The 55,378-nt window shown below is 66.0% G+C and carries 61 protein-coding genes (2 of these 61 only partly in view); 5 read left to right on the top strand and 56 right to left on the bottom strand.

Annotation, left to right across the window (positions count from 1 at the left end):
* From ugpE to pilM, 10 genes are all read right to left on the bottom strand, one after another.
* Window positions 1–373, bottom strand: the start of a protein-coding gene (gene ugpE / locus KS03_RS18765) for a sn-glycerol-3-phosphate ABC transporter permease UgpE (protein WP_012734402.1). The gene continues 473 nt to the left of window position 1, outside the view; the window shows 373 of its 846 coding nt (coding positions 1–373); its start codon is at window positions 371–373; its stop codon lies off the left edge, out of view.
* On the bottom strand, window positions 370–1,266 hold the full coding sequence (ugpA, locus tag KS03_RS18760; protein ID WP_012734401.1) for a sn-glycerol-3-phosphate ABC transporter permease UgpA: 897 nt from the start codon (window positions 1,264–1,266) through the stop codon (window positions 370–372). Before ugpA ends, ugpE begins: the two co-directional genes overlap by 4 nt.
* Window positions 1,267–1,326: 60 nt before the next feature.
* Window positions 1,327–2,652 (bottom strand): sn-glycerol-3-phosphate ABC transporter substrate-binding protein UgpB, encoded by a 1,326-nt coding sequence (ugpB, locus tag KS03_RS18755; protein ID WP_012734400.1) that lies wholly within the window; start codon window positions 2,650–2,652, stop codon window positions 1,327–1,329.
* 95 nt (window positions 2,653–2,747) lie between these two features.
* On the bottom strand, window positions 2,748–4,058 hold the full coding sequence (locus KS03_RS18750; RefSeq protein WP_012734399.1) for a deoxyguanosinetriphosphate triphosphohydrolase: 1,311 nt from the start codon (window positions 4,056–4,058) through the stop codon (window positions 2,748–2,750).
* A 39-nt stretch (window positions 4,059–4,097) separates the two neighbouring features.
* Window positions 4,098–5,177, bottom strand: a complete 1,080-nt coding sequence (gene aroB / locus KS03_RS18745; protein WP_012734398.1) for a 3-dehydroquinate synthase — start codon at window positions 5,175–5,177, stop codon at window positions 4,098–4,100.
* Window positions 5,174–5,728, bottom strand: coding sequence for a shikimate kinase (locus KS03_RS18740; protein ID WP_035979999.1), 555 nt, complete (start codon window positions 5,726–5,728; stop codon window positions 5,174–5,176). The genes aroB and KS03_RS18740 overlap by 4 nt, the downstream gene beginning before the upstream one ends.
* 87 nt (window positions 5,729–5,815) lie before the next feature.
* Window positions 5,816–7,765, bottom strand: coding sequence for a type IV pilus secretin PilQ (locus KS03_RS18735; protein WP_045678876.1), 1,950 nt, complete (start codon window positions 7,763–7,765; stop codon window positions 5,816–5,818).
* Window positions 7,762–8,697, bottom strand: coding sequence for a hypothetical protein (locus KS03_RS18730; RefSeq protein WP_012734395.1), 936 nt, complete (start codon window positions 8,695–8,697; stop codon window positions 7,762–7,764). Before KS03_RS18730 ends, KS03_RS18735 begins: the two co-directional genes overlap by 4 nt.
* Window positions 8,698–8,729: 32 nt before the next feature.
* The gene (locus KS03_RS18725) at window positions 8,730–9,416 is read right to left on the bottom strand and encodes a hypothetical protein (RefSeq protein ID WP_012734394.1); all 687 of its coding nucleotides are present in this window, start codon (window positions 9,414–9,416) and stop codon (window positions 8,730–8,732) included.
* Window positions 9,413–10,363 carry a pilus assembly protein PilM gene (gene pilM / locus KS03_RS18720; protein WP_012734393.1) on the bottom strand — a complete coding sequence of 317 codons (951 nt, stop codon included), beginning with the start codon at window positions 10,361–10,363 and terminating at the stop codon, window positions 9,413–9,415. Before pilM ends, KS03_RS18725 begins: the two co-directional genes overlap by 4 nt.
* A 185-nt stretch (window positions 10,364–10,548) precedes the next feature.
* Here pilM and KS03_RS18715 point away from each other — a divergent pair, with 185 nt between their 5' ends.
* Window positions 10,549–12,990, top strand: coding sequence for a penicillin-binding protein 1A (locus KS03_RS18715; RefSeq protein WP_012734392.1), 2,442 nt, complete (start codon window positions 10,549–10,551; stop codon window positions 12,988–12,990).
* An 81-nt stretch (window positions 12,991–13,071) separates the two neighbouring features.
* On the opposite strand, the gene cyaY is transcribed toward KS03_RS18715, so the two are convergent.
* Window positions 13,072–13,398: an iron donor protein CyaY gene (gene cyaY, locus KS03_RS18710; protein ID WP_012734391.1), complete on the bottom strand. Its 327-nt coding sequence runs from the start codon at window positions 13,396–13,398 to the stop codon at window positions 13,072–13,074.
* 36 nt (window positions 13,399–13,434) lie between these two features.
* Between cyaY and lptM the strand changes: the two genes are divergently transcribed.
* Together lptM and lysA are read left to right on the top strand one after the other, a co-directional pair.
* Window positions 13,435–13,707 (top strand): LPS translocon maturation chaperone LptM, encoded by a 273-nt coding sequence (gene lptM / locus KS03_RS18705; RefSeq protein WP_012734390.1) that lies wholly within the window; start codon window positions 13,435–13,437, stop codon window positions 13,705–13,707.
* A gap of 6 nt (window positions 13,708–13,713) precedes the next feature.
* Window positions 13,714–14,985, top strand: coding sequence for a diaminopimelate decarboxylase (lysA, locus tag KS03_RS18700; protein ID WP_012734389.1), 1,272 nt, complete (start codon window positions 13,714–13,716; stop codon window positions 14,983–14,985).
* 85 nt (window positions 14,986–15,070) lie between these two features.
* On the opposite strand, the gene msrQ is transcribed toward lysA, so the two are convergent.
* The 5 genes from msrQ to KS03_RS18675 form a co-directional block, all read right to left on the bottom strand.
* A complete protein-coding gene (gene msrQ, locus KS03_RS18695; RefSeq protein WP_045678949.1) occupies window positions 15,071–15,742 on the bottom strand; it encodes a protein-methionine-sulfoxide reductase heme-binding subunit MsrQ in 672 nt (223 codons plus the stop codon).
* Between the two features lie 22 nt (window positions 15,743–15,764).
* Window positions 15,765–16,757, bottom strand: a complete 993-nt coding sequence (gene msrP / locus KS03_RS18690; protein WP_012734387.1) for a protein-methionine-sulfoxide reductase catalytic subunit MsrP — start codon at window positions 16,755–16,757, stop codon at window positions 15,765–15,767.
* A gap of 166 nt (window positions 16,758–16,923) precedes the next feature.
* Window positions 16,924–18,120, bottom strand: a complete 1,197-nt coding sequence (gene ccsB / locus KS03_RS18685; RefSeq protein WP_012734386.1) for a c-type cytochrome biogenesis protein CcsB — start codon at window positions 18,118–18,120, stop codon at window positions 16,924–16,926.
* Window positions 18,121–18,124: 4 nt separating this feature from the next.
* A complete protein-coding gene (locus KS03_RS18680) occupies window positions 18,125–20,305 on the bottom strand; it encodes a cytochrome c biogenesis protein ResB (protein WP_012734385.1) in 2,181 nt (726 codons plus the stop codon).
* 126 nt (window positions 20,306–20,431) lie between these two features.
* Window positions 20,432–21,085: a c-type cytochrome gene (locus KS03_RS18675; protein ID WP_035981277.1), complete on the bottom strand. Its 654-nt coding sequence runs from the start codon at window positions 21,083–21,085 to the stop codon at window positions 20,432–20,434.
* Window positions 21,086–21,337: 252 nt separating this feature from the next.
* On the opposite strand from KS03_RS18675, the gene yihA reads away from it, so the two are divergent.
* Together yihA and hemB are read left to right on the top strand one after the other, a co-directional pair.
* A complete protein-coding gene (gene yihA, locus KS03_RS18670; RefSeq protein WP_012734383.1) occupies window positions 21,338–21,997 on the top strand; it encodes a ribosome biogenesis GTP-binding protein YihA/YsxC in 660 nt (219 codons plus the stop codon).
* A 245-nt stretch (window positions 21,998–22,242) separates the two neighbouring features.
* On the top strand, window positions 22,243–23,241 hold the full coding sequence (hemB, locus tag KS03_RS18665; RefSeq protein WP_012734382.1) for a porphobilinogen synthase: 999 nt from the start codon (window positions 22,243–22,245) through the stop codon (window positions 23,239–23,241).
* 86 nt (window positions 23,242–23,327) lie between these two features.
* Here the strand turns inward: hemB and dsbD are convergent, their stop codons facing one another.
* The 40 genes from dsbD to rpoB all read right to left on the bottom strand — a co-directional run.
* Entirely contained in the window at window positions 23,328–25,256 is a 1,929-nt protein-coding gene (dsbD, locus tag KS03_RS18660) for a protein-disulfide reductase DsbD (RefSeq protein WP_012734381.1), read from the bottom strand.
* Window positions 25,249–25,575 (bottom strand): divalent-cation tolerance protein CutA, encoded by a 327-nt coding sequence (gene cutA, locus KS03_RS18655; RefSeq protein WP_012734380.1) that lies wholly within the window; start codon window positions 25,573–25,575, stop codon window positions 25,249–25,251. The genes dsbD and cutA overlap by 8 nt, the downstream gene beginning before the upstream one ends.
* A gap of 132 nt (window positions 25,576–25,707) precedes the next feature.
* Window positions 25,708–26,100 carry a 50S ribosomal protein L17 gene (rplQ, locus tag KS03_RS18650; RefSeq protein ID WP_012734379.1) on the bottom strand — a complete coding sequence of 131 codons (393 nt, stop codon included), beginning with the start codon at window positions 26,098–26,100 and terminating at the stop codon, window positions 25,708–25,710.
* A 146-nt stretch (window positions 26,101–26,246) separates the two neighbouring features.
* The gene (locus KS03_RS18645; protein WP_012734378.1) at window positions 26,247–27,224 is read right to left on the bottom strand and encodes a DNA-directed RNA polymerase subunit alpha; all 978 of its coding nucleotides are present in this window, start codon (window positions 27,222–27,224) and stop codon (window positions 26,247–26,249) included.
* Between the two features lie 122 nt (window positions 27,225–27,346).
* Window positions 27,347–27,970, bottom strand: coding sequence for a 30S ribosomal protein S4 (rpsD, locus tag KS03_RS18640; RefSeq protein ID WP_012734377.1), 624 nt, complete (start codon window positions 27,968–27,970; stop codon window positions 27,347–27,349).
* Between the two features lie 147 nt (window positions 27,971–28,117).
* Window positions 28,118–28,519: a 30S ribosomal protein S11 gene (gene rpsK / locus KS03_RS18635; protein ID WP_012734376.1), complete on the bottom strand. Its 402-nt coding sequence runs from the start codon at window positions 28,517–28,519 to the stop codon at window positions 28,118–28,120.
* 23 nt (window positions 28,520–28,542) lie between these two features.
* Complete coding sequence (gene rpsM, locus KS03_RS18630; RefSeq protein WP_012734375.1) at window positions 28,543–28,908, bottom strand: 30S ribosomal protein S13; 366 nt, start codon at window positions 28,906–28,908, stop codon at window positions 28,543–28,545.
* Between the two features lie 38 nt (window positions 28,909–28,946).
* The gene (gene rpmJ, locus KS03_RS30200; RefSeq protein WP_004199844.1) at window positions 28,947–29,063 is read right to left on the bottom strand and encodes a 50S ribosomal protein L36; all 117 of its coding nucleotides are present in this window, start codon (window positions 29,061–29,063) and stop codon (window positions 28,947–28,949) included.
* A gap of 20 nt (window positions 29,064–29,083) precedes the next feature.
* Window positions 29,084–29,302, bottom strand: coding sequence for a translation initiation factor IF-1 (gene infA / locus KS03_RS18625; RefSeq protein WP_012734373.1), 219 nt, complete (start codon window positions 29,300–29,302; stop codon window positions 29,084–29,086).
* 9 nt (window positions 29,303–29,311) lie between these two features.
* Entirely contained in the window at window positions 29,312–30,658 is a 1,347-nt protein-coding gene (gene secY / locus KS03_RS18620) for a preprotein translocase subunit SecY (RefSeq protein WP_012734372.1), read from the bottom strand.
* Window positions 30,659–30,701: 43 nt separating this feature from the next.
* Window positions 30,702–31,136 carry a 50S ribosomal protein L15 gene (gene rplO, locus KS03_RS18615; RefSeq protein ID WP_012734371.1) on the bottom strand — a complete coding sequence of 145 codons (435 nt, stop codon included), beginning with the start codon at window positions 31,134–31,136 and terminating at the stop codon, window positions 30,702–30,704.
* A 27-nt stretch (window positions 31,137–31,163) separates the two neighbouring features.
* Window positions 31,164–31,346: a 50S ribosomal protein L30 gene (gene rpmD / locus KS03_RS18610; RefSeq protein WP_010106952.1), complete on the bottom strand. Its 183-nt coding sequence runs from the start codon at window positions 31,344–31,346 to the stop codon at window positions 31,164–31,166.
* A gap of 15 nt (window positions 31,347–31,361) precedes the next feature.
* Window positions 31,362–31,880: a 30S ribosomal protein S5 gene (rpsE, locus tag KS03_RS18605; protein ID WP_012734369.1), complete on the bottom strand. Its 519-nt coding sequence runs from the start codon at window positions 31,878–31,880 to the stop codon at window positions 31,362–31,364.
* Between the two features lie 13 nt (window positions 31,881–31,893).
* Complete coding sequence (gene rplR, locus KS03_RS18600) at window positions 31,894–32,259, bottom strand: 50S ribosomal protein L18 (protein WP_012734368.1); 366 nt, start codon at window positions 32,257–32,259, stop codon at window positions 31,894–31,896.
* Between the two features lie 12 nt (window positions 32,260–32,271).
* Window positions 32,272–32,802 (bottom strand): 50S ribosomal protein L6, encoded by a 531-nt coding sequence (rplF, locus tag KS03_RS18595; protein WP_012734367.1) that lies wholly within the window; start codon window positions 32,800–32,802, stop codon window positions 32,272–32,274.
* A gap of 18 nt (window positions 32,803–32,820) precedes the next feature.
* Window positions 32,821–33,216, bottom strand: coding sequence for a 30S ribosomal protein S8 (gene rpsH / locus KS03_RS18590; protein ID WP_012734366.1), 396 nt, complete (start codon window positions 33,214–33,216; stop codon window positions 32,821–32,823).
* A 14-nt stretch (window positions 33,217–33,230) separates the two neighbouring features.
* The gene (rpsN, locus tag KS03_RS18585) at window positions 33,231–33,536 is read right to left on the bottom strand and encodes a 30S ribosomal protein S14 (RefSeq protein WP_012734365.1); all 306 of its coding nucleotides are present in this window, start codon (window positions 33,534–33,536) and stop codon (window positions 33,231–33,233) included.
* Between the two features lie 7 nt (window positions 33,537–33,543).
* Window positions 33,544–34,083 (bottom strand): 50S ribosomal protein L5, encoded by a 540-nt coding sequence (gene rplE / locus KS03_RS18580; protein WP_012734364.1) that lies wholly within the window; start codon window positions 34,081–34,083, stop codon window positions 33,544–33,546.
* A gap of 14 nt (window positions 34,084–34,097) precedes the next feature.
* On the bottom strand, window positions 34,098–34,403 hold the full coding sequence (rplX, locus tag KS03_RS18575; protein WP_012734363.1) for a 50S ribosomal protein L24: 306 nt from the start codon (window positions 34,401–34,403) through the stop codon (window positions 34,098–34,100).
* 9 nt (window positions 34,404–34,412) lie between these two features.
* Window positions 34,413–34,781, bottom strand: a complete 369-nt coding sequence (gene rplN, locus KS03_RS18570; RefSeq protein ID WP_004197951.1) for a 50S ribosomal protein L14 — start codon at window positions 34,779–34,781, stop codon at window positions 34,413–34,415.
* Window positions 34,782–35,082: 301 nt separating this feature from the next.
* Window positions 35,083–35,355 (bottom strand): 30S ribosomal protein S17, encoded by a 273-nt coding sequence (gene rpsQ / locus KS03_RS18565; RefSeq protein ID WP_012734362.1) that lies wholly within the window; start codon window positions 35,353–35,355, stop codon window positions 35,083–35,085.
* Window positions 35,352–35,546, bottom strand: a complete 195-nt coding sequence (rpmC, locus tag KS03_RS18560; RefSeq protein WP_004199856.1) for a 50S ribosomal protein L29 — start codon at window positions 35,544–35,546, stop codon at window positions 35,352–35,354. Before rpmC ends, rpsQ begins: the two co-directional genes overlap by 4 nt.
* A gap of 9 nt (window positions 35,547–35,555) precedes the next feature.
* Window positions 35,556–35,972: a 50S ribosomal protein L16 gene (gene rplP / locus KS03_RS18555; RefSeq protein ID WP_012734361.1), complete on the bottom strand. Its 417-nt coding sequence runs from the start codon at window positions 35,970–35,972 to the stop codon at window positions 35,556–35,558.
* A gap of 2 nt (window positions 35,973–35,974) precedes the next feature.
* Complete coding sequence (gene rpsC / locus KS03_RS18550) at window positions 35,975–36,775, bottom strand: 30S ribosomal protein S3 (protein ID WP_012734360.1); 801 nt, start codon at window positions 36,773–36,775, stop codon at window positions 35,975–35,977.
* Between the two features lie 11 nt (window positions 36,776–36,786).
* Window positions 36,787–37,116: a 50S ribosomal protein L22 gene (rplV, locus tag KS03_RS18545; protein WP_004199272.1), complete on the bottom strand. Its 330-nt coding sequence runs from the start codon at window positions 37,114–37,116 to the stop codon at window positions 36,787–36,789.
* Window positions 37,117–37,128: 12 nt separating this feature from the next.
* A complete protein-coding gene (gene rpsS / locus KS03_RS18540) occupies window positions 37,129–37,404 on the bottom strand; it encodes a 30S ribosomal protein S19 (protein ID WP_004199273.1) in 276 nt (91 codons plus the stop codon).
* A 10-nt stretch (window positions 37,405–37,414) separates the two neighbouring features.
* Window positions 37,415–38,242 carry a 50S ribosomal protein L2 gene (rplB, locus tag KS03_RS18535; protein ID WP_012734359.1) on the bottom strand — a complete coding sequence of 276 codons (828 nt, stop codon included), beginning with the start codon at window positions 38,240–38,242 and terminating at the stop codon, window positions 37,415–37,417.
* Window positions 38,243–38,244: 2 nt separating this feature from the next.
* Window positions 38,245–38,559: a 50S ribosomal protein L23 gene (gene rplW / locus KS03_RS18530; protein ID WP_012734358.1), complete on the bottom strand. Its 315-nt coding sequence runs from the start codon at window positions 38,557–38,559 to the stop codon at window positions 38,245–38,247.
* Window positions 38,556–39,176, bottom strand: a complete 621-nt coding sequence (rplD, locus tag KS03_RS18525; protein ID WP_012734357.1) for a 50S ribosomal protein L4 — start codon at window positions 39,174–39,176, stop codon at window positions 38,556–38,558. The genes rplW and rplD overlap by 4 nt, the downstream gene beginning before the upstream one ends.
* Window positions 39,176–39,826: a 50S ribosomal protein L3 gene (gene rplC, locus KS03_RS18520; protein WP_039200682.1), complete on the bottom strand. Its 651-nt coding sequence runs from the start codon at window positions 39,824–39,826 to the stop codon at window positions 39,176–39,178. The genes rplD and rplC overlap by 1 nt, the downstream gene beginning before the upstream one ends.
* 186 nt (window positions 39,827–40,012) lie before the next feature.
* Window positions 40,013–40,324: a 30S ribosomal protein S10 gene (rpsJ, locus tag KS03_RS18515; RefSeq protein ID WP_012734355.1), complete on the bottom strand. Its 312-nt coding sequence runs from the start codon at window positions 40,322–40,324 to the stop codon at window positions 40,013–40,015.
* Window positions 40,325–40,469: 145 nt separating this feature from the next.
* Complete coding sequence (tuf, locus tag KS03_RS18510; protein ID WP_012734343.1) at window positions 40,470–41,660, bottom strand: elongation factor Tu; 1,191 nt, start codon at window positions 41,658–41,660, stop codon at window positions 40,470–40,472.
* Between the two features lie 43 nt (window positions 41,661–41,703).
* The gene (fusA, locus tag KS03_RS18505) at window positions 41,704–43,806 is read right to left on the bottom strand and encodes an elongation factor G (RefSeq protein WP_012734354.1); all 2,103 of its coding nucleotides are present in this window, start codon (window positions 43,804–43,806) and stop codon (window positions 41,704–41,706) included.
* Window positions 43,807–43,925: 119 nt separating this feature from the next.
* A complete protein-coding gene (rpsG, locus tag KS03_RS18500; protein WP_004198359.1) occupies window positions 43,926–44,396 on the bottom strand; it encodes a 30S ribosomal protein S7 in 471 nt (156 codons plus the stop codon).
* A gap of 173 nt (window positions 44,397–44,569) precedes the next feature.
* Window positions 44,570–44,950, bottom strand: a complete 381-nt coding sequence (gene rpsL, locus KS03_RS18495) for a 30S ribosomal protein S12 (protein ID WP_012734353.1) — start codon at window positions 44,948–44,950, stop codon at window positions 44,570–44,572.
* Window positions 44,951–45,229: 279 nt separating this feature from the next.
* A complete protein-coding gene (recQ, locus tag KS03_RS18490) occupies window positions 45,230–47,077 on the bottom strand; it encodes a DNA helicase RecQ (RefSeq protein WP_012734352.1) in 1,848 nt (615 codons plus the stop codon).
* Window positions 47,078–47,101: 24 nt separating this feature from the next.
* Window positions 47,102–47,695 carry a hypothetical protein gene (locus KS03_RS18485; protein ID WP_017423779.1) on the bottom strand — a complete coding sequence of 198 codons (594 nt, stop codon included), beginning with the start codon at window positions 47,693–47,695 and terminating at the stop codon, window positions 47,102–47,104.
* Window positions 47,696–47,844: 149 nt separating this feature from the next.
* Window positions 47,845–48,027, bottom strand: coding sequence for a hypothetical protein (locus KS03_RS31540; RefSeq protein WP_127913972.1), 183 nt, complete (start codon window positions 48,025–48,027; stop codon window positions 47,845–47,847).
* Between the two features lie 31 nt (window positions 48,028–48,058).
* Window positions 48,059–52,324: a DNA-directed RNA polymerase subunit beta' gene (gene rpoC / locus KS03_RS18480; RefSeq protein ID WP_012734351.1), complete on the bottom strand. Its 4,266-nt coding sequence runs from the start codon at window positions 52,322–52,324 to the stop codon at window positions 48,059–48,061.
* 21 nt (window positions 52,325–52,345) lie between these two features.
* On the bottom strand, window positions 52,346–55,378 hold the 3' portion of the coding sequence (rpoB, locus tag KS03_RS18475; RefSeq protein WP_017423778.1) for a DNA-directed RNA polymerase subunit beta. The gene runs 1,077 nt beyond the window's last position; only the last 3,033 of its 4,110 coding nucleotides appear in the window; the start codon falls outside the window, past its right edge; its stop codon occupies window positions 52,346–52,348.

The following is a 55,378-nucleotide window of genomic DNA, read 5'->3' as shown; positions in this document are numbered from 1 at the left end:
CCGGCAGCATCAGCGTGACGAAGATCACCCAGAACGCGGCGTTGCGCAGCGGGAAGCGGAAGTAGACGATCGCGTAGGCCGACAGGATCGACACGGCGATCTTGCCGAACGCGATTGCCAGCGCCATCACCAGGCTGTTCATCAGCAGCACGCCGAACGGCGCGGTGGTGGCGCCGCTGCCGCGATGCCAGATGGTGGCGATGTTCTCGAACAGGTGCGTGCTCGGCACCAGCGACATCGGCACCGTGAACACCTCGGCCGAACTCATCGTCGCGGCGCAAAAGCCCACGTAGACGGGAAACAGCAGGAGCGCGGCGCCTGCGATCAGCACCGCGTGACAGAACCGGTCGAAGCCCTTGCGATTCTCGATCATGCGTATTGCACCCGGCGTTCGACGAAGCGGAATTGCACCACGGTCAGCGCGACCACGATCACCATCAGCACCACCGACTGCGCGCCCGAGCTGCCGATGTCGAGCCCCTGGAAGCCCTCGGTGAAGATCTTGTAGATCAGCGTCTTGGTGCTTTGGCCGGGGCCGCCCGCGGTGGCCGCGTCGATCACCGGGAAGGTGTCGAAGAACGCGTAGACGAGGTTGACGATCAGCAGGAAGAAGCTGGTGGGCGAAAGCAGCGGCAGCGCGATGTCGACGAAGCGGCGCGCGGGGCCGGCGCCGTCGAGCGCGGCCGCCTCGATCAGCGAGCGCGGAATCGCCTGCAGGCCGGCGTAGAAGAACAGGAAGTTGTAGCTGACCTGCTTCCAGACCGACGCGATCACCACCAGCGCCATCGCCTGATCGGCGTCGAGCGCGTGGTTCCAGACGATGCCGAGCCTGGCGAGCGCATAGGTGATCACGCCGATGCTCGGGTTGAACAGGAACGCCCATAGCACGGCGGCCACCGTCGGCGCCACCGCATACGGCCAGATCAGCAGCGTGCGATAGGTGCGCGAGCCGCGCACCACGCGATCCGCGCAGGCCGCCAGCAGCAGCGAGACGGCGAGCCCGATCACGGTCACCAGCCCGCTGAACACCAGCGTGGTGCGCAGCGAGTCGAGATAGAGCGGATCGCCGAACAGGTGCGCGAAGTTGGCGAAGCCGACGAACTCGCTGGTAGTGCCGAACGCGTCCTGCGACTGCGTCGATTGCCAGAGCGCGACGCCGGCCGGCCAGAGAAAGAACACCGCGGTGATCGCGAGCTGCGGCGCGACCAGCAGGTACGGCAGCAGGCCGGCACCGAAACGGGAACGGGAACGGGTACGAGATGACATCGATGGCTTTCCGTCGACGGGAAAACCGGCCTCGCGCGCCCGCGCGCGGCCGGGCGAGGCTCAGGAACCCTGCTTCTCGAAGCGGCGCAGCAGCTCGTTGCCGCGCGCGACGGCCGAATCGAGCGCGGCCTGCGGTGTTTTCTTCTGCGCCCAGACCTGTTCGAGCTCCTCGTCGACGATGGTGCGGATCTGCGGCATGTTGCCGAGGCGCAGCCCCTTCGTGAACGGCAGCGGCGGCTTGTTCAGCATCTGCTTGATCGCGGTGTCGGCCCCCGGGTTCCTGGCGTAGAAGCCCTGCTCGCGGGTGAGGTCGTAGGCGGCCGTGGTGACGGGCAGGTAGCCCGTGTCCTGATGCCACTTCGCGGCGACCGCCGGCGAGCTGAGGTAGGCGAGGAACTTCGCGACGCCCTTGTAGGTGTTCGCGTCCTTGCCGCCCAGCACCCACAGGCTCGCGCCGCCGATCAGCGCGTTCTGCGGCGCGCCCTTCACGTTGTCGTCGTACGGCATCATGCCGGTGCCGAAATCGAACTTGGCGTACTTGCGGATCGTCGCGAGCGCGCCCGACGAGGTCGTCATGATCGCGCAGTCGCCGCTGTAGAACTTGCCGGTCGCCTCGTCCTTGCGGCCGGCATAGGTATAGGTGCCGTCCCTGGCCATCTGCTGCAGGAACTGGATGTGGGCGACCTGCTGCGGCTTGTTGAATTCGAGCACCGCGTCGGTGCCGTCGAAGCCGTTGTTGCGCGTGGCGACCGGCAGGCCGTGCCAAGCGCTGTAGTTCTCGATCTGGATCCAGCCCTGCCAGCCCGTGGTGTAGCCGCAGGTCGCGCCGGCGCGGCGCAGCTTCTCGGCGTCGGTCTTCACCTCGGCCCAGGTCTTCGGCGGCTGGTTCGGATCGAGCCCGGCCTTCTTGAACCAATCCTTGTTGTAGTAGAGCAACGGCGTCGAGCTGTTGAACGGCATCGACATCAGGTGGCCCGTCTTCGCGTCGCTGTAATAGCTCGCCACGGTCGGCACGAAGGCCTTCTCGTCGAGCGGCACGCCGGCCTGCCGGAACACCTCGGAGACGGGCAGCACGGCCTTCTTGGCCTGCATCATGGTGGCGGTGCCTACCTCGTACACCTGCAGGATCGCCGGCGCGTTGCCGCTGCGGTAGGCCGCGATGCCGGCCGCGAGCGCCTGGTCGTAGGTGCCCTTGAATACCGGCACGATCCGGTAGTCGCTCTGCGAGGCGTTGAACTGCTCGGCGATCGCGTTGACCTTGTCGCCGAGCGCCGCCTCCATCGCGTGCCAGAACTGGATCTCGGTGGCCGCGAACGCGGCGCCCTGCATGCCGAACCAGATCGCGCCGCCGGCAGCCAGCGAGCGAACCACGGTGTTGACTCTCATCGACCTATCTCCGTTATATGGCGGCGCGGCTCGAACAGCCGCCCGCGTGGGTGCCAACCCAGCGTGTTTGTCCGCGCCGAGCCGGACCGGGCAGTCTAATTCTCGTCCATGACAAAAAGGCGTTGGTATTCCTTCAGCGCGAAACGGTCGGTCATGCCGGCGATGTAATGCGCGACGAGCCGCGCCTGCAGGGCCGGATCCGCGTGCTGGTAGGCGGGCGGCAGCAGGCGCGAATCGCCCGTGAAGGCGTCGAACAGGCCCTTGATGACGCGCTGCGCCTTGTTGGCCATGCGCATCACCTTGTAGTGGCGATAGAGATTCTGGAACAGGAAGCGCTTGAGCTCGGCTGCCTCGGCCGCGATCACGGCGCTGTGCGCGACGAGCGGCGGGCAGCGGCGCACGTCGTCGAGCGAGGCCGGCGCGTGCTCGGTCAGGTTGCGCGTGGTGGCGTCGATCAGATCGACGATCAGCGTGTTGATGATGCGGCGCACCGTTTCGTGAACGAGGCGGCGCCCCTCGATCGACGGAAAATCGGCGAGCGCCGCGTCGTAGTGGCGGCGCCAGAGCGCCACGCCTGCCAGTTGCTCGAAGCTGATCAGGCCCGAGCGCAGGCCGTCGTCGACGTCGTGATTGTTGTAGGCGATCTCGTCGGCGATGTTGGCGATTTGCGCCTCCAGCGACGGCTGGCGTCCTTCGAGAAAGCGCTCGCCGAGTGCGCCGAGCCGGCGTGCGTTCTCGCGCGAGCAGTGCTTGAGGATGCCCTCGCGCGTCTCGAAGCAGAGGTTGAGTCCGTCGAACGCGCCGTAGTGCTGCTCGAGCTCGTCCACCACGGCGAGGCTCTGCAGGTTGTGCTCGAAGCCGCCATGCTCACGCATGCAGGCATTGAGCGCGTCCTGGCCCGCATGGCCGAACGGCGTGTGGCCGAGGTCGTGCGCGAGCGAGATCGCCTCCACCAGATCCTCGTTCAGGCGCAGGTTGCGCGCCACCGAGCGGGCGATCTGCGCGACCTCGAGACTGTGCGTGAGCCGCGTGCGGAACAGGTCGCCCTCGTGGTTCACGAACACCTGCGTCTTGTATTCGAGCCGGCGAAACGCGGTGGAATGGACAATGCGGTCGCGATCGCGCTGGAACTCGGTGCGCGCGGCCGGCGGGCTCTCGGGATGGCGGCGCCCGCGCGTGCGCGAGGCATGGGCCGCGTAGGGCGCCAGGTGCGCCTCGAGCGCGGCGACGGTGGGCGCCGCGACGGGGCCGCTGGCCCGGCCGCCTCGCTCGGCTGGCGTAGCGGGGCAAACCGCTGGCCCGGGTGATGCGGGCGCCGCGGGCGGCGCCGGCCGCGGGCCGGATGGGGCAGCGGCGGCCCGCCTGTCGTCGATAGGGTGTGGCAATTCGCGCGGTGTTTCGCTCACTGACTCCTCCACTGGGGCGCCGGCCGATCCGGCGCCGTGTTACCGGATCGCGGCCTCGAGCGTCGCCCGCACCGCCTCGTCGGGCGCGGAGGTGATCGACGAGGCGCCGATCCGGTCTAGCAGGATGAACTTGATCGCCCCTGCTTCCGCCTTCTTGTCGACTTGCATCAGTTCGAGGTAGCGGCCGGCGCCGAGGTCCGGTGCGCGCACCGGCAGGTGCGCGGCGGCAATCACGCGGTTCAGGCGCTGGCGCGCCGCGTCGTCGAGCCGGCCGACGCGTACCGACAGGTCGGCCGCCATCACCATCCCGCAGCCCACCGCCTCGCCGTGCAGCCATTCGCCGTAGCCGAGACCGGCCTCGATCGCATGGCCGAAGGTGTGGCCGAAATTGAGGATCGCGCGCAACCCGCCCTCGCGCTCATCGGCGGCCACCACGCTGGCCTTGATCTCGCACGAGCGCCGCACCGCCTCGGCGAGTGCGGCCGGATCGCGGCGGTTCAATGCCTCGACGTTCGCCTCGATCCAGTCGAAGAACGCCGAGTCGGCGATCGCGCCGGTCTTGATCACCTCGGCGATGCCGGCCGCGAGCTCGCGCGCGGGCAGCGTGCGCAGCACGCCGATGTCGGCGATCACCGCTTGCGGCTGGTAGAACGCGCCGATCATGTTCTTGCCGAGCGGATGGTTGATGCCGGTCTTGCCGCCGACCGACGAATCGACCTGCGACAGCAGCGTGGTCGGCACCTGGATGAACGGCACGCCGCGCATGTAGCAGGCGGCCGCGAAGCCGGTCATGTCGCCCACCACGCCGCCGCCGAGCGCGACCAGGGTGGTCCTGCGATCGGCGCGCGAGCCGAGCAGCCCGTCGAAGATCAGGTTCAGCGTTTCCCACTGCTTGTAGGATTCGCCGTCGGGCAGCACCACGGTATCGACCTGCTTGCCGAGCGGTGCGAGCGCGGCGCGCAGCGCGTCGCCATAGAGCGGATCGACGGTGGTATTGGTGACGACGGTGACGGCGGCGCCCTTGATGTGCGGGGCAAACAGTTCGGTGCGGCCGATCAGGCCGTCGCCGATATGAATCGGGTAGGCGCAGTCGCCCAGGTCGACGTTGACGGTAATCATGCTTGTAGCGGCTTGGCGACGATGCCGGCCAGCTCGAGCTGCATCAGCACCATGTTGACGAGTCCGTTGACCGACGGACGGCCGGTTTCGATCACGAAGTGCGCGCATTCGCGGTAGAGCGGATCGCGCACCTCGTACAAGGCTTCGAGCCGGGCCTTCGGATCTTCCGTCTGCAGCAGCGGGCGATTTTTGTCCTTGCGGGTTCTCAGCCAGAGATCGTGCGGGTTCGCACGCAGATAGATGACGATGCCGCGCGAACGCAGCGCGTCGCGGTTTGCTGGGCGCATCACGGCGCCGCCGCCGGTCGCGAGCACGACATTGCCGCGCAGCGTGAGCTCGTGGATCATCTTTTCCTCGCGGTCGCGAAAACCGGTCTCGCCCTCGAGTTCGAAAATGACCGGGATCCGCGTACCGGTACGTGCTTCGATTTCGTGATCGGAATCGAAGAAGGGCCGGTCGAGACGGCGCGCGACGGCCCGACCCACGGTGGTCTTACCGGCCCCCATGAGTCCGACGAAAAATACGCTTGCGTATGGATCCCGCGCTTGCAACGGCTTCCTCTGTTTCAATCTGGCTGGTGGTGTGGCGCAGCTTACTGGCAAAGCGCTTGCCTTGTCGAGCGCACCCGTCGCGGGCGGTCAGCGGGCCGCCGCCGACTCGTCCCCCGAGCCGGGGCCGCCCGCCGGCGGACCGTTCTGCGCGCCGACCACGCGCGGCGTGATGTAGACGACCAGTTCCGCGGTCCGCTGGCGCCGCGCCCGATGGCGGAACAGCGCGCCCAGCATCGGTATTTTGCCCAAGACCGGCACCCGAGTCACATCGTCCCGCCGATCGCTCTCGTAGATGCCGCCGATCGAAACCGTACCCCCATTTTCAATCTCCACGCGCGTGCGCACGTGCTTGGTGTGGATCGCCGGCCCGGCGTCGGTGGACTCGCCGACGCTGTCCTTGGCCACGTCGAGATCGAGCACCACGTGGCCCTCGGGCGTGATCTGCGGCTCGACCTCGAGCTTGAGCGTGGCGCGGCGGAACTGCACGCCGGACACGCCGAGGCCGACCTTGGCCTGATACGGCAGCTCGGTGCCCTGCTCGATCAGCGCGGGCGCCCGATCGGCGGTGACGATGCGCGGACTCGACACGATCCGCCCGCGGCCTTGCGCTTCGAGCGCGCTCAGCTCCAGATCGAGCAGGCGGCTCGCGCCGGCGACAAACAGCGTGAGGCCGGCCGTGGCCGCCTCGAATCCCGCGAGCGGGCGCGCCGACAGGTCCAGCAGCCGTCCGCCGGGGCCGCCGACGATGCCGGTCGCGGCGCCCCCGGGGTTCGAGTCGGGCATGGCGGCGCCCCCCGCGCCGCCATCCGAACCGCCCGAACCGCCGGCACCGGCGCCCGCCCGGCTGCCGCCCCACGCGCTCGAGCGCAGCGCGAGGCGCGCCCCGAGCTCGCGCGAGAAGCCGCGCTCGCCCTCGACGATGCGCGCCTCGATCAGCACCTGTCGCGATGGCCGGTCGAGCTGCGCGAGCAGCGCGGCGATCTGCGCGAGCCGGCCGTCGAGGTCGGTCACGAACAGCAGATTCGTGCGCGGATCGGCCAGCACCGAGCCGCGCCGCGACAGCACACGCTGCCCCGCGGCGCCGCCCGTGAGCAGCCGCGCGACGTCCTTGGCGCGCGGGTAGCGCAGCACGAAGGCGCGGCTCGCGAGCGGCTCCAGCGCGGCCGTGCGCGCATGGGTTTCGAAGCGTGCCCGCTCGCGCGCCGCCAGCTCGGCCACCGGCGCGACCCAGATCACGCCGCCGCGCCGTGCCATCGCGAGCCCGTTCGCATCGAGCAGCGCGTCGAACGCGTCGCGCCATGGCACGTCACGCAGCCGCAGCGTGGCGGCACCTTGTACGCGACCACTCAACACGATGCTCTGCCCCGTGAAACGCGCGAACGCGTCGAACACGGCCGCAAGCGGCGCCTGCTGCAGATCGAGCGAGATCCGGCGATGCCCGTGCAGGCCATGACTGCCGTGCACGCCGGCCGGCGCGGCGGACAGCCGGACCGGGGCCGGCAGCGGGACCGGCGGCCCCTCGAGCGCGGGCGGGGCGGCGGCGGAGCCGGCCTCGGCAGCCCCGGCCGCTCGCGTGCCGGCGCCGGCCGGCGGCCGATCCCCGGCCGGATCCACGCCGTCGGGCACGGCGCCCGAGGCCGTGCCCGACGCGGGCGCGCGTGCGTCGACCGAGGCCCCGGGCAAAGCAACCGGCAAGCCGGCCGGGCTCAGTGCGTTCGCCGCGGCGGCGGAGCCCGATGCACGGCCCCGCGCCGCGCCATGTCGCGGCTCGGCCGGTGCCGCGTCATCATCGCCGCCGCCGTTGCGACCGGCAGCGCCGTCGAGCCCGCTCATGCCGCGCTCGCCGTCGTCGCCGGCGTCGAGCGGCCGTGCGTCGTCGCCGTCGGCGATCGGCGGGACGCCGGCCGCCCCGACCCCGGCGTTCGTGGACACGGCGACCGGCAGCGGCGGCAGGCTCGCCGGCGCCGCCGCTTCGGCGGCGACCACGAGTCCCGCCACGGCCATCATCCGCACCATCAGGCCGGCCAGGCGGCTCATCGGATCGTCTCCGCGCCCAGAGCCACGCGCTGCTCGCGGCCGTCGTCGGCTTCGAGCCAGACGCCGTCGGCCGCGATGCGCGTGATCCGCTCGGCGCCGATCCGCTCGCCGACCGCCGCCGACCGCGCCCGCCCGCCGGCGTCGAGCAGCGCGAGGCCGCCGCGCGCGTCGCGCAGGATGCCGGCGACACGCGGCATGGCGACCGCCTCGGCGCCGCCGAACTCGAACGCGTCGGCCGCCGGCAGCGCGGCCGGCGCCAGGCCGCTGCCCGCCGCAGGCCGCCCTCCGCCGTCATGGACCGAGAAGCGCGCCGAAAACACGGCACCACCGCCGCGCCGCGTGACTTCGAGGCTGAGCGGCGCGAACGTCGCCGGCTCGCGCGCGAGCGCACGGAGCCAGCGCGCGACCTCGCCGAAGCTGCCGGTGCCGGCGAGGTCGTAACGCCGCCCGGCGGCCGCGCCGTGCTTGCCGTGCTCGGCCGGCGCGGGACCGAGGCGACCGATCCGCAGGCCACTCTCGTGCGCGGCGATGGCAAGCAACCACACCGCGTCGCGAACGAACGGACCGTCGTGCCGCGACGGCTGGGAAGCCACGAACGGCGGCCGCGACCCGCGCGCCGCAGCGGCGATCGGTGCCGCCGATGCCGCCGCTCGCGGGGCGGGCAGCGGCGCTTCATGCGGCAGCGCCGCTGCCCGCGCACGGGCCGGCGCCGTTCGCGGGGCGGCCTGCCCGGGCCGCCCCGCGCGCAAGCGCCGCTCGGCCTGGCCGCGCGCCGAGATGGCCGCATCAAGCCGCCGCCGAGCCTGGCCGAGCCCGCTCAAGTCGCGCTCGTCGCCGGCGGCGCGCAGCACGACACCGACGGCGCCCGCCACGCAGCCGAGCACCACCAGCTTCGTGGCGCCGTGGTAGGCCGGGATGCGCAACATCGTCATGCGGCTACCGCCGCGCCGTTTGCAGTCCGCCATCAGCCTCGCTCCCCGCCGCTGGCGCCGCCACGGCTCACCACGGCCGGCGGCCGCTGGCCGCCGTGCGGCCAGCGAACCCGTACCACGAAGCGGATCGCGCGCGAACCGCCCGTGGCCGGCTCGCGCTCGCCCGCGTCGATGCCTGCCACCTCGACCCGCCAGTCGGCCCGCGTCTCGCGCAGCCGCTCGACCCAGCGCGCCGCGGCGAGCGGACCGCGCGCCTGCGCATCGAGCCGCGCGCCGCCGTCCGCCTGCCGCAGCCCGAGCAGCCTCACCGCGCGGTAGTCGAGCGCGCGCAGCGCATCGAACAGCGCCACCGCCCGCGCCAGCGGCCGCGCCTGCTCGGCCGCCACCGTCTCGTGCCGGCGTCGCGCGGCTGACTCGCGCGCCGCCGCATCGGCGGCACGCAGTTGCGGCGCCCACTGCGCCAGCTGCTGCTCGATGGCCATGCGCCGCGTGTCGAGCCGCATGCGCTCGCGTACCTGCCCGGCGCACGAGAGCGCCGCCGCCGCCAGACCGACGCAGGCCGCGCCCGCGAATTCGGCGGCGCGCCGCCGGCGCCGCAGCCGAGCCTCGCGCTGCCGGTACGGCATCAGATTGAAGCCGCCCAGCCAGGCGCGGCACCGCGCCGGGTCTCGCATCACCGCGCGCGGCGGCACCACCGCGAGCCGCCGTCGCGCGCTCATTCGCACACCCCGCGCAGGCCGAGCCCGAACGCCACCGCGAAGCGCGGCGAATGGCACGCCGCCGCATCGATCCCGGGCCGCCGGCAATACGCCGCGCATTCGAACGGCAGTGCGGCACAGCCGAGCAGGTCGCCGATTTCGGCAAGCCGCGCCGCGATCGCGCCGGGCCCACCGCGCGCGTCATCCTCGACGCCTTCGTCGAGCGCCCCGCCCACGAACGCGCAATCGATCTCGCCGCCGCGCCGCGCCAGCTCGCGCAGCGCGTCGGCAACGCTCGCGCGGGCCGGCGACGGCGCTCGCACGTGGGTCGTTGCGGTAGTCGCCTCGACGCGCCAGCCGTCCATGCCGCCGGCGCCGATCCAGATTGCCGCGTAGGGCGCATCGGCCTCGACCTCGAGCGCGGCGACCTGCCGGATCGCTCGCAACGCCGCATGCGGCTCGCCGTCGATCGCGGTCAGGCCGAAGCCGGCCGCCGCCGCCGCCTCGACGCGCACGTCGATGCGCGCGCGGTCGGTCGACGCGATCATCACGCGTCCGGGATGCAGGATGTCGTTGACGCACCAGTCGATCGCGAGCGAATCGCGCGCCATGCCGGTGGCGCGCTCGGCCTCGACCAGCACGGCCGGTTCGAGCGGGCCGTCCGCCGCGAGGCGCGCGTCGAGCATCGACATCGCGACCTCGCGGCACGACAGCGCCATCGCCGCCGGCATCCGGCCGACCGGCAGCCGCGCGCCGGCCCGCCCGGCCACGCGTGCCAGCGCGCGCGTCACCGCCGCCCAGTCACCGCCCGCCACGTCGTGCGACGCATCGAGCGGCTCGCACTCCAGCCGCTCGATGCCAATCACGCTGCCGCGCCGGCTCACGAACGCGACCCGCACCACGTCCTGTCCCACATCGATGCCGGCGGCAAGCCGCCGCCCGGCCATCCATTGTCGATACCCCGTCATGATCGGCCCTCCCGGCCGCCGTGCGGCACGGGCACGGCATGACGGGAATTGTTGCCGGCCGACCGGCGCGCGACCAGTCGGCCGAACGGCCGGCCGGCCCGAGGCAGGCCGGCGCGACGCGGAACGCGCCGATGCACCAGGAATGCCCATAGCGGACGTTTATAATCGCTGCACTGTTTTCCGGTATGCCTATGCACCCCACGACTCCCCCGCCCCCGCCGCCGGCCTCGGAACCGCCTCCGCCCCAGCCGCCGGCTGTCGAACCGCCGCCTCCCCCGCCGCCGCCGCCGCGCAAGCGGCCGCTATGGCTGAAGCTGCTGCTCGGCTTCGTCGGCCTGTGCGTGGCGCTCGCGCTGTGCGCGGGGCTGGTGCTCGGCTACGCGCTGGTGGTGGCCTGGCCGAACATGCCCTCGCTCGACGCGCTCACCGACTACCGGCCGAAGGTGCCGCTGCGCATCTACACGGCCGATCACGTGCTAATCGGCGAGTTCGGCGAGGAGCGCCGCGACGTCGTCCATATCCAGGACGTGCCGGATTCGCTGAAGAAGGCGATCCTCGCGATCGAGGACGCGCGCTTCTACGAGCACGGCGGCGTCGACCTGATGGGCATCGCGCGCGCCGGCATGGTGGCGCTGACCAACGGCCACGCCACGCAGGGCGCGAGCACGATCACGATGCAGGTCGCGCGCAACTTCTTCCTGTCGAGCGAGAAGACCTACACGCGCAAGATCTACGAGATGCTGCTGTCGTACCGGATCGAGCGCGCGCTGACGAAGGATCAGATTCTCGAGGTCTACATGAATCAGATCTATCTCGGCCAGCGTGCCTACGGCTTCGCGAGCGCGGCGCGCGTCTACTTCGGCAAGGACCTCAAGGACCTCACGCTGGCCGAGGCGGCAATGCTCGCGGGGCTGCCGAAGGCGCCGTCGGCCTACAATCCGGTGGTCAACCCGAAGCGCGCCAAGGTGCGCCAGCAGTACATCCTCGAGCGCATGCTCGAGCTGAACTTCATCACGCGCGCGCAATACGACGAGGCGGTCGCGCAGCCGCTGGTGGTCAAGAGCGCGACGCGCGAATACAGCGTCCACGCCGAGTACATCGCCGAGATGGTGCGGCAGATGATGTACGCGCAATACAAGGACGAAACCTACACGCGTGGCTTCAACGTCGTGACGACGGTCGACTCGGCGGACCAGACGCTCGCCTACCAGGCGCTGCGCCGCGGCCTGATGGACTACGAGCGCCGCCACGGCTATCGCGGCCCGGAGGCGTTCATCGAGCTGCCGGCCGAGCCCGCCCAGCGCGAGCAGGCGATCGCCGACGCGCTGCTCGACCACCCCGACAACGGCGAGCTGATCGCGGCGGTGGTCACCGACGCGAATCCGAAGCAGGTGCGCATCGCCTTCGCCGACGGCAGCGGCACGACGCTCGAAGGCCCGGGCCTGCGCTTCGCCGCGGCCTCGCTGGCCGCCAACGCGCAGCCGAACCGGCGCATCCGGCCCGGCGCGATCGTGCGCGTGATGAAGAACGACGGCGGCGACTGGGCAATCACGCAACTGCCGCAGATCGAGGGCGCGTTCGTCTCGATCGTGCCGCAGGACGGCGCGATCCGCTCGCTGGTGGGCGGCTTCGACTTCAACAAGAACAAGTTCAACCACGTCACGCAGGCGTGGCGCCAGCCCGGTTCGAGCTTCAAGCCGTTCATCTACTCGGCCTCGCTCGACAAGGGCCTGGGGCCGGCCACCATCATCAACGACGCGCCGCTGTTCTTCAGCGCGGCCGAGACGGGTGGCCAGCCGTGGGAGCCGAAGAACTACGGCGGCGGCTTCGACGGGCCTGAGCCGATGCGCACGGCGCTGATGCGCTCGCGCAACCTGGTCTCGATCCGGATCCTCAATTACATCGGCACCAAGTATGCGCAGCAGTACATCACGCGCTTCGGCTTCGACGCCGAGCGCCATCCGGCCTACCTGCCGATGGCGCTCGGCGCGGGGCTCGTCACGCCGCTGCAGATGGCGGGCGCCTACTCGGTGTTCGCCAACGGCGGCTATCGCGTGAACCCGTACCTGATCGCCGAGGTGACCGATTCGAGCGGCAACGTGGTGGCGCGCGCACAGCCGCTGGTGGCCGGGCAGAGCGCACCGCGCGCGATCGACGCGCGCAACGCCTACGTGATGAACAGCCTGCTGCAGAGCGTGGCGCAGCGCGGCACCGGCGCGAAGACCAACGTGCTCAAGCGCACCGACCTGGGCGGCAAGACCGGCACCACCAACGATTCGCGCGACGCGTGGTTCGCGGGCTTCCAGCACACGCTCGCCGCGATCGCCTGGATCGGCTACGACAACCCGCGCAGCCTCGGCGACCGCGAGACGGGCGGCGGCCTCGCGCTGCCGGTCTGGATCGACTACATGGGGCCGTCGCTGAAGAACGTGCCCGAGTACAAGATGCCGATGCCCGACGGCGTCACGACCATCGGCGACGAGCTGTTCTTCAGCGAATTCACGCCGGGCCACGGCTTCGTGTCGACCATCGGCGTGCAGGCGGCCTCACCCGACGACGCGTCGATCCCGCACGTCGACGCGCAGGAAAAGCAGGACATCATGAACCTGTTCCAGGGCGGCAACTGAGGCGCCGCACCGCCCTGCCACGAAAAAAGAGCGACCCGCGGGTCGCTCTTTTTCCATCGGCACCACGCTCGGCCGCTGCGCTCAGGCGCTGAACCTCACCGGCTCGCCGGCCTGCTCGGTCGCGTACTGCGTCAGCGCCGCGAAGAACTCGTTGCCCGAGCGCGTGTCGCGCCACGCGCCGTCGACATAGCGGAAGTGATAGCCGCCCGACTTCGCCGCGATCCACACCTCCTTCATCGGCGGCTGCAGGTTCACGATGATCTTGGTGCCGTTCTCGAAGGTCAGCGTGACGACGCTGCCGTTGCGGCCCAGATCGATGTCGAGGTCGCCCTCGTTGGCCTCGTCCACGCAGCGCTCGACGGCGGCCAGCACGGCCTCGGCGCGGGTCAGGTATTCAGTGTCGCTCATGCTAGACTCTGTCGATTCAATTGTTTAGGGACGATCATGCGAGTCGTTTTCCAGATGAGCGCGATTGTAGCGGCTTTGGCGCTTGCCGGCTGCGGTCAACGCGGTGCGCTCTATCTGCCCACCGTGCCGCCGTTGCCTCCCAAACCGATCGAAATGACGCAACCGCCAGCCGCCGACGACGCGGCGTCGGCCCCCGCTGCCGCCTCCGCCGCCGATCCGGCACCGGACGACGCGGCCGGCGCGTCACTGACGCTTTCGCCGTCGCTCGCCTCGCCGGGCGCGGCCTCCGACGCCACCCCCAATCGATGATCCCGGATGACTCACCGCGCATTTGACTACGTCGACGGCACGCTGCACGCCGAAGGCATTCCGGCCGACAAGCTCGCCGACCACTTCGACACGCCGCTCTACGTCTATTCGCGCGCCGCGCTGACGGCCGCGTACCAGGCCTATGCCAAGGCCTGCGAGGGCCGCCGCGCGTCGCTCCACGTCGCCGTGAAGGCGAACAGCAACCTCGGCGTGCTGAACGTGTTCGCGCGGCTCGGCGCCGGCTTCGACATCGTTTCGGGCGGCGAACTCGCGCGCGTGCTCGCCGCGGGCGGCAAGGCGGAGCACGTGGTGTTCTCGGGCGTGGCCAAGAGCGCCGACGAGATGCGCCTCGCGCTCGAGGCCGGCGTCAAGTGCTTCAACGTCGAATCGGTGCCGGAGCTCGACCGCCTCAACGCGGTGGCGGGCTCGCTCGGCAAGCGCGCGCCGGTCTCGCTGCGCGTGAACCCCGACGTCGATCCGAAGACGCATCCGTACATCTCCACCGGCCTGAAGGCCAACAAGTTCGGCGTGGCGTTCGCCGACGCGCGCGCGACCTACCGCGCCGCCGACGCGCTGCCGAACCTGCAGGTGGCCGGCATCGACTGCCACATCGGCTCGCAGATCACCGAGCTGAGCCCCTACCTCGACGCGCTCGACAAGGTGCTCGACCTGGTCGAGCAGATCGAGGCGGACGGCATCGCGATCCATCACGTCGACGTGGGCGGCGGGCTCGGCATCACCTATGCCGACGAGACGCCGCCCGACATCGGCGCGTTCGTGCAGGCGCTGTTCGCGAAGCTCGACGCGCGCGGCCATGGCCACCGCGAGCTGTGCTTCGAGCCGGGCCGCTCGCTGACCGGCAACGCCGGCATCCTGCTCACGCGCGTCGAATTCCTGAAGCCGGGCGAGGAGAAGAACTTCGCGATCGTCGACGCGGGCATGAACGACCTGGCACGCCCGGCGATGTACGAGGCCTATCACGCGATCGTGCCGGTCAGGCAGACCAGCGCGCATGCGAGCGCCGTCTACGACGTGGTCGGCCCGGTCTGCGAGAGCGGCGACTGGCTCGGCCGCGAGCGCACGCTCGCGATCGCCGCGGGCGACCTGCTCGCGATCCGCTCGGCCGGCGCCTACGGCTTCGCGATGAGCTCGAACTACAACACGCGCCCGCGCGCGGCCGAGGTGCTCGTCGACGGCCAGAACGCCTATCTGGTGCGCCAGCGCGAAACCATCGCGAGCCTGTACGAGAACGAGGCGATCCTGCCCGAAGAGGCGTGAGCCGGGCCGGCGCGACGGCGCCGCGTCCATCGACGGCCCCGCAAAGCGATGCGTGTGAAGACGCATCGCTTTTTTCTTGGCCGGCCTAGCCCGCGGCCCGGGCGCGCCGCCGCGCCAGCACCGCCACGAGGCGCCAGCCGAGCAGCACCAGCACGATCGCGCCGTAGAGCTTGGGCAGCGCCAGATCGTGCTTGCCGGCGCGCATCCACCAGAAGTGCAGGATCGCCAGCAGCGCGATCGCGTAGATCAGCCGGTGCAGCCGCTGCCAGTGGCGGCCGAGCCGGCGCACCATCGCGCGCGGCGAGGTGAGCGCGAGCGCGATCAGCAGCACGAACGCCGCGAAGCCGACGGTGATGAACGGCCGCTTCACGACGTCCTTCAGGATCGCCGCGAGATCGAACCACTTGTCGAACCAGAAGTAGGTGATGAAGTGCAGCGTCGCGTAGAAGAACGCGAACAGGCCGATCATGCGCCGCAGGCGCAGCAGCGCGGCCACGCCTGTCAGCCGCCGCAGCGGCGTGACGGCCAGCGTCACGCAGAGGATCACGAGCGTCCAAAGCCCGGTCGAGCGCGTCACGAACTCGATCGGGTTCGCGCCGAGTCCGCCCGTCGCGCCGAGCAGCACGAGCCGCGCGAGCGGATACAGCCCGGCCGTGAACACCGCCACCTTCGCGATGCGCAGCGCGCGCGGCGCGGCCGGCACCGCGGTGCTCCCGCGCGGGCCGCCGCCGCGCACGGCGCGCGACGCGCCTTGCAGATTCTCGTCCACCGCGCGCCGCCTAGAAGTTCTTGCGCAGATCCATGCCGCGATACATCGACGCGACGAGATCGCCATAGCCGTTGAACATCAGCGTCTTGCGCTTCGGCGTGAAGAAGCCGTCCTCGCCGATGCGCCGCTCGGTCGCCTGGCTCCAGCGCGGATGATCGACCTCGGGATTCACGTTCGAGAAGAAGCCGTATTCGTTCGGCGCGTAGGTGTTCCAGCTCGTCTTCGGCATCTGCTCGACGAAGCGGATCTTCACGATCGACTTCGCGCTCTTGAAGCCGTACTTCCACGGCACCACGATGCGCACCGGCGCGCCGTTCTGGTTCGGCAGCACCTGCCCGTAGACGCCCATCGTCAGCAGCGTGAGCGGATTCATTGCCTCGTCGAGCCGCAGCCCCTCCGAGTAGGGCCAGTCGAGGATCGGCTCGGCCAGCCCCGGCATCTGCGACGGATCGGCGAGCGTGACGAACTGCACGTACTTCGCGTTCGCGGTCGGCTGCACGCGGCGGATCAGGTCGGCGAGCGGGATGCCGATCCACGGTATCACCATCGACCAGCCCTCCACGCAGCGATGTCGGTACACGCGCTCCTCGAGCGGCGCGAGCTTGAGCAGCGCGTCGATGTCGTAGACCTTCGGCGCCTTCACCTCGCCCTCCACGCTCACGCGCCAAGGATGCGGGCGCAGCGAGCCGGCATGCCGCGCGGGGTCGCCCTTGTCGGTGCCGAATTCATAGAAGTTGTTGTAGGTCGTCACGTCCTGGTACGGCGTGACCTTGTCGGGCACCACGAACTTCGCGTTGGTGGCGGCGGCGAGCGGATGCGCGGCGGGGTCCGGCGAGCGATAGGCCGCCGACGCGGCGCCGGGCACGCCGAGCCCGGCCGCCACGGCGGCGCCCGCCGCACGCAGCATGCCGCGGCGCGCCGCGAATACCGACGGCGCGGTGATGTCGTGAGGTGCGATGTCGCCGCCGGTCAGCAGCCGGCGGCGCGTGGTCCTGATCAACATGAAGCGTCTCCTCGCCGGGCCGAAGCGCCGGCGGTCATGCGTTGCATCGATCGCCGCCCGCGCGCGAGGCGCGCGGCGGTCCGACCCGGAAACGCCGGGCACGAGCGCGTGCGGCGGCGGGTTGCGGAGCCGTGCTCGGTTCGGGCCGCGGCCTACGGCGTCCGGCTCACAGCTTGCCGTAGCTGTGCAGCCCCGACAGGAACATGTTCACGCCGAGGAACGCGAAGGTGGTGACGACGAGGCCCGTGAGCGCCCACCAGGCAGCGACGGTGCCGCGCAGCCCCTTCATGAGCCGCATGTGCAGCCAGGCCGCGTAGTTGAGCCAGACGATCAGCGCCCAGGTCTCCTTCGGGTCCCAGCTCCAGTAGCCGCCCCACGCCTCGGCGGCCCACAGCGCACCGAGGATCGTCGCGATCGTGAAGAACGCGAAGCCCACCGCGATCGACTTGTACATCACGTCGTCGAGCACCTCTAGGGCGGGCAGGCGATCGGCCAGCACGCCGCGCTCCTTGAGCAGATAGGCCACGCTGACCATCGCCGACAGCGCGAAGCTGCCGTAGCCGATGAAGTTGGCCGGCACGTGGATCTTCATCCACCAGCTCTGCAGCGCCGGCACGAGCGGCTGGATCTGCTGGGCGTCGCGGGCGATCGAGTACCACATCAGGAAGCCGACCGCGGCGCTGATCACGAGCAGCACGAACGCGCCGAGCGCGCGCGTGCCGTAGTGCCCTTCGTAGTACAGGTAGAGCAGCGCCGTGATGAGGCTGAACAGCACGAACACTTCGTAGAGATTCGACACCGGGATGTGGCCGACGTCGGCGCCGATCAGGTAGGACTCGTACCAGCGCACCATCAGGCCCGTGAAGCCCATCAGCACGGCGGCCCAGGTCATCTTCTGGCCGATCGCGGTGCCGGTTTCGGAGCGGCTCAGCATGCCGATCCAATAGAACACCGTGGCGAACACGAACAGCGCGCTCATCCAGAGGATCGCCGACTGGCTGGAGAGCAAGTACTTGAGGAGGAACACCGAATCGGCGCGCGACAGCTCGCCGTGGTAGAGATTCAGCGACAGCAGCGACAGCACCGCGATCGACGCCATCAGCGCGCGCGCGGGCTTCCAGCGCCAGCCGAGCACGATCAGCGCGGCGGCCGACCCCGTCATCACGGCCTGATCGTAATAGTCCATGCGCGCCTGGTAACGCACGAGCGCGAAGCCGGCACCCGCCACCATCGCCAGCGCGAACAGCCAGTCGACGACGGACAGGCGCCTCAGAAACGGGCGCTCGTCGAACAGCGGCGCCGGGGCGGGCGCCTGCGTGCGGCCGCGCGGGGCGGGGGAAGAAGAAACACGGGTCAGATCCATGACGTTACCGTGGGGAGTCGTGGGGATCGGTCTTGCGCTCGGCCGCGCCCGCTGCCGCGGGTGCGGCACCGAGTACCGCGCCGACCGCGTCGCGCGTCTGCGCGAATTCCTTCTCGAAGTCGAGTGTCTTGCGGGCGCTCGACATCGCCATCACGACACTCGTGCCCGCTTGCGTGTCCTTGAGCCAGAACCACAGCCGGCGCTCGCGCACGTAGAACATCGAAAAGATGCCGAACACCAGCAGCAGGCTGCCAAGATACACCAGATTCTTACCAGGCGCGCGCGTCAGCTGGAATACCGAAGCCTGCACCTGCTTATATGAATCGAGCCGCAAATACACCGGCGCACCGTACAGGAAACTGTCCGACAGCGCGTTGATGGTGTTCTGCACGAAGCGCGCCGCCTCGGCCGACTGCGCGACCGGCTTCAGGCCGGCCCGCTCGCGCGCGACTTCCCAGACCTGCCACATGGCACCCTCCAGCATGCGCAGCAAGAGGCCGGCGGCCTTCTCCTGCTCGGCCTTCGGCACCGACTGGTCGATGAAGCTCGCCACCGCCTGGAAGCCGCCGACCGGGGCGCCGTCGGGCTGGCGGCCCGAGCTCGCATCGGCGCCTGCGAAAAGGGTCAGCACGCGTAGCGCGCTGTCGTCCAGGCGCGTGCGCAGCGCCGCGTCGGCGCCGGGCAGCGAACCTTGCGCGAAGCGGCGCGCGGCCTCGGCGCGCACGGCCGGATCCGCGAGCGCGGCACGGATGCGCATCCAGCCCTCGATCGAATCGTCGGCATCGGCGGGAATCCGCAGGTAGCGGAACGGGTCGTTCGGGCTCGCGCGCACCCCGGCCAGGAACACGCGGTCGCCGCCCACCTCGACGGGCAGCATGTAGTTGTTGAACTCGCGCGCCTGGCCGTCCTTGCCGCGCACCTTGTACTGCACCGACGGCCCGACGTTGCGCAAGTTCACGGGCGTCGAGGTCTTCGCGCCGGAGCCGAGCCGCTCGTCGAACGCCTCCTTGAGCGAGTGCGTCATGCTCACGCCGCGCGCGTCGGTCTTGCCGCTCGCGTCGGTGAGGTTCTCCACGTTGATGGCACGGAAGTCGGCGAACTCGATCGTCTCGCCGTCATGGCCCGCGAGCGGCACGGCGTTGCCGATCGTACCGTTCACCGGGAACGTCGCGTCGCGCGCGCCCGTCATCGGGAACGCCGTCATCCGCATCTGCGAGCCGCCGTCCTGGAAGCTCGACTGGTAGATCGAGACGCCCTTGTAGGTAAACGGCTTGTTGACCTCGACGCGCGCCGGGATGCGCTTGCCGGTCTCGCGATCGATCACGACGATATCGCTCGCGAACAGCTTCGGCATGCCGGTCGAATAGTAGTCGACGATGAACTTGTCGAGCTGGATCGAGAACGGCAGGTCCTGGATCAGCGAGCCGTTCGGCTGGTTCAGGATCGCGGTCGACACGTACTGGCCCTCCGGCACCCACGCGTAGCCGCGAAACGTCGGGTTCGAGGCCGACAGCCGGTGGTCGGCCGAGATTTCGCTGATCGCCGCGCTGGTGTTCACGGGCGACTTGCCGAACAGCCACATCTGGAAATGGATCGGCAGGTTGCTGTCGAGCAAGCCGCCCAGGCAGATCACGACGATCGCGAGGTGCGCGGCGATGTAGCCGTACCTCGTCATCGCGCCGCGCTTCGCGGAAATCAGCGTCGCCGCCTCCGACTCGCGCACCACGAGCCGGTAGCCGGCCTTGCCGATGAATCCGGCGAGCGAGGCCGCCACCTGGGCGCGCGTGCCGGCCGCCGCGTATTCGGCCTTGTGATGAAACGCGCGCAGGCTGCCTTCACGCACCTTGTCCTTCCAGCTGCGCGCGTCGGCCAGCATCTTCGGGCCGTTGCGGATCACGCAAAGCGACAGCGACGCCACCAGGAACAGCAGGATCAGCATGAACCACCAGGCGCTGTAGACCGTGTAGAGGCCGAGTGCGCGAAAGATGTCGGCCCAGAACGGGCCGAACTGGTTCACATAGTTCGGGTAGGGATCGTCCTGCGTGAGGACGGTGCCGATGATGCTCGCGATCGCCAGCACGACGAGCAGCGCGATCGCGAAGCGCATCGAGCTGATCAGCTCGACGGCGGCGTTCAGCATGCGGCGCCGCGAGTTCGCCCGGATTCCTGACGTGGTAACGCTCATTGACACTCCGACTGACAATAAAAAAGGGCAAGGCACCAGCCTGGCGGCAGCGCCCCACCCTTTCTTTTGTTTCCGTACCGCAGCGCGCGAGACGCGACGGCGAGAATTCCCGTGCGCCGGGAGCGATCAGTGCAGGCCGGCAATGTAATCGGCAACCGCCTTCACTTCGCTGTCCGACAGGCGCGATGCGATCTGGTGCATCGGCTCGTTGTTATTGCGCGCGCCCGCGCCCTGCTGGAACGCCGCGAGCTGCGCGGCCGTGTAATCGGCCCACTGCCCCGACAGGCGCGGATACTGCACCGGGACGCCCTGCCCGGTCGGACCGTGGCAGCTCGCGCAGGCCGGCACGCCCTTGTCGGCGATGCCGCCGCGATAGATCTGCCGGCCCAGCGCGACGGTGGCCGCATTGCGCGCGACGCCGGGCTTGGGGGTCTGCGCGGCGTAGTAGGCAGCCACGTCGCGCGCGTCGGCGTCGCTCAGCGCGCTGGCAAAGCCCGCCATCACCGCGCTGTTGCGCGCCGGCCCCTGCGCGCCCGGCTGCGTCTTGAAATCGTGCAACTGCTTGACCAGATACTCGGGATGCTGGCCGGCCAGCTTCGGAAACGCGCCCGTCGCGCTGTTGCCGTCGGCGCCATGGCACGAGGCGCAGACCTGCGTCGCGATCGTCCTGCCCCGCTCGAGATCCGGCTTGGCCGCATCCGCCGCGTTTGCCTCCGCCACGAAACCAACGAACCCTGCTGCAACCTGAAGCGCTATCAGAGACTTGCACAGTCGATTCATTCGCACACCCTGTTTCGTCTTGTGGGAATTTGAGGTTCTGCAAACGACGGCAATCAGTCTACCGCAGAAAGCGCCCGCAACCGGCCCGCAGGGCTTCGGAAAAACCGCCGTATTGTACAATATGGCGTTTACAGCCCCGTTCCGGCTATCAGGGTTACTGCGCGGATTACCGCATGCAACGCCCACGCGGATCATTGCGGGGTTCCCGCCTCCACGCGCGGCCCGCACCGCGCTCTCGCTCCATCCGCACTCATGGCCTTCCTGCTCCATCAAGCCCGCTTCTACACGACCGTCAATCACCTGCGCGACCTGCCGCCCACCGTGATTCCGGAAATCGCCTTCGCCGGCCGGTCGAACGCGGGCAAATCGACGGCGATCAACATACTCTGCAACCAGAAGCGGCTCGCGTTCGCCTCGAAGACGCCGGGGCGCACCCAGCACATCAACTACTTTTCGGTCGGCCCCGAGGCGGAGCCGGTCGCGAACCTCGTGGACCTGCCCGGCTACGGCTACGCCGAGGTGCCCGGCGCCGCGAAGGCGCACTGGGAAGCGCTGCTGTCGGCCTATCTCAAGACCCGGCCCCAATTGCGCGGCATGATCCTGATGATGGACTCACGCCGGCCGCTGACCGAACTGGACCAGCGCATGATCGAGTGGTTCGCCCCGACCGGCAAGCCGATTCACACGCTGCTGACGAAGTGTGACAAATTGACCCGCCAAGAAAGCGTCAATGCGCTTCGCAATACGAAGAAAGCGCTGGCGGCCTACCGCGACGCCGGCTACGAGGGCGAACTGACGGTGCAGTTGTTCTCGGCACTCAAGCGCACGGGGCTCGACGAGGCGCACGCGCTGATCGAGAGCTGGCTGCGGCCGCCAGTTGCCGGCGAAAATGACGCGGCTGTAGGAGAATGAACGCTCCGCGCGCGTTTCGCGCGGCCCCGAACGGAGGCTTGCCGTCGGTTGGCGCATAAAAAAACCCGCCGTTTCGCGGCGGGTCAAACAGCCTAATCGATTAACGACAGGCACCCGCTCAGGGAGGAGAAGCGGGGAGCATCGCGCCTTGGCACGGCACTCGCTCGCTATCATATACCATTGTCTCGAAAATTCCCCGAAGGGTTCCGTAAGGGTTCCTTCAGACCGATTCCAGCGATTTCGTCATGAGCCTCCATCCCTTGCATCGCCCGCGCAGAATGCGCCGCGACGATTTCTCGCGTCGCCTGATGCGCGAAAACCTCCTCACCACCAACGATCTGATCCTGCCCGTATTCGTGGTCGAAGGCACCAACGTGCGCCAGGGCGTGGCCTCGATGCCGGGCGTCGAGCGCGTCTCGGTGGACCTGTTGATGGGCGTCGCCGAGCAGTGCGTCGAGCTCGGCGTGCCGGTACTGTCGCTGTTCCCGGCGATCGAGCCGGCGCTGAAGACGCCCGACGGCCACGAGGCCGGCAACCCCGAGGGGCTGATTCCGCGTGCGGTGCGTGAGCTCAAGCGCCGCTTCCCCGAGCTCGGCGTGCTGACCGACGTGGCGCTCGATCCGTACACGAGCCATGGCCAGGACGGCGTGCTCGACGAACACGGCTACGTGATCAACGACGCGACCATCGAGATCCTGCTCGAGCAGGCGCGCGCGCAGGCCGAGGCCGGCGTCGACATCGTCGCGCCGTCGGACATGATGGACGGCCGGATCGGCTCGATCCGCGAGATGCTGGAAAGCGACGGCCATATCCACACGCGCATCATGGCGTACTCGGCGAAGTACGCATCGGCGTTCTACGGCCCGTTCCGCGACGCGGTCGGCTCGGCCGCGAATCTCGGCAAGAGCAACAAGATGACGTACCAGATGGATCCGGCGAATTCCGACGAGGCGCTGCGCGAGATCCGGCTCGACATCGACGAAGGCGCCGACATGGTGATGGTCAAGCCCGGCATGCCCTACCTCGACATCGTGCGCCGCGTGAAGGACGAGTTCCGCTTTCCGACCTACGTCTACCAGGTCAGCGGCGAATACGCGATGCTGAAGGCCGCCGCGCTGAACGGCTGGCTCGACCACGACAAGGTGGTGCTCGAATCCCTGCTCGCGTTCAAGCGCGCGGGCGCCGACGGCGTGCTCACCTACTTCGCGCTCGAGGCCGCGCGCCTGCTGCGCGACCAGAAGTAAGCCGGCGCGCCCGTGCGGGCATGCCAACGAAAACGGCGCAGCGCCTCAGGCGCCTCGCCGTTTTTTCATGGCGAATCCGTCGGGGTTCAGGCCGAGGGCGCCCCGGCACGGTCGAGGCTGCGCAGGAACCGCTCGGCGTCCTGATAGCCGACCACGCGGCCGAGCTCGCGGCCGTCCAGACCGAACACGATGATGCCGGGCGGCCCGAACAGGCCGAAACGCTTGAGTAGCGCCTGATCGTCGCCGTTATTGGCAGTCACGTCGGCGCGCACCAGCTGAAGCTGGCCCAGCCGCGCCTGCACGCGCGGATCGGTGAAGGTCAGGTGCTCCATCTCCTTGCAGCTCACGCACCAGTCTGCGTAGAAATCGAGCAGCACCGGCCGGCCGGCGGTCTGGATGATCCGGTCGAGTTCGGCGCTCGAACGCACCGGCGCGAAGCTCGGGCCTTCATGCGCGCCGGTGCCAGCAGCGGCGCCGGCTGCCGCGCCGGCGCCGCGTGCGGCGAACACCGACAGCGGACGCAGCGGATCGGTCGAGCCGGCCGCGAGGCCGACCAGCAGCACGGCGGCCCAGATCGCGAATGCGGCGCCGACGCCCCGGCCGAGCCGGCGCCAGATCGACGCGCCGCCGGCCGCCGGCGTGAAGAGGCCGGTGGCCGCCGCGGCGATCAGCAGCCAGAGCGCGGCGAGCGCGATCTGCACCGCCGCGCCGAGCACCGGCCAGACGATCCAGAGCGCGGCCGCGAGCAGCACCACGCCGAAGAACACCTTCACGCCCTCCATCCAGGCGCCGGCACGCGGCAGCAGCGTACCCGCGCCGAGGCCGATGATCAGCAGCGGCACGCCCAGGCCGATTCCCATCGCGAACAGCGCGGCGCCGCCGAGCAGCGCATTGCCGGTGTGCGCGATGAAGGCGAGTACGGCGAACAGCGGTGCCGTCATGCAGGCGCCGACCACCAGCGCCGAGAGCGCCCCCATCGCGGCCACCGCCGCGAAGCGGCCGCCCGAGCGCCGGCTCGATGCCTGCGCGGCGCCGTCCTGCCAGCGCTGCGGCAACGCGATGTCGATGCCGCCGATCAGCGTCAGAGCGAATACCGTCAGCAGCAGCGCGAATGCGCCGAGCATCCATGGATTCTGCAGCCAGGCGCCGAGGCTTTGCCCGATCAGCGCGGCAACGATGCCGAGCACGGTGTAGACGAGCGCCATCCCGACCACGTAGGTCAGAGACAGCGCGAAACCGCGCGCGCGCGTCGCGCGAGTGCCCTCGCCGATGATGATCGCCGACAGGATCGGGATCATGGGGTACGAGCACGGCAGCAGGCTCAGCACCATCCCGGCCACGAAGAACAGCGCGACGACGGTCAGGAAGCCGCGGCCCTCGAGCAGCGACCGCGCATAGTCGGCACTCGTCACGCGTTCGTACCAGCTGCCGTCGGCGGCGGGGGGCGCCAGCGACGCGGGGGCAACGGCGCCCTGCGCGGCCGGCGCGGGCGCCTGCGGGGCCGCAGCCGGCACGGACGATTGCGCCGGCGAACCAGCCGCCGGTGCGGCCGCGAGCGCCGTGCCGTCCACGCGCACCACGTGCTCGGCGGGCGGATAGCAGATGCCGCCGTCGGCGCACCCCTGCGAGGTGACCGACAGCTCGAACGGACCGGCCGCCTTCACGACGGGCACGTGAATCGTCAGTTCGCCGCGATAGGTTTCGACGTTCTTCGCGAACGTCTCGTCGTACTTCACGTGGCCGGGCGGGATCTGCGCCTCGCCGAGCGTCGCCGTGCCGCTCTTCACGGCGAACGCGAAGCGCTCGCGATACATGTAGTAGCCGTCGGCGATGCTGAAATGCAGGTTCACCTGTCCCGGCGATTCGCTCGAGCTGAAGCGGAACGCGAGCGACGGATCGAGGAAGTCGCCGTCGGCGCGCGCGGCCGGCGAGAGGCCGAACAGCGCGCCGAACAGCACCAGGCACGCGAGCAGCAGACGCAGGCAGGCGGCCGCGGAAAAGTGGCGATCAGACATGGAACAGGCGTTGAGTCTCGGCCGCCACCCAGGTGCCGTAGGGTACGGACGCGGTGGCCTGCCACGAGACGATTTCGGGCGTCTCGTAAGGATGATGGGAGGTGATGAAGCGCTCGAGCTCGAGCGCGCGCACGGCGCTCGTCTTGAACAGCAGCTGGATTTCTTGCGCCGATTCGATCTTGCCCTGCCAGTGATAGCTCGAACGGATCGTGCCGAGCTCCGACGCGCAGGCCGCGAGCCGCGCGCCGAGCGCGCCGTCCGCCAGCGCGCGGGCCGTGGCCGCATCGGGCACGGTCGTCATCATCAGCACGATCACCATCGACGTCTCCTGCGGGATTCGCGAAACGCCATATCCTAACGCAGGCGCGCGCTTCGCGCGCTGCGGGCGGTCAGCGCGCGGACAACAAAAAAGCCAGGCATCGGCCTGGCTTTTTCGCGACGTCGGGAAGGCTTATTCGGCTTCCTGGACGTTGTCTTCCGCGACTTCCGGACGATCGAGCAGTTCGACCAGTGCCATCGGCGCGTTGTCGCCGACGCGGAAGCCGAACTTCAGGATGCGCAGGTAGCCGCCCGGGCGGTTCGCGAAGCGCGGACCGAGCACGTCGAACAGCTTCGTGACCGAGTCACGATCGCGCAGGCGGTTGAACGCCAGGCGGCGGTTCGCCAGCGACGGCTTCTTGCCGAGCGTGATCAGCGGCTCGACGACCTTGCGAAGTTCCTTCGCCTTCGGCAGCGTCGTCTTGATGACTTCGTGCTCGATCAGCGAGTTGGACATGTTACGGAGCATTGCCAGACGGTGGCTGCTCGTGCGGTTCAGTTTCCGCAGACCATGACGGTGACGCATTTCAGTTTCCTTGATTCAAAGTTTTGATCCAGCTCTTCTATCGCGCCACAACTGGCGCACGGGCCGGTAGAAAAAAGCAAGACGCGGATTTTAAAGGAAAATCCGCGTCCTGACCAGACTTGCGACGCGCGGCTCGCCGCCGGCTATTACTTGTCGAGACCGGCCGGCGGCCAGTTCTCGAGCTTCATGCCCAGCGTGAGGCCGCGCGAGGCCAGCACTTCCTTGATTTCGTTCAGCGACTTGCGGCCGAGATTCGGCGTCTTCAGCAGCTCGTTTTCCGTGCGCTGGATCAGATCGCCGATGTAGTAGATGTTCTCGGCCTTCAGGCAGTTCGCCGAACGCACCGTCAGTTCGAGATCGTCCACCGGACGCAGCAGGATCGGATCGATCTGCGGCGCGCGCGACGGCGCTTCCGCGGCCGTCTCCGTGCCTTCCAGCGCCGCGAACACGGACAGCTGGTCGACCAGGATGCGGGCCGACTGGCGGATCGCTTCTTCCGGCGTGATCACGCCGCTCGTCTCGATGTTCATGACGAGCTTGTCGAGGTCGGTACGCTGCTCGACCCGGGCGCTCTCCACCGCATAGCTGACGCGGCGGACCGGCGAGAACGAGGCGTCCAGCACGATGCGGCCGATGATCTTCGCGGTTTCCTCGCCGTAGCGACGAACGTTGCCCGGCACGTAGCCGCGGCCCTTCTCGATCTTGATCTGGACGTCGAGCTTGCCGCCCTTGGTCAGATGCGCGATCACGTGATCCGGGTTGATGACCTCGCAGTCGTGCGCGAGTTCGATGTCGCCGGCCGTCACGATGCCTTCGCCTTCCTTGCGCAGGGTCACCGTGACTTCGTCGCGGTTGTGCAGCTTGAACACCACACCCTTCAGGTTCAGCAGCAGGTTGACGACGTCCTCTTGCACACCATCGAGCGTCGAGTACTCATGCACGACACCGGCGATCGTCACTTCGGTCGGCGCGTAGCCCACCATCGACGACAGCAGCACACGGCGGAGCGCATTGCCCAAGGTATGGCCATAGCCGCGTTCGAACGGCTCCATGACCACTTTCGCATGGTTCTCGCCCAGCGACTCCACGGCGATGATCTTGGGTTTCAACAAACTGGTTTGCATAGGTTTTCCTTTTCAATACCCTCGGCTCGTTACACCGATAAGGCTGACCGGTAACACCTGAAAATGAACAGCCGAGGCCCTGCCGGCAATTCGCAAGCAGGGTACCTCGGCTATCAATCGGATTAACGCGAATACAATTCGACGATCAGGCTTTCGTTGATGTCGCCTGCGATTTCAGCGCGCTCCGGCACTTGCTTGAACGTGCCTTCGAACTTCTTCGCGTCGACTGCAACCCAGCTCGGCATGCCGCCTTGCTCGGCCAGCGACAGCGCTTCGACGATACGCGCCTGCTTCTTCGACTTCTCGCGGATTGCGATGACGTCGCCTGGCTTGACCTGCAGCGACGGGATGTTCGACGCCACGCCGTTGACCGTGATCGCCTTGTGGCTCACGAGCTGGCGCGCTTCGGCGCGCGTCGAGCCGAAGCCCATGCGGTACACCACGTTGTCGAGGCGCGACTCGAGCAGTTGCAGCAGGTTTTCACCCGTGTTGCCCTTGCGGCGGTCGGCTTCGGCGAAGTAGCGGCGGAACTGACGCTCCAGCACGCCGTAGATGCGCTTGACCTTCTGCTTTTCGCGCAGCTGCGTGCCGTAGTCGGACGTGCGCGCACCGGAGATGCGGCCGTGCTGACCCGGCTTGCTGTCGAGCTTGCACTTGTCGGCGAGCGAGCGGCGCGCGCTCTTCAGGAACAGATCGGTGCCTTCACGGCGGGACAACTTGGCCTTCGGGCCGGTATAACGTGCCACTTTGCGTTTCCTCTATCTATCGTCACGCGGATCCGGATCCGCGCTAGTTCGTGTCCTTTGGACCGAACGGTGGACTTAGTCAATCAATACAATCAACTACGTTGCCCGTCGACGCCCCGCGGCGACAACAGGCGGCGCCAGGCAGCCTTAGATGCGGCGGCGCTTCGGCGGCCGGCAGCCGTTGTGCGGGATCGGCGTCACGTCGGAGATCGCCGTGATCTTGATGCCGAGGCCGTGCAGCGCGCGCACTGCCGACTCGCGACCCGGGCCCGGGCCCTTGATGCGCACTTCCAGATTCTTCACGCCGTATTCCATCGCGACGCGGCCAGCCGACTCGGCTGCCACCTGCGCGGCGAACGGGGTCGACTTGCGCGAGCCCTTGAAGCCCTGGCCGCCCGACGTCGCCCACGCCAGAGCATTGCCCTGACGATCGGTGATCGTGATGATCGTGTTGTTGAACGATGCGTGAACGTGAACCACGCCTTCCGCAACGTTCTTCTTAACCTTCTTGCGAACGCGTTGAGCCGCGTTATTGGAAGCCTTAGCCATGACGTTTTCCTGTAACTGTCAGCTTATTTCTTCAGCGCTTGCGCGGCGCGGCGCGGACCCTTGCGGGTACGTGCGTTGGTACGCGTACGCTGGCCACGCATCGGCAGACCCTTGCGATGGCGCACGCCACGGTAGCAACCGAGGTCCATCAGACGCTTGATGTTCATCGTCACTTCACGGCGCAGATCGCCTTCGACGACAAACTTGCCAACCTCTTCACGCAGCTTTTCGAGGTCTGCGTCGTTCAGGTCCTTGACCTTCTTCGAGAAGTCCACGCCAGCGGCGACGCAGATGCTGCGCGCGCGCGTGCGGCCGACACCGAAAATCGCCGTCAGGCCGATCTCGGTATGCTGGTGATTCGGGATGTTAACCCCTGCGATACGAGCCATTGTTTTTCCTCAAACAAAAAGCGCAAACGAGCGCGCGATCAGCCTTGACGCTGCTTGTGGCGCGGGTCCGAGCTGCAGATCACGCGAACCACACCCTTGCGCTTGATGATCTTGCAATTGCGGCAAATGCGCTTAACCGATGCCATCACTTTCATGATATTACCCTTTTTACAAATCACTTCGCCCGGAATACGATCCGCGCACGAGACAGATCGTAAGGCGTCAACTCAACCGTCACCTTGTCGCCGGGGAGGATACGGATGTAGTGCATCCGCATCTTTCCCGAAATATGCCCCAATACGACATGGCCGTTTTCCAGCTTCACGCGGAAGGTCGCATTCGGGAGGTTTTCGACGACCTCGCCCTGCATCTGGATTACATCGTCTTTGGCCATAGTCCTAGATCAACGCATTGGAATGTTGCTGCCCTTGAAATTGGCTTTCTTGAGCAGCGATTCATACTGTTGCGACATAACGTACGACTGCACCTGCGCCATGAAGTCCATCGTGACGACGACAATGATCAGCAGCGACGTTCCACCAAAATAAAACGGCACGTTCCAGCGCAGCACCAGGAACTCCGGCAGCAGACACACGAAGACGATGTAGATCGCACCGGCCAGCGTCAGACGCGTGAGGATGCGGTCGATGTATCGCGCGGTCTGGTCGCCCGGACGAATGCCCGGCACGAACGCACCGCTCTTCTTCAGGTTGTCTGCCGTTTCCCTGCTGTTGAACACCAGCGCGGTGTAGAAGAAGCAGAAAAACACGATCGCCAGCGTGTACAGCAGCACGTACACCGGCTGACCCGGCTTCAGCGCTTCGGCCACGTTGTGCAGCGTGTCGGACAGCCAGCTCTTGCGGTCGCCCGAGCTGAACCAGCTCAGGATCGTTGCCGGGAACAGGATGATCGACGATGCGAAGATCGGCGGAATCACGCCCGACATGTTCAACTTCAGCGGCAGATGCGACGACTGTCCGCCGTAAACCTTGTTGCCGACCTGGCGCTTCGCATAATTCACGAGGATCTTGCGCTGACCGCGTTCGATGAACACGACCAGGTAGGTCACCGCGCCGATCAGCACGACGATGATGATCGCCGAGATGATGCTCATCGAGCCCGTGCGCACCAGCTCGAACAGTCCGCCCACGGCATTCGGGAAACCCGCCGCGATCCCGCCGAAGATGATGATCGAGATACCGTTGCCGAGGCCGCGTTCGGTGATCTGCTCGCCGAGCCACATCAGGAACATCGTGCCCGTCACCAGCGTCACGACCGTCGTCAGCCGGAACAGCATGCCGGGATCGATGACGAGGCCCGGCTGGTTCTCGAGCGCCGCGGCGATGCCGAAGGCCTGGAACGTCGCCAGCACGACCGTGAAGATCCGCGTGTATTGCGTGATCTTGCGCTGCCCTGCCTGCCCTTCCTTCTTCAGCGCCTCGAGCTGCGGCGAGACGATCGCCAGCAACTGCATGATGATCGACGCCGAAATGTACGGCATGATCCCCAGCGCGAAGATCGTGAAGCGCGACAGCGCGCCACCCGAGAACATGTTGAACATGCCGAGGATGCCGCCTGCCTGGCTCTGGAACAGCTTCGCCAGTTGATCCGGATCGATGCCCGGAACCGGAATGTGCGCGCCGATGCGATAGACGATCAACGCCAGCAGCAGGAACATTGCCCGCCGGCGCAGATCGCCGAACTTCGCCGTGCTTCGACCGGGTTTTGCGAGACTCGGGCTGTTGGCCAAGTATCTTCTCCGATGCAGATGCTAGTAACGGCCGCGAGGCACGTCACTCGGCAAACGAACCGCCCGCCGCTTCGATCGCTGCGCGAGCCGACTTGGTCGCACCGAGACCCTTCACGACGATCTTGCGCTTCAGTTCGCCCGTAGCGATGATCTTCGCGCTCTTGGTCAGCTCGCCGACCAGGCCGGCTTGCTTCAGTGCGAGCAGATCGATCTCTTCGACCGGCAGCTTCTCGAGGTCGCCCAGACGCACTTCCCCGACGAATTCCTTCGTCAGCGAGGTGAAGCCGCGCTTCGGCAGACGACGTTGCAGCGGCATCTGACCGCCTTCGAAGCCGACCTTGTGGAAGCCGCCCGAACGCGATTTCTGACCCTTGTGACCACGGCCGGCCGTCTTACCGAGACCGGAACCGATGCCGCGGCCGACGCGACGCTTGGCGTGCTTCGCGCCTTCTGCCGGCTTCAGGTTATTCAATTCCATAACAACTCCTTGATCCGTAGCCGGCACTTAGCCGATGACCTTAACAAGGTACGACACCTTGTTGATCATGCCGCGCACCGCCGGCGTATCCTGCAGCTCGCTGACCGAGTTGAGGCGACGCAGACCCAGGCCGCGCACGGTGGCGCGGTGCGTTTCGCGGGTCCCAATCAGGCTCTTGACGAGCTGAACCTTGACAGTTTTTTCAGACATGGTGACCACCTGGGCTTAGCCCAAAATATCTTCGACGGACTTGCCGCGCTTGGCGGCGATGTCTGCCGGCGTCGATTGCTTGCGCAGGCCGTCGAGCGTCGCACGAACGAGGTTGTACGGGTTCGTCGAACCGTGGCTCTTGGCCACCACGTTCTGCACGCCCATCACGTCGAACACCGCGCGCATCGGGCCGCCGGCGATCACGCCGGTACCTTCCTTCGCCGGAGCGAGGAGGACCGCCGAAGCGCCGTGCTTGCCGTGCACTTCGTGTTGCAGGGTGCCGTTCTTCAGCGGCACCTTGAACATGTTGCGGCGAGCCTGCTCCATTGCCTTCTGCACGGCGACCGGCACTTCCTTCGCCTTGCCCTTGCCCATGCCGACGCGGCCATCACCGTCGCCGACCACGGTCAGTGCGGCGAAACCGAGAATCCGGCCACCCTTCACGACCTTGGTCACGCGATTGACCGAAATCATTTTTTCGCGAAGGCCGTCGTCGCGCTCGTCGGCCTGAACTTTCGCTTGCATCTTTGCCATGACGATTCCTTCCTTAGAACTTGAGCCCAGCTTCACGAGCTGCGTCGGCCAGGGCCTTGACGCGACCGTGATAGCGGAAGCCCGAGCGGTCAAAGGCGACGGATTCGATGCCGGCGGCCTTGGCCTTTTCTGCGATACGCTTGCCGATCAGCGTCGCTGCATTGACGTTGCCGCCCTTGCCCGACTGATCGGCCAGCTGCGCACGCACTTCGGCTTCGAGCGTCGACGCGCTGGCCACCACCTTGGTGCCGCACGGCGAGAACACTTGCGCGTAGATGTGCGAGTTCGTGCGATGCACGGCGAGACGCGCGACCTGCAGCTCGGCGATCTTGATACGCGTCTGGCGAGCGCGGCGCAGGCGAGATTGAGTCTTATCCATGATTGCGCACCCTTACTTCTTCTTCGTTTCTTTGAGGATCACAACCTCGTCGGCATAGCGCACGCCCTTGCCCTTGTAGGGCTCGGGCGGGCGGTAGCCGCGAACTTCCGCAGCCACCTGGCCGACTTTCTGCTTGTCGATCCCCTTGATCAGAATTTCGGTTTGCGTCGGGGTTTCTGCCTTGACGCCTTCCGGCATCTGATGCACCACCGGGTGCGAGAAACCCAGCGACAGGTTCAGCTTGTCGCCTTGCGCCTGCGCACGATAACCGACGCCAACCAGCGTCAGCTTGCGCTCGAAACCCTTCGTCACGCCGTGCACCATGTTCGCGATGATCGCGCGCATCGTGCCGGACAGTGCATTCGCTTCGCGGCTCTCGTCGACGGGCGCCAGATTCAGCGTGCCGTTGTCGTTCGCCACCGTCACAAGCGGGTTCACCACTTGCGAGATCGTGCCCAGCGGGCCCTTGACGGTGATCGAGCCGTTGGCCAGCGTCACCTCCGCGCCTTGCAGCGCGATCGGGCTCTTACCTACTCGAGACATGTTTCTTTCTCCTTTCGGTTAGGCGACGTAGCAGATGACTTCGCCGCCGACGCCGGTAGCGCGCGCCTTGCGGTCGGTCATCACGCCCTTCGGCGTCGACACGATTGCCACACCCAGGCCGTTCATGACCTGCGGAATGTCATTGCGGCCGCGGTACACGCGCAGGCCCGGCTTCGACACGCGCTCGAGGCGTTCGATGACCGGACGGCCGGCGTAGTACTTCAGTGCAATGTTCAGTTCTGCCTTCGCGCCTTCGGTCTTGACTGCGAAATCGTCGATATAGCCTTCGTCCTTCAGGACCTGGGCGATCGCGACCTTCACCTTCGACGAGGGCATTGCCACCGAAACCTTCTCGACCATCTGCGCGTTGCGGATGCGAGTCAGCATATCGGCGATAGGATCACTCATGCTCATTTACGTTTCTCCTATTACCAGCTCGCCTTGGTCAGGCCAGGAATCTCGCCGCGGAAAGCGATTTCACGAATCTTGTTACGCGCGAGGCCGAACTTGCGGAACGTGCCACGCGGACGGCCCGTGATCGCGCAGCGGTTACGCTTGCGAGTCGGGTTCGAGTTGCGGGGCAGTTGTTGCAGTTCCAGACGAGCGGCATAACGCTCTTCGTCCGACTTGCTCGCGTCATCAATGACCGCCTTCAGTGCCGCACGCTTCGGTGCGAACTTAGCTGCCAGGCGGGCACGCTTCTTTTCACGTTCGATCAGTGCCAGTTTAGCCACGGTAACCTCAGTTTCTGAACGGGAACTTGAAGCTGGCGAGCAGTGCCTTCGCTTCGTCGTCGGTCTTCGCGGTGGTCGTGATGCTGATGTTCAGCCCACGCAGCGCGTCGATCTTGTCGTAATCGATTTCGGGGAAAATGATCTGCTCTTTCACACCGATGTTGTAGTTGCCACGGCCGTCGAACGCGCGACCCGACACGCCGCGGAAGTCACGCACGCGGGGCAGGGCGACCGTCACGAAACGATCGAGGAATTCGTACATCGCGCGGCCGCGCAGCGTCACCATCGCACCGATCGGGTAGCCCTGGCGGATCTTGAAGCCGGCGATTGCCTTGCGGGCCTTCGTCACGACAGGCTTCTGACCTGCGATCTTCGTCAGGTCGCCAACGGCGTTCTCGATGATCTTCTTGTCAGCGACGGCTTCGCCAAGACCCATGTTCAGGGTGATCTTGGTGATGCGCGGCACTTCCATGATCGACTTGTAGCCAAACTTCTCGATCAGGCCGGGAACAACCTTCTCTTTGTAAAACTCTTGAAAACGTGCCATTTCTCTACTCCGCGTCAGGCCAGCACGGCGCCGGTCGTCTTCAGGAAGCGAACCTTCTTGCCTTCCTCGACCTTGATGCCAACACGCGAAGCCTTGCCGTTCGCGTCGACCAATGCGACGTTCGAAATATGCAGCGGCATCGCCTTTGCTTCCACGCCACCCGTCGTGCCCTTCATCGGGTTCGGCTTCACATGCTTCTTGACGAGGTTGATACCTTCGACGGTCACATGCTCGGCACCGACGGCCAGCACGACACCGCGCTTGCCCTTGTCCTTGCCGGTGATGACGATGATTTCGTCACCCTTGCGAATCTTGTTCATCGCGACTCCTTACAGCACTTCCGGCGCCAGCGAAACGATCTTCATGAATCGTTCGCTACGCAGCTCACGCGTGACCGGCCCGAAAATGCGGGTGCCGATCGGCTCGAGCTTGTTGTTCAAAAGCACAGCGGCGTTGCCGTCGAACTTGATCAGCGAACCGTCCTGACGACGCACACCCTTGGCGGTGCGAACCACCACGGCGTTGTAGATTTCGCCTTTCTTCACGCGCCCGCGCGGCGTTGCTTCCTTGACGCTCACCTTGATGATGTCGCCAATGCTGGCATAACGACGCTTCGAGCCGCCGAGCACCTTGATGCACATGACTTCACGCGCACCCGTGTTGTCGGCCACTTCAAGCCGAGATTCGGTCTGGATCATGGTTTATCTTTCCCAACTTAATCCGGATGCACCACCATGGCACATACGGTCAGTCTTGGTCCCGTCAGCCAACCGGCTGCTTGGGTTTGAACAGCAGCGATGGCAAACGAAACCCGCCATCGCAAATCGGTGAATCATCGGGCCGACAGAACGCCAGCCCGCTTCCCCCACCGTGACTTCGCCCGCGACGGGGCTCCCATAAAGAGGGAAGACCGGGATTATAACGCACAATCCCGGTCGCGCAAGCAAAAACTTTGCGATTTCAAGTACTTCTACTGCCTGCGGCCTTTCGGCCTCCCGCTTAGATCACGCGGGCAGCCTCGATGAGGCGCGACACCGTCCAGGCCTTCGTCTTCGAGAGAGGACGCGTTTCCTGGATTTCGACGAGGTCACCCTCGTTGTAGGTGTTCGCTTCGTCGTGCGCGTGGTACTTCTTCGAACGCACCACGTACTTGCCGTAGATCGGATGCTTGACGCGGTTCTCGATCAGCACCGTGACGGTCTTGTCCATCTTGTTGCTGACGACCCGACCGACGAGCGTCCGCTTGAGCGAGGTTTTTACGCTATCGTTCATTTCTGGTTCGCCTTCTGAGTCAGGACGGTCCGCACACGAGCGATGTCGCGACGCACCTTCTTCAGCTGGCTCGTGTTCGTGAGCTGCTGGGTCGCGAGTTGCATGCGCAGGCCGAATTGCGCCTTCAGCAGGTCCGACAGCTCCTTGTTGAGCGCGGCCTGATCCTTCTGGAGAAGTTCGGAAGCCTTCATGTTTTCTCCTTAGGCGCCGAGCTGACGAACGATGAACGCCGTCTTCAGCGGCAGCTTCGCTGCGGCCAGACGGAACGCTTCGCGTGCCAGTTCTTCGGTGACGCCATCCATTTCGTACAACATCTTGCCCGGCTGAATCTCGGCGACGTAGTACTCGGGGTTGCCCTTGCCGTTACCCATCCGCACTTCGGCCGGCTTCTGCGAAATCGGCTTGTCCGGGAAGATACGGATCCAGATCCGGCCGCCACGCTTGATGTGGCGCGTCATGGCACGACGTGCCGCTTCGATCTGACGTGCGGTCAAACGGCCGCGACCGATAGCCTTCAGGCCATACTCACCGAACGACACGGCATTGCCGCGCGTGGCGATGCCGGTGTTGCGACCCTTCTGCTCTTTACGATACTTCCTGCGTTTCGGTTGCAGCATCGTTATTCTCCAGTCTTGCCGTCTTCCGGCTTGCCTGCAGCGCGACGCGGCGCGCCACGACGGGCACCCGGACCACCGCCTTCACCGTCACGGCGCGGACGACGATCGCCCGGGCGCGCGTTGCGGCGCGGACGCTTGTCTTCCGTCACTTCCTCGACCACCGGCGCATCGTTGCGGCCCAGCGTGTCGCCCTTGTACACCCACACCTTGACGCCGATGATGCCGTAGGTCGTCTTCGCTTCCGAGGTCGCGTAGTCGATATCGGCACGCAGCGTGTGCAGGGGCACCCGGCCTTCGCGGTACCACTCGGTACGGGCGATTTCGATGCCGTTCAGACGGCCCGCGCTCATGATCTTGATGCCCTGGGCACCCAGACGCATCGCGTTCTGCATCGCGCGCTTCATCGCGCGGCGGAACATGATCCGGCGCTCGAGCTGCTGCGTGATCGAATCGGCGATCAGCTGCGCATCGGTTTCCGGCTTGCGGATCTCTTCGATGTTGACGTGAACCGGCACGCCCATGCGGCGCTGCAGTTCCGTCTTCAGCAGTTCGATATCCTCACCCTTCTTGCCGATGACGACGCCCGGACGCGAGCTGTAAATCGTGATGCGCGCGTTCTTCGCCGGACGCTCGATGACGACGCGGCCGACCGAAGCGTTCTTCAGCTTCTTCTTCAGATACTCACGAACACCGATGTCTTCCTGCAACATCGCCGCGAAATTGTTGTTGTTCGCGTACCAACGCGACGCCCAATTGCGGCTGACGGCCAAACGGAAGCCAGTCGGATGAATTTTCTGTCCCATCGTGTGACCCCTTAATTCCCGACCGTCACAGTGATGTGACAGGATTGCTTCTCGATGCGGTTACCGCGGCCCTTGGCGCGCGCGGTGAAACGCTTGAGCGAGGCAGCCTTGTCGACGTAGATGCTCTTGATCTTGAGCTCGTCGATGTCGGCGCCTTCGTTGTGCTCCGCATTCGCGATAGCCGACAACACCACCTTCTTCACGATGCCGGCGGCCTTCTTCGGCGAGAACGTCAGGACGTTCAGCGCCTTGTCGACCGGCAAACCGCGGATCTGGTCAGCCACCAGGCGCGTCTTCTGCGCCGAGATGCGGGCACCGCGATGAATTGCTTTCACTTCCATCTTGATTGCCCCTTATTTCTTGGCCTTCTTGTCGGCCGCGTGACCCTTGAACGTACGGGTCAGTGCGAACTCGCCAAGCTTGTGGCCGACCATGTTTTCCGAGATGTACACCGGAACGTGTTGACGGCCGTTGTGGACGGCGATCGTCAGGCCGATGAAGTCCGGCAGAATCGTCGAACGACGCGACCAGGTCTTGATCGGCTTCTTGTCACGCGAAGCTGCAGCCGCCTCAACCTTCTTCAGCAAATGGGCGTCGCAGAACGGACCTTTTTTAACAGAACGTGCCATTGCCTACTCCTTAGCGCTTATGACGGCGCTGGACGATCATCGTCGTCGTGCGCTTGTTGCTACGCGTACGGAAGCCCTTCGCCGGCGTGCCCCACGGGCTCACCGGATCGCGACCTGCCGCGGTCTTGCCTTCACCACCACCGTGCGGGTGATCGATCGGGTTCATCGCGACGCCGCGAACCGTCGGACGGATACCGCGCCAGCGGTTGGCACCGGCCTTGCCGATCTGGCGCAGGCTGTGCTCTTCGTTGCCCACTTCACCGATCGTCGCGCGGCACTCGATGTGCACGCGGCGGATTTCGCCCGAACGCAGACGGACCTGCGCGTAGACGCCTTCACGAGCGAGCAGCATGGCCGAGGTACCGGCCGAGCGCGCGATCTGCGCACCCTTGCCCGGCAGCATCTCGACGCAATGGATCGTCGTGCCGACCGGTATGTTGCGGATCGGCAGCGTGTTGCCTGCGCGAATCGGCGCTTCCGAGCCGGACATCAGTTGCTGGCCGACCACCACGCCCTTCGGCGCGATGATGTAGCGACGCTCGCCGTCCGCGTACAGCACCAGCGCGATGTTCGCGCTGCGGTTCGGGTCGTACTCGAGGCGCTCGACCTTCGCCGGGATGCCGTCCTTGTTGCGACGGAAATCGACGATACGGTAGTGCTGCTTGTGACCACCGCCCTTGTGGCGCGTGGTGATGTGGCCGTTGTTGTTGCGGCCGGCGGTCGAGCTCTGCGTGTCGAGCAGCGCCGCGAACGGCTTGCCCTTGTGCAGATCCTTGTTGACCACCTTGACCATCGCGCGGCGACCCGGCGAAGTCGGCTTAACTTTCACGATTGCCATGATTACTTGGCCTCCGCTTCAAAGTTGATTTCCTGGCCGGGCTTCAGGCACACGTATGCCTTCTTCACGTCCTTGCGGCGGCCCATCGAACGGCCGAAGCGCTTTTGCTTGCCCTTCTGCACCAGCACGTTGACGGAATCAACTTCCACCTTGAACAGCAGCTCGACGGCCGCCTTCACTTCCTGCTTCGTGGCATCGGGTGCGACCTCGAACACGACTTGCTCGTTCTTGTCGGCAACCAGCGTCGCCTTTTCCGAGACCACCGGCGCGAGCAGGACCTGCATCAAACGATGATCGTTCTTGCGAATCTCGCTCATGACAGCAACTCCTCGATCTGGGCGACCGCAGCCTTCGTGACCAGGATCTTCTTGAAGTAGATCAGCGACAGCGGGTCGGCGTAACGCGGCTCGACAACCGCCACATTCGGCAGGTTGCGCGACGCGAGGTACAGGTTTTCATCGACCGTATCGGTGATGACGAGCACGGACTCGAGGCCCATGGCCTTGAACTTCTCGGCCAACAGCTTGGTCTTCGGCGCTTCGAGCGTCAGGTCTTCGACCACCGACAGGCGGCCTTCGCGAGCCAACTGGGAGAAGATCGAGCAGAGGCCTGCGCGATGCATCTTCTTGTTGACCTTGTGCGAGAAGTTTTCTTCGGGGGAGTTCGGGAAAATCCGGCCACCACCGCGCCACAGCGGGCTCGACGACATACCGGCACGGGCACGGCCCGTACCCTTCTGGCGCCACGGCTTCTTGGTCGTGTGCTTGACCTGCTCGCGATCCTTCTGAGCGCGGTTGCCCTGGCGAGCGTTCGCCTGGTATGCAACGACGATCTGGTGGATCAGCGCTTCGTTGTAGTCACGGCCGAACACGACGTCCGACGCGTTGACGACAGCACCTTCCTGGCCATTCGCATTCAGGAGCTTGAGTTCCATTATTTCGCCCCCTTGGTCTTGACGGCCGGCGTCACGAAGACCTTGCCGCCCTTCGTGCCCGGAATGGCGCCCTTCACCAGCAGCAGCTTGCGCTCTGCGTCGATGCGCGCGATTTCGAGGTTCTGAACCGTCACGGTGACGTCACCCATGTGGCCCGTCATGCGCTTGCCCGGGAACACACGGCCCGGATCCTGCGCCATACCGATCGAGCCCGGCACGTTGTGCGAACGCGAGTTACCGTGCGTGGCGCGGCCCGAGCTGAAGTTGTAACGCTTGATCGTACCGGCATAGCCCTTACCGATCGACACGCCTTGCACGTCGACCTTCTGGCCTACTTCGAAGAGATCGGGACCGACGATGGCGCCATTCGACAGCTCGGCTGCCTTGGTCGCATCGATACGGAATTCCTTGAGGATTTCACCGGCTTCGACACCGGCTTTGGCGAGATGACCTGCCAGCGGCTTCGTCACGCGCGAGGCGCGGCGCGAGCCGAATGCAACCTGAACGGCCGTGTAGCCGTCGGTTTCAACAGTCTTGATCTGCGTCACGCGGTTGTCCGACACGTCCAGCACGGTGACGGGAATCGAGTCCCCATCCGCCGTGAAAATACGGGTCATACCAACCTTGCGACCTACGAGTCCAAGGCTCATCGTTTTCTCCATTCCCAACTGCGATTGGTCGGGGCTAATTTACAAAACGCCGCGGCCACCAAGAGGGCGGGCACGCCGGCTTTTACGCAAATACGCGAAAAGCCTTGCATTATAGCGAGGCCTTTCGTTTTCCGCAAGCAATCAATGACTTAGCGCGGCCGGTAGCGACCGACCCCGTGGAAAGCCTTACTGCAGCTTGATTTCGACGTCGACGCCGGCCGGCAGATCGAGCTTCATCAGCGCGTCGACCGTCTTGTCGGTCGGATCGACGATGTCCATCAGGCGCTGGTGCGTGCGAATTTCGAGCTGATCGCGCGAGGTCTTGTTGACGTGCGGCGAACGGAGGATGTCGAAACGCTGAATGCGCGTCGGCAGCGGCACCGGGCCACGGACGATCGCACCGGTCCGCTTCGCCGTATCGACGATCTCGGCGGCCGACTGATCGATCAGACGATAGTCGAATGCCTTCAGGCGAATGCGGATTTTTTGCTTTTGCATGACGATTCCTTGAAAAGAGCGAGGCGATGTTGCATCGCCGGATCAATAAAAGAACATGGGATCGGGCACCCGTTGAGCACGGGCACCCGATCCCGGGTGCTGAACCGCAGATGATACACCAGCTACAGCTCGATGACGCTCGATATTAGTCGAGGATCTTGGCGACGACGCCGGCGCCGACGGTACGGCCGCCTTCGCGGATCGCGAAGCGCAGACCTTCTTCCATCGCGATCGGCGCGATCAGCTTCACCGTGATCGACACGTTGTCGCCCGGCATCACCATTTCCTTGTCCTTCGGCAGCTCGATCGAGCCCGTCACGTCCGTCGTACGGAAGTAGAACTGCGGACGGTAGTTGTTGAAGAACGGCGTGTGACGGCCGCCTTCGTCCTTGCTCAGCACGTACACCTCGGCCGTGAAGTGCGTGTGCGGCTTGATCGAGCCCGGCTTCGCCAGAACCTGACCACGCTCCACTTCTTCACGCTTCGTGCCGCGCAGCAGAATACCGACGTTGTCGCCAGCCTGGCCTTGATCCAGCAGCTTGCGGAACATTTCCACGCCCGTGCAGGTCGTCTTCACCGTCGGCTTGATACCGACGATTTCGATTTCCTCGCCAACCTTCACGATGCCGCGCTCGACGCGACCCGTCACCACCGTGCCGCGGCCCGAGATCGAGAACACGTCTTCCACCGGCATCAGGAACGTACCGTCCACCGCACGCTCCGGCGTCGGAATGTACGAGTCCAGCGCGTCGGCCAGGTTCATGATCGCCGTCTCGCCCAGCTCGCCCTTGTCGCCTTCCAGCGCCAGCTTGGCCGAACCCTTGATGATCGGCGTGTCGTCGCCCGGGAAGTCGTACTTCGACAGCAGCTCGCGAACTTCCATCTCGACCAGCTCGAGCAGTTCGGCGTCGTCCACCATGTCGCACTTGTTCAGGAACACGATGATGTACGGCACGCCAACCTGACGCGCCAGCAGGATGTGCTCACGCGTTTGCGGCATCGGGCCGTCGGCTGCCGAGCACACCAGGATCGCGCCGTCCATCTGCGCGGCACCCGTGATCATGTTCTTCACGTAGTCGGCGTGGCCCGGGCAATCGACGTGCGCGTAGTGGCGGTTCGCCGTTTCGTACTCGATGTGTGCGGTGTTGATCGTGATGCCGCGTGCCTTTTCTTCCGGCGCCGCGTCGATTTCGTCGTACTTCTTCGCTTCGCCGCCGAACTTCGACGACAGAACCGTCGCGATCGCCGCCGTCAGCGTCGTCTTGCCGTGGTCAACGTGACCGATCGTGCCAACGTTGACGTGCGGCTTGGTCCGTTCAAACTTCTCTTTTGCCATGATTCTCTTCTTTCAAAAATGATGAACGTTTGGGGGAGACGACTTACTTCGACTTCGCGCTGATGATCGCTTCGGCGACGTTACGCGGAGCTTCGGCGTAGTGCTTGAACTCCATCGTGTACGTGGCGCGACCTTGCGTCAGCGAGCGCAGCGACGTCGAGTAACCGAACATTTCCGACAGCGGCACTTCGGCGCGGACGATCTTGCCACCGCCAACCATGTCTTCCATGCCCTGGACGATACCGCGACGGCCCGACAGGTCGCCCATCACGTTGCCCATGTAGTCTTCCGGCGTTTCGACTTCCACTGCCATCATCGGTTCGAGCACGACCGGATTCGCGCGGCGCATGGCTTCCTTGAACGCCATCGAGCCGGCCATACGGAACGCGTTTTCGTTCGAGTCCACGTCGTGGTACGAACCGAACGTCAGGTGAACCTTCACGTCGACGACCGGGAAGCCCGCCAGCACGCCGCTCTTGAGCGTGTCCTGGATGCCCTTGTCGACGGCCGGGATGTATTCGCGCGGAATCACGCCACCCTTGATCTCGTCGAAGAACTCGTAGCCCTTGCCCTGCTCGTTCGGCTCGAGCGTGATGGTGGCGTGACCGTACTGGCCGCGGCCGCCCGACTGCTTGACGAACTTGCCGTCGACATCCTTCGCCGTCGAACGGATCGTTTCGCGATACGCCACCTGCGGCTTGCCGACGGTGGCCTCGACGCCGAACTCACGCTTCATCCGGTCGACCAGAATTTCGAGGTGGAGCTCGCCCATGCCCGAAATGATGGTCTGGCCCGATTCCTCGTCGGTCTGAACGCGGAACGACGGATCTTCCTGAGCGAGGCGGTTCAGCGCCAGGCCCATCTTCTCCTGGTCGGCCTTCGTCTTCGGCTCGACGGCCTGCGAAATCACCGGCTCCGGGAACACCATGCGCTCCAGCACGATCGGATGGGCCGGGTCGCACAGCGTGTCGCCCGTGGTCGCCTCCTTCAGGCCGACCGCGGCGGCGATGTCGCCGGCGCGCACTTCCTTGATTTCTTCGCGCTGGTTCGCGTGCATCTGCAGAATCCGGCCCAGGCGCTCCTTCTTGCCCTTGGTCGAGTTCAGCAGCGTGTCACCCGAATTGACGACGCCCGAGTAGACGCGGAAGAAGATCAGCTGGCCGACGAACGGGTCGGTCATGATCTTGAAGGCGAGCGACGAGAACTTCTCTTCGTCCGACGCCTGACGCTCGGCCGATTCGCCGTTGTCGAGCTCGCCCTTGACGGGCGGAATGTCGACCGGCGACGGCAGGAAGTCGATCACGGCGTCGAGCATGCGCTGCACGCCCTTGTTCTTGAACGCCGTACCGCACAGCATCGGCTGGATTTCGCAAGCGATCGTCCGGTCGCGCAGCGCCTTGACGATGTCGGCTTCCGGCAGATCGCCTTCTTCGAGGTACTTGTTCATCAGGTCTTCGCTGGCTTCCGCCGCGGCTTCGACCATCTTTTCACGCCATTCCTGGCAGGTGTCGGCGAGCTCGGCCGGGATGTCGACGTAGTCGAACTTCGTGCCCTGGGACGCCTCGTCCCAAATGATCGCCTTCATCTTCAGCAGGTCGACCACGCCCTTGAAGTTTTCTTCCGAGCCGATCGGCACCACCACGGGCACCGGATTCGCCTTCAGGCGCAGGCGCAGCTGGTCGTAGACCTTGAAGAAGTTCGCGCCGGTGCGGTCCATCTTGTTGACGAACGCGAGACGCGGCACCTTGTACTTGTTCGCCTGACGCCAGACGGTTTCCGACTGGGGCTGAACGCCACCCACCGCGCAATACACCATGCACGCGCCGTCGAGCACGCGCATCGAACGCTCCACTTCGATCGTGAAGTCGACGTGGCCCGGGGTGTCGATGATGTTGATGCGGTGTTCGGGGTAGTTGCCGCCCATGCCCTTCCAGAACGCGGTCGTAGCAGCGGAGGTGATCGTGATGCCACGCTCCTGCTCCTGCTCCATCCAGTCCATCGTGGCGGCGCCGTCGTGAACCTCACCGATCTTGTGGTTCACGCCGGTATAAAACAGAATGCGCTCGGTCGTCGTCGTCTTGCCGGCGTCGATGTGGGCGCTAATACCGATATTGCGGTAGCGCTCGATAGGAGTCTTGCGAGCCACTTTGATCCTCTATGGGTTAACGCGACGCAAGGTCGCGTCACGCCTCAACACAAACGGGCGAGGCGCTCGAAACAAGCGCACCCGCCCGGATTTTTACCGCTGGAGCCTCGCTCTCGCGCTTAGAAGCGGAAATGCGAGAACGCGCGGTTGGCTTCCGCCATCCGGTGAACTTCGTCGCGCTTCTTCATCGCGCCGCCGCGGCCTTCGGCCGCTTCGGACAGTTCACCCGCGAGACGCAGGGCCATCGACTTCTCGCTACGCTTCTTCGCGGCCTCACGCAGCCAGCGCATCGCCAATGCCATACGACGCGACGGACGCACTTCGACCGGAACCTGATAGTTCGCACCACCAACGCGACGGCTCTTCACTTCGACCACCGGCTTCACGTTGTTCAGCGCGACCGTGAACACTTCCAGCGGGTCCTTGCCACCCTTGGTCTGGATCTGTTCGAAAGCGCCATAAACGATGCGTTCCGCGACCGACTTCTTGCCGGACAGCATCAGCATGTTCATGAATTTTGCAACATCAACGTTACCGTACTTCGGATCCGGCAACACTTCCCGCTTGGGGACTTCGCGACGACGCGGCATGTTTCTTCCTTTAGCTTTTCAGTTGGAGCTGAGCATCAGCCCCGCGGCCACCAACAAACCCGATTCATCTCGTTCGACTAACCAGCTTGGCCGGGTGACCACTTACTCGACAGCACCGGCTATCCGGCACCACCGCATTAATCGCCATCTGGCGATCACCTTTCCGTGCCTGCTTACTTCGCAGCCTTCGCACGCTTCGCGCCGTACTTCGAACGCGCTTGCTTACGGTCCTTGACGCCCTGCGTATCCAGCGAGCCGCGAACCATGTGGTAACGCACACCCGGCAAGTCCTTCACACGGCCGCCACGGATCAGCACAACCGAGTGTTCCTGCAGGTTGTGGCCTTCACCGCCGATGTACGAAATCACTTCGAAGCCGTTCGTCAGACGAACCTTGGCGACCTTCCGGAGTGCCGAGTTCGGCTTCTTCGGCGTCGTCGTGTACACGCGAGTGCACACACCGCGACGCTGGGGGCAGTTCTGCAAGGCCGGGCTCTTGCTCTTGGTCGTTTCCGACTCACGGCCTTTGCGAACCAGTTGGTTGATGGTTGGCATTGTGTATTCCTGAAGATGACAAAAACCGACACGTCGGCGTCGGGCAAAGCGACGCCGGCATGCCTGTGACGATCCGAAACCGTGAGACTCGTCCGCAGCCGGTGCTTGACATCGGCTCGCGAGTTTACCTTCCGAGAATCGGAACCCGGCATCATAATCCAAAAATCTCAAGCGAGTCAACAGCTTGCGTGATCGGCCGAAGCAGGAATAAGTGACGAATCGATGACGGCACGCCACGGCGCTCGCGCTGCCTGCGCCCCGGCGCGCCGCCGGCGCGGCTCAGGCCGCTTCGACGACCTCGAGGATCTCGTCGCCGAAGCGATCGAGCTTGCGCGCGCCGATGCCGGGGATGTGGCGCAAGTCCTCGATCGACTCGGGCGCGTTGCGCGCGATCTCGGCCAGCGTGGCGTCATGGAAGATCACGTAGGCGGGTACGCCGTCGCTCTTCGCCGTCTCGGCGCGCCAGGCGCGCAGCCGCTCCCAGCAGGCGCGCTCGCGTGCCGACATGCCGGCCGTCGGATCGGCGCGCGCGCCGCTGCGCGCGGACGACTGCCGCGAACTCTTCGGCTTCACGTAGCGGCGCAGCGTGACGGTCTGCTCGCCCTTGAGCACCGGCTTGCTGGCCTCGGTCAGCACCAGCGCGCCGAAGCCGCCGTGATCGACGGCCAGGTAGCCGAACGCCACGAGCTGGCGGAAGATCGCGCGCCATTCGGGCTCGGACAGCTCGGCGCCGATCCCGAACGTGCTCAGCGTGTCGTGGCCGCGCTGCTGGACCTTTTCGGTCTTCACGCCGCGCAGGATCTCGATCAGGTGGCTCGCGCCGAAGTTGAAGCCGCTCGCACGCTGTGCGCGGAACACGCAGGACAGCGCCATCTGCGCCTCGCGCGTCGCGTCCCAGGTGGCCGGCGGCTCGAGGCACGTATCGCAGTTGCCGCACGGCTGGCTCGCCTCGCCGAAATAGCCGAGCAGGCGCACGCGGCGGCACGAGGCGGTTTCACACAGGCCGAGCAGCGCGTCGAGCTTGCCGGTCTGCACGCGCTTGTGGGCGTCGTCGGCATCGGACTCGTCGATCATCTTGCGCTGCTGCACCACGTCGCCGAGGCCGTAGGCCATCCATGCGTTGGCCGGCAGGCCGTCGCGGCCGGCCCGGCCGGTTTCCTGATAGTAGCCCTCGACGCTCTTGGGCAGGTCGAGGTGGGCCACGAAGCGCACGTCGGGCTTGTCGATACCCATCCCGAACGCAATCGTCGCGCACATCACGATCCCTTCCTCGCGCTGGAACATCTCCTGGTGGCGCTGGCGTATCTCGAACTCCATTCCGGCGTGGTAGGGCAGCGCACGCACGCCCTGGGTCTTGAGCCACTCGGCCGTTTCCTCGACCTTGCGGCGCGACAGGCAATAGACGACGCCCGCGTCGGTCGTGCCGTCGGCGTTGGTGTGCTCGGCGCGGATGAAATCGAGCAGCTGCGAGCGCGCGTTGTCCTTCTCGACGATCCGGTAGCGAATGTTCGGCCGGTCGAAGCTCGACACGAACACGCGCGCGTCGTCGAGCGCCAGGCGCTGGATGATCTCGTCGCGCGTGATCGCGTCGGCGGTGGCCGTCAGCGCGATGCGCGGCACATACGGGAAGCGCTCGTGCAGGACCGACAGCTGGATATATTCGGGGCGGAAGTCATGCCCCCATTGCGACACGCAGTGCGCCTCGTCGATCGCGAACAGCCCGATGCGCGTGCGTTCGAGCAGATCGAGGAAGCGCGGCGTCATGAGACGCTCGGGCGCGACGTAGAGCAGGTCGAGTTCGCCTTCGCGCAGCGCGCGCTCGGTGGCGGCGGCCTCGGCGCCAGACAGCGTCGAATTCAGGTAAGCGGCGCGCACGCCGACCTCGGTCAGCGCGGCGACCTGGTCCTGCATCAGCGCGATCAGCGGCGACACGACGATGCCGGCGCCCTGCCCCGCCTCGTGCCGCACCAGTGCGGGGATCTGGTAGCAGAGCGATTTGCCCCCACCGGTCGGCATCAGCACGAGGCAGTCGCCGCCCGCCGAGACGTGTTCGACGATCTCGCCCTGCTGGCCGCGAAAGGCCGGATAACCGAAAACTTCGTTCAGGATTTCGAGCGCGCGCGACATGAGGCAAGGGGACCGGATGGAAAATCAAGGCAGCATTCTACAGACAGACGGCGCCCCGCCCTCACGATCCTTTGCAGGTTGGCCATCCGGCCCGGTCGATGCGGTGCGCGGCGCCGCATGTGTCGCGCTCGAGCGGCGCGCCGCCGGCGAATCATCGCGCGGCCCGCCCGGGCGGTCCGCGGGCCGCGCGGCCAGGCCGATCGCGATCGTCTGTGGGACCCCGTCGACGTCGACCATGACGTGGTTCTGGAAGCCGGAGACGTGGCCGAACACCGACACGCAGAGCGTGTCGTCGCCGTCGACGACGACGTCGGCCAGGTCGTTGTCCGCGCTCAGGAACGGTGCCCGGCGGTCCATCAGGCCGCCCAGCGTGGAGCGGTCGATGAAGCGCCCGGACAGGTAGTAGTCGTAGCGCGGCGGTACCGAGACGCCGTCCTCGCGGCGAACCACATAGATCATGAGACCGGGGCGCAGCACCCGCGTGTAGACGATCGTGTCGCCCGGCACCCAGTGGTGGCGCAGATACCACCAGCCCGGCAGCGCGAGTACCGCCAGCGACAGACAGAGAACGAGACCGGTGATGCCGATCCAGCGATTGACCACGACCACGTTGCGCATGGGATGCCCTCTCGTCGTTACCGCCCGGCCCGGGCACGATCACGGGGAAAGGACCGCTCCGGCGGTAGATCGGCGCGAACGCGCCGCCTGGATATCGTTGAAATCAGTCAGCGACCTTAGCATTCGCCCTATCTCGAAACAACGGAGCCTCATGCGAAAACTCCGCAACCTTCATTATTTTCGATGCCGGTGGCCGAAGCGGTGGGCGGCAAGCGCGGCGTGCGAATCGATGCACCCGGCAGCGCGATCGCGCCGCGAACCATCTCCGCGAGACCGCCCGCGACGGACGAAAAAAAAACCGCCCGGTCGAAACCGGGCGGTTCTGGCAGCACGGGACGGCAAGCGGCTCGGCGCCGCTGCCGCTTATTCCGCGCTCGGGTGCTGCTGCGATTCGACCGCGTCGGTCGGATCGGCGGCCGCCGGCGTTTCCGGAATGCCGAACTCGAACGCTTCTTCCTGTGCGATCTGGTCGAAACGCTCGCGATCCGAAACCTCCTTGTTCCGGCGCGCCTTGTGGAACGCCAGGCCGGTACCGGCCGGGATCAGACGGCCGACGATCACGTTTTCCTTCAGGCCGCGCAGGTCGTCGCGCTTGCCCATGATCGCCGCTTCCGTCAGCACCCGCGTCGTTTCCTGGAACGAGGCCGCCGAGATGAACGAATCCGTCGACAGCGACGCCTTCGTGATGCCCAGCAGGATGTTCTCGTAGGTCGCCGGACGCTTGCCTTCCGCGATCATGCGATCGTTTTCGTCAAGCATGTCCGAACGCTCGACCTGCTCGCCCGGGATGAAACGCGTGTCGCCGTTATCGGTGATCTGAACCCGACGCAGCATCTGGCGAACGATCACCTCGATGTGCTTGTCGTTGATCTTCACGCCCTGCAGACGGTACACGTCCTGCACTTCGTCGACGATGTAGCGCGACAGCGCCTCGATACCCTGCAGACGCAGGATGTCGTGCGGATCGGCCGGACCGTCCACGATCATTTCGCCCTTGTTGACGACCTGGGCATCGTGGACCAGCACCTGCTTTTCCTTCGCGATCAGGAACTCGTGCTGGTTGCCCTCGAGATCCGTGATGACGAGACGCTGCTTGCCCTTGGTGTCCTTGCCGAACGAGGTCGTGCCGGTGACTTCCGCCAGAATGCCGGCGTCCTTCGGCGAACGTGCTTCGAACAGTTCCGCCACCCGCGGCAGACCGCCGGTGATGTCCCGCGTCTTCTGCGCTTCGGTCGGGATCCGTGCCAGCACTTCACCCACCTGGACCTGCTGGCCGTCCTTCACGGTGATCAGCGCGCCGACCTGGAAGCCGATCTGCACCGAGTGCTCGGTGTTCGGGATCTTCACTTCCTCGCCGTTCGCGTCGAGCAGCTTCACCTGCGGACGCACGCTCTTCGAGGCCTGCGAACCGCGGCGCTTCACGTCGATCACGACGAGCGTGGAGAGGCCCGTCACGTCGTCGATCTGCTTGGCCACGGTCACGCCTTCCTCGACGTTCTCGAACTTCACCGTACCGCCGTACTCGGTGATGATCGGGCGCGTCAGCGGATCCCACGTGGCCAGCTGCGTGCCGGCCTTGATCGTGTCGCCGTCGAGTTGCAGCAGCGTCGCGCCATACGGGATCTTGTGACGTTCGCGCTCACGGCCGATGTCGTCGGTGATCATCGCCTCGCCCGAGCGCGAGATGACGATCTGCTCGCCCTTCGCGTTCGTCACGTAGCGCATGGTCGCCGTGAAGCGCACCACACCATTGCTCTTCGCCTCGACCGACGAAGCGACCGCCGCGCGCGATGCCGCGCCGCCGATGTGGAAGGTCCGCATCGTCAGCTGCGTGCCCGGCTCGCCGATCGACTGCGCCGCGATCACGCCGACCGCTTCGCCGACGTTCACGAGCGAGCCGCGGCCTAGGTCGCGGCCGTAGCAGGCCGCGCAGAGGCCGTAGCGCGTTTCGCAGGTGAGCGCCGTGCGCACGCGCACTTCGTCGATGCCGAGGCGTTCGATTTCCTCGACCGCCGTCTCGTCGAGCAGGGTGCCCGTCTCGTACAGCGTTTCCTGCGTTTCCGGGTTGACCACATCGGCCACCGCGACGCGGCCGAGAATCCGGTCGCGCAGCGCCTCGACCACTTCGCCGCCTTCGACCAGCGCCTTCATCGCCACGCCGTTCGAGGTGCCGCAATCGTCCTCGACCACCACCAGATCCTGCGTGACGTCGACCAGACGACGCGTCAGGTAGCCCGAGTTCGCCGTCTTCAGTGCCGTATCAGCCAGACCCTTACGTGCGCCGTGGGTCGAGATGAAGTACTGCAGCACGTTCAGGCCTTCGCGGAAGTTCGCCGTGATCGGCGTCTCGATGATCGAGCCGTCCGGCTTCGCCATCAGGCCGCGCATCCCGGCCAACTGACGGATCTGGACGGCCGAACCGCGCGCGCCCGAGTCGGCCATCATGTAGATCGAGTTGAACGATTCCTGGCGCGTCTCGTTGCCGTCGCGGTCCGTCACCGGCTCCGTCGACAGCTGCTCCATCATCGCCTTGCCGACCGCTTCCGACGTCGCCGACCAGATGTCGACCACGTTGTTGTAGCGCTCCTGGGCGGTGACGAGACCCGACATGTACTGGCGGTCGTACTCCTTCACCTTCTTTGCGGCGTCGCCGACGATCACTTCCTTCTGCGGCGGCACCAGCATGTCGTCGACGCAGATCGAGATGCCGGCGCGCGTCGCGAGCCGGAAGCCCGACTGCATCAGCTGGTCGGCGAACACGACGGTCGCGCGCAGGCCGCACTTGCGGAACGCGGTGTTGATCAGGCGCGAGATTTCCTTCTTCTTCAGCGGCTTGTTCAGCACCGAGAACGGCAGGCCGGCCGGCAGGATTTCCGACAGGATCGCGCGGCCGACGGTGGTCGCGTACAGCGAGACCTTCGGCACGAACTGCGGCGCGCCTTCGGACTTGTCCTCGTTGTGGACCATTTCGGTGATCCGCACGTTGACGCGCGAGGCCAGCTCGACTTCCTTGTTCTCGTAGGCGCGCAGCACTTCCGACACGCCCGTGAACGACATGCCCTCGCCCTTGCCGTTGACGGCTTCGCGCGTGGCGTAGTACAGGCCCAGCACGATATCCTGCGACGGCACGATCGACGGATCGCCGTTGGCCGGGAACAGCACGTTGTTCGACGCCAGCATCAGCGTGCGCGCTTCCATCTGCGCTTCGAGCGACAGCGGCACGTGGACGGCCATCTGGTCACCGTCGAAGTCGGCGTTGAACGCCGCGCAGACGAGCGGGTGCAGCTGGATCGCCTTGCCTTCGATCAGGACCGGCTCGAACGCCTGGATGCCGAGACGGTGCAGCGTCGGCGCACGGTTCAGCATCACCGGGTGCTCGCGGATCACCTCTTCGAGGATGTCCCACACCACCGGCGTCTGGTTCTCGACTTCCTTCTTCGCGGCCTTGATGGTGGTCGCGACGCCCATCACTTCCAGCTTGTTGAAGATGAACGGCTTGAACAGCTCGAGCGCCATCAGCTTCGGCAGACCGCACTGGTGCAGCTTCAGCGTCGGGCCGACCACGATGACCGAACGGCCCGAGTAGTCGACGCGCTTGCCGAGCAGGTTCTGACGGAACCGGCCGCCCTTGCCCTTGATCATGTCGGCGAGCGACTTGAGCGGACGCTTGTTGGCACCCGTCATCGCCTTGCCGCGACGACCGTTGTCGAGCAGCGAATCGACCGCTTCCTGCAGCATGCGCTTTTCGTTGCGCACGATGATCTCCGGCGCCTTCAGCTCGAGCAGACGCTTCAGACGGTTGTTCCGGTTGATCACGCGGCGATACAGGTCGTTCAAGTCCGAGGTCGCGAAACGGCCGCCGTCGAGCGGCACCAGCGGGCGCAGCTCGGGCGGCAGCACCGGCAGCACCTCGAGGATCATCCACTCCGGCTTGATGCCGGAGCGCTGGAATGCCTCGAGCACCTTCAGGCGCTTCGCGTACTTCTTGATCTTCGCTTCCGAGCCGGTGTTCTTGAGCTCGGTGCGCAGCGTCTCGACCTGTTCGTCGATGTTGATCGCGCGCAGCAGCTCGCGCACGCCTTCCGCGCCCATCTCGGCGCGGAATTCGTCACCGTATTCCTCGACCTTGTTGTAGTAGTCCTCCTCGGTCATGATCTGCCGCGCCTTCAGCGGCGTCATGCCCGGTTCGATCACCACATAGGCTTCGAAGTACAGCACGCGTTCGATGTCGCGCAGCGTCATGTCGAGCACCATGCCCAGACGCGACGGCAGCGACTTCAGGAACCAGATGTGCGCGACGGGCGAGGCCAGTTCGATGTGGCCCATGCGCTCGCGGCGCACCTTGGCGAGCGTCACCTCGACGCCGCACTTCTCGCAGATCACGCCGCGGTGCTTCAAGCGCTTGTACTTGCCGCACAGGCACTCGTAGTCCTTGATCGGCCCGAAGATCTTCGCGCAGAACAGACCATCCCGCTCCGGCTTGAAGGTGCGGTAGTTGATCGTTTCCGGCTTCTTGACCTCGCCGAACGACCAGGAGCGAATCTTGTCCGGCGAAGCCAGACCGATCTTGATCGCGTCGAAGACTTCTTCCTGTTGGACTTGCTTGAATAGATCGAGCAGAGCTTTCATTGCTTTCTCTCCGTAGTCCGATTAGTTGCGATCGAGGTCGATGTCGATACCGAGCGAGCGGATTTCCTTCACCAGCACGTTGAAGGATTCCGGCATGCCCGCGTCGATCACGTGGTCGCCCTTGACGAGGTTCTCGTACACCTTGGTCCGGCCGTTCACGTCGTCCGACTTCACCGTCAGCATTTCCTGCAGCACATACGACGCGCCATACGCCTCGAGCGCCCACACTTCCATTTCCCCGAAACGCTGGCCGCCGAACTGCGCCTTGCCGCCCAGCGGCTGCTGCGTGACAAGCGAGTACGGGCCGGTCGAACGCGCGTGCATCTTGTCGTCGACCAAGTGGTGCAGCTTCAGGTAGTGCATGTAGCCGACCGTCACGGTCCGCTCGAACGCTTCGCCGGTGCGGCCGTCGTACAGGCGAACCTGGTTCTTCGACGGCGTCATGCCGAGCTGCTGCGCGATCTCGTCCGGGAACGCCAGGTCGAGCATCTTCGACATTTCTTCCTCGGTCGCCCCGTCGAACACCGGCGTCGCGAACGGCACGCCTTCGCGCAGGTTGCGCGCGAGTTCGAGGATCTCGTCGTCGCTGAAGCTGTCCAGGTCCTCCGCGCGGCCCGACTCGTTGTAGATCTTGGTCAGGAACACGCGCAGTTCCTCGATCTTGGCCTGGCGCTGCAGCATTTCGCCGATCCGCCAGCCGAGGCCCTTCGCGGCCCAGCCCAGGTGCACTTCGAGCACCTGGCCCACGTTCATCCGCGACGGCACGCCGAGCGGGTTCAGCACGACGTCGGCCGGACGGCCGTCGGCCATGTACGGCATGTCTTCGACCGGCACGATCTTCGACACGACGCCCTTGTTGCCGTGGCGGCCCGCCATCTTGTCGCCCGGCTGCAGGCGGCGCTTGACGGCGAGGTACACCTTGACCATCTTCAGCACGCCCGGCGGCAGTTCATCGCCCTGCGTGAGCTTCTTGCGCTTCTCTTCGAACGCGAGGTCGAACTGGTGGCGCTTCTCTTCGATCGAGTTCTTGATCGCTTCGAGCTGGGCCGCCGCTTCCTCGTCGGCCAGACGGATGTCGAACCAGTGATAGTGGTCGAGATCCGACAGGTAGGCCTGGTCGATCTGGGTGCCCTTGGCGAGCTTCTTCGGACCGCCGTTGGCGACCTTGCCGTCGAGCATGCGTGCGAGACGCTGGAACGCGTCGCCTTCCACGATGCGCAGCTGGTCGTTCAGGTCGAGGCGATAGCGCTTCAGTTCATCGTCGATGATCTGTTGCGCGCGCTTGTCACGCACGATGCCTTCGCGCGTGAACACCTGCACGTCGATCACCGTGCCGCTCATGCCCGACGGCACCCGCAGCGAGGTGTCCTTCACGTCCGAGGCCTTCTCGCCGAAGATCGCGCGCAGCAGCTTCTCTTCCGGCGTCAGCTGGGTCTCGCCCTTCGGCGTGACCTTGCCGACCAGCACGTCGCCCGCTTCCACTTCGGCGCCGATGTAGACGATGCCCGATTCGTCGAGACGGCCGAGCTGGACTTCCGCCAGGTTCGAGATGTCGCGCGTGATTTCTTCCGGCCCGAGCTTGGTGTCGCGAGCGACCACGTTCAGCTCTTCGATGTGGATCGACGTGTAGCGATCGTCGGCCACCACCTTCTCCGAGATCAGGATCGAATCCTCGAAGTTGTAGCCGTTCCACGGCATGAACGCGATCAGCATGTTCTGGCCGAGCGCGAGCTCGCCCAGGTCCGTCGAGGCGCCGTCGGCCAGCACGTCGCCGCGCGAGACCTTGTCGCCCATCTTCACGATCGGACGCTGGTTGATGTTCGTGTTCTGGTTCGAACGCGTGTACTTGATCAGGTTGTAGATGTCGACGCCGACTTCACCGGCCACGGCTTCGTCATCGTTCACGCGGATCACGATACGGCCCGCGTCGACGTAGTCGACCACGCCGCCACGCTCGGCCTGCACCGTGGTGCCCGAGTCGACCGCGCAGGTGCGCTCGATGCCGGTGCCGACGACCGGCTTTTCCGGACGCAGGCAAGGCACGGCCTGACGCTGCATGTTCGAGCCCATCAAGGCGCGGTTCGCGTCATCGTGCTCGAGGAACGGGATCAGCGAGGCGGCCACCGAGACGATCTGCGACGGCGCCACGTCCATGTACTGGATGCGGTCCGGCGTGACCATCATGGTTTCACCGGCTTCACGCGCCGACACCAGTTCGTCGGTCAGCTCGCCGGTGGCTTCGTCCACCGACGCGTTGGCCTGCGCGATCACGTAGCGGCCTTCCTCGATCGCCGACAGATAGTCGATCTGGTCGGTCACCTTGCCGTCCGTGACCTTGCGGTACGGCGTCTCGAGGAAGCCGTACTCGTTCAGGTGCGCGTACAGCGCCAGCGAGTTGATCAGGCCGATGTTCGGGCCTTCCGGCGTCTCGATCGGGCACACGCGGCCGTAGTGGGTCGGATGCACGTCACGGACTTCGAAGCCCGCGCGCTCGCGCGTCAGACCGCCCGGCCCGAGTGCGGACACGCGGCGCTTGTGCGTGATTTCCGACAGCGGGTTGGTCTGGTCCATGAACTGCGAGAGCTGCGACGACCCGAAGAACTCGCGGATCGCCGAAGAAATCGGCTTCGAGTTGATCAGGTCGTGCGGCATCAGGTTTTCGCTCTCGGCCTGGCCGAGGCGTTCCTTCACCGCGCGCTCGACACGCACCAGGCCGGCGCGGAACTGGTTTTCCGCCAGTTCGCCGACGCAACGCACGCGACGGTTGCCGAGGTGATCGATGTCGTCCACTTCGCCCTTGCCGTTGCGCAGCTCGACGAGGATCTTGATGGTGGCGAGGATGTCGTCGTCCTGCAGCGTCATCGGCCCGACGATCTCGTCACGGCCCACGCGGCGGTTGAACTTCATGCGGCCGACCTTCGACAGGTCGTAGGCGTCCTCGCTATAGAACAGGCGGTTGAACAGCGCCTCGACCGCTTCCTCGGTCGGCGGCTCGCCCGGACGCATCATGCGGTAGATCGCGATGCGCGCGGCCGTCTTGTCGGCCGTTTCATC

Origin of the sequence: Burkholderia glumae LMG 2196 = ATCC 33617, from assembly GCF_000960995.1 — a bacterium.
In the GTDB taxonomy this organism is placed as follows: domain Bacteria; phylum Pseudomonadota; class Gammaproteobacteria; order Burkholderiales; family Burkholderiaceae; genus Burkholderia; species Burkholderia glumae.
Note: the sequence above shows the minus strand (reverse complement) of the source record. Positions and strands in the feature narration are given on the sequence as shown.

Bases quoted from the DNA above. Each gene is read 5' to 3' on its own strand.
- ugpA (WP_012734401.1), bottom strand. From the start codon at position 1,266: ATGTCATCTCGTACCCGTTCCCGTTCCCGTTTCGGTGCCGGCCTGCTG.
- ugpB (WP_012734400.1), bottom strand. From the start codon at position 2,652: ATGAGAGTCAACACCGTGGTTCGCTCGCTGGCTGCCGGCGGCGCGATC.
- aroB (WP_012734398.1), bottom strand. From the start codon at position 5,177: ATGATTACCGTCAACGTCGACCTGGGCGACTGCGCCTACCCGATTCAT.
- KS03_RS18735 (WP_045678876.1), bottom strand. From the start codon at position 7,765: ATGAGCCGCCTGGCCGGCCTGATGGTGCGGATGATGGCCGTGGCGGGA.
- KS03_RS18730 (WP_012734395.1), bottom strand. From the start codon at position 8,697: ATGACGATGTTGCGCATCCCGGCCTACCACGGCGCCACGAAGCTGGTG.
- KS03_RS18725 (WP_012734394.1), bottom strand. From the start codon at position 9,416: ATGAGCGCGCGACGGCGGCTCGCGGTGGTGCCGCCGCGCGCGGTGATG.
- pilM (WP_012734393.1), bottom strand. From the start codon at position 10,363: ATGACGGGGTATCGACAATGGATGGCCGGGCGGCGGCTTGCCGCCGGC.
- KS03_RS18715 (WP_012734392.1), top strand. From the start codon at position 10,549: ATGCCTATGCACCCCACGACTCCCCCGCCCCCGCCGCCGGCCTCGGAA.
- cyaY (WP_012734391.1), bottom strand. From the start codon at position 13,398: ATGAGCGACACTGAATACCTGACCCGCGCCGAGGCCGTGCTGGCCGCC.
- lptM (WP_012734390.1), top strand. From the start codon at position 13,435: ATGCGAGTCGTTTTCCAGATGAGCGCGATTGTAGCGGCTTTGGCGCTT.
- lysA (WP_012734389.1), top strand. From the start codon at position 13,714: ATGACTCACCGCGCATTTGACTACGTCGACGGCACGCTGCACGCCGAA.
- msrP (WP_012734387.1), bottom strand. From the start codon at position 16,757: ATGTTGATCAGGACCACGCGCCGCCGGCTGCTGACCGGCGGCGACATC.
- ccsB (WP_012734386.1), bottom strand. From the start codon at position 18,120: ATGGATCTGACCCGTGTTTCTTCTTCCCCCGCCCCGCGCGGCCGCACG.
- KS03_RS18680 (WP_012734385.1), bottom strand. From the start codon at position 20,305: ATGAGCGTTACCACGTCAGGAATCCGGGCGAACTCGCGGCGCCGCATG.
- KS03_RS18675 (WP_035981277.1), bottom strand. From the start codon at position 21,085: ATGAATCGACTGTGCAAGTCTCTGATAGCGCTTCAGGTTGCAGCAGGG.
- yihA (WP_012734383.1), top strand. From the start codon at position 21,338: ATGGCCTTCCTGCTCCATCAAGCCCGCTTCTACACGACCGTCAATCAC.
- hemB (WP_012734382.1), top strand. From the start codon at position 22,243: ATGAGCCTCCATCCCTTGCATCGCCCGCGCAGAATGCGCCGCGACGAT.
- dsbD (WP_012734381.1), bottom strand. From the start codon at position 25,256: ATGTCTGATCGCCACTTTTCCGCGGCCGCCTGCCTGCGTCTGCTGCTC.
- cutA (WP_012734380.1), bottom strand. From the start codon at position 25,575: ATGGTGATCGTGCTGATGATGACGACCGTGCCCGATGCGGCCACGGCC.
- rplQ (WP_012734379.1), bottom strand. From the start codon at position 26,100: ATGCGTCACCGTCATGGTCTGCGGAAACTGAACCGCACGAGCAGCCAC.
- KS03_RS18645 (WP_012734378.1), bottom strand. From the start codon at position 27,224: ATGCAAACCAGTTTGTTGAAACCCAAGATCATCGCCGTGGAGTCGCTG.
- rpsK (WP_012734376.1), bottom strand. From the start codon at position 28,519: ATGGCTAAGGCTTCCAATAACGCGGCTCAACGCGTTCGCAAGAAGGTT.
- rpsM (WP_012734375.1), bottom strand. From the start codon at position 28,908: ATGGCTCGTATCGCAGGGGTTAACATCCCGAATCACCAGCATACCGAG.
- rpmJ (WP_004199844.1), bottom strand. From the start codon at position 29,063: ATGAAAGTGATGGCATCGGTTAAGCGCATTTGCCGCAATTGCAAGATC.
- infA (WP_012734373.1), bottom strand. From the start codon at position 29,302: ATGGCCAAAGACGATGTAATCCAGATGCAGGGCGAGGTCGTCGAAAAC.
- rplO (WP_012734371.1), bottom strand. From the start codon at position 31,136: ATGGAATTGAATAACCTGAAGCCGGCAGAAGGCGCGAAGCACGCCAAG.
- rpmD (WP_010106952.1), bottom strand. From the start codon at position 31,346: ATGTCTGAAAAAACTGTCAAGGTTCAGCTCGTCAAGAGCCTGATTGGG.
- rpsE (WP_012734369.1), bottom strand. From the start codon at position 31,880: ATGGCAAAGATGCAAGCGAAAGTTCAGGCCGACGAGCGCGACGACGGC.
- rplR (WP_012734368.1), bottom strand. From the start codon at position 32,259: ATGGATAAGACTCAATCTCGCCTGCGCCGCGCTCGCCAGACGCGTATC.
- rplF (WP_012734367.1), bottom strand. From the start codon at position 32,802: ATGTCTCGAGTAGGTAAGAGCCCGATCGCGCTGCAAGGCGCGGAGGTG.
- rpsH (WP_012734366.1), bottom strand. From the start codon at position 33,216: ATGAGCATGAGTGATCCTATCGCCGATATGCTGACTCGCATCCGCAAC.
- rplE (WP_012734364.1), bottom strand. From the start codon at position 34,083: ATGGCACGTTTTCAAGAGTTTTACAAAGAGAAGGTTGTTCCCGGCCTG.
- rplX (WP_012734363.1), bottom strand. From the start codon at position 34,403: ATGAACAAGATTCGCAAGGGTGACGAAATCATCGTCATCACCGGCAAG.
- rplN (WP_004197951.1), bottom strand. From the start codon at position 34,781: ATGATCCAGACCGAATCTCGGCTTGAAGTGGCCGACAACACGGGTGCG.
- rpsQ (WP_012734362.1), bottom strand. From the start codon at position 35,355: ATGAACGATAGCGTAAAAACCTCGCTCAAGCGGACGCTCGTCGGTCGG.
- rpmC (WP_004199856.1), bottom strand. From the start codon at position 35,546: ATGAAGGCTTCCGAACTTCTCCAGAAGGATCAGGCCGCGCTCAACAAG.
- rplP (WP_012734361.1), bottom strand. From the start codon at position 35,972: ATGCTGCAACCGAAACGCAGGAAGTATCGTAAAGAGCAGAAGGGTCGC.
- rpsC (WP_012734360.1), bottom strand. From the start codon at position 36,775: ATGGGACAGAAAATTCATCCGACTGGCTTCCGTTTGGCCGTCAGCCGC.
- rplV (WP_004199272.1), bottom strand. From the start codon at position 37,116: ATGGAAGTGAAAGCAATTCATCGCGGTGCCCGCATCTCGGCGCAGAAG.
- rpsS (WP_004199273.1), bottom strand. From the start codon at position 37,404: ATGGCACGTTCTGTTAAAAAAGGTCCGTTCTGCGACGCCCATTTGCTG.
- rplB (WP_012734359.1), bottom strand. From the start codon at position 38,242: ATGGCAATCGTGAAAGTTAAGCCGACTTCGCCGGGTCGCCGCGCGATG.
- rplW (WP_012734358.1), bottom strand. From the start codon at position 38,559: ATGAGCGAGATTCGCAAGAACGATCATCGTTTGATGCAGGTCCTGCTC.
- rplD (WP_012734357.1), bottom strand. From the start codon at position 39,176: ATGGAACTCAAGCTCCTGAATGCGAATGGCCAGGAAGGTGCTGTCGTC.
- rplC (WP_039200682.1), bottom strand. From the start codon at position 39,826: ATGAGCCTTGGACTCGTAGGTCGCAAGGTTGGTATGACCCGTATTTTC.
- rpsJ (WP_012734355.1), bottom strand. From the start codon at position 40,324: ATGCAAAAGCAAAAAATCCGCATTCGCCTGAAGGCATTCGACTATCGT.
- tuf (WP_012734343.1), bottom strand. From the start codon at position 41,660: ATGGCAAAAGAGAAGTTTGAACGGACCAAGCCGCACGTCAACGTTGGC.
- rpsG (WP_004198359.1), bottom strand. From the start codon at position 44,396: ATGCCGCGTCGTCGCGAAGTCCCCAAGCGGGAAGTGTTGCCGGATCCG.
- rpsL (WP_012734353.1), bottom strand. From the start codon at position 44,950: ATGCCAACCATCAACCAACTGGTTCGCAAAGGCCGTGAGTCGGAAACG.
- recQ (WP_012734352.1), bottom strand. From the start codon at position 47,077: ATGTCGCGCGCGCTCGAAATCCTGAACGAAGTTTTCGGTTATCCGGCC.
- KS03_RS18485 (WP_017423779.1), bottom strand. From the start codon at position 47,695: ATGCGCAACGTGGTCGTGGTCAATCGCTGGATCGGCATCACCGGTCTC.
- rpoC (WP_012734351.1), bottom strand. From the start codon at position 52,324: ATGAAAGCTCTGCTCGATCTATTCAAGCAAGTCCAACAGGAAGAAGTC.